Origin of the sequence: Cupriavidus mimosae (genome assembly GCF_023952485.1) — a bacterium.
GTDB lineage: Bacteria > Pseudomonadota > Gammaproteobacteria > Burkholderiales > Burkholderiaceae > Cupriavidus > Cupriavidus taiwanensis_C.
Genome location: NZ_JALHRY010000001.1, coordinates 1 through 54,920, shown reverse-complemented (window position 1 = coordinate 54,920; position 54,920 = coordinate 1). Strand labels below are relative to the sequence as shown.

The 54,920-nt window shown below is 68.4% G+C and carries 56 protein-coding genes (1 of these 56 running past the window's edge); 27 read left to right on the top strand and 29 right to left on the bottom strand.

Annotated features, from left to right (window positions below; translation table 11 throughout):
• The 5 genes from fliD to MKD50_RS00260 all read left to right on the top strand — a co-directional run.
• On the top strand, window positions 1–759 hold the 3' portion of the coding sequence (gene fliD, locus MKD50_RS00280; RefSeq protein WP_252666034.1) for a flagellar filament capping protein FliD. It extends 648 nt beyond the left edge of the window; the window shows 759 of its 1,407 coding nt (coding positions 649–1,407); the start codon falls outside the window, past its left edge; the stop codon is at window positions 757–759.
• 34 nt (window positions 760–793) lie between these two features.
• Entirely contained in the window at window positions 794–1,219 is a 426-nt protein-coding gene (fliS, locus tag MKD50_RS00275; protein WP_115702278.1) for a flagellar export chaperone FliS, read from the top strand.
• A gap of 1 nt (window position 1,220) precedes the next feature.
• Entirely contained in the window at window positions 1,221–1,586 is a 366-nt protein-coding gene (locus MKD50_RS00270; RefSeq protein ID WP_115702280.1) for a flagellar protein FliT, read from the top strand.
• A gap of 73 nt (window positions 1,587–1,659) precedes the next feature.
• Window positions 1,660–2,985 carry a flagellar hook-length control protein FliK gene (gene fliK / locus MKD50_RS00265; RefSeq protein WP_252666033.1) on the top strand — a complete coding sequence of 442 codons (1,326 nt, stop codon included), beginning with the start codon at window positions 1,660–1,662 and terminating at the stop codon, window positions 2,983–2,985.
• Entirely contained in the window at window positions 2,982–3,275 is a 294-nt protein-coding gene (locus MKD50_RS00260; protein ID WP_115702284.1) for an EscU/YscU/HrcU family type III secretion system export apparatus switch protein, read from the top strand. The genes fliK and MKD50_RS00260 overlap by 4 nt, the downstream gene beginning before the upstream one ends.
• A gap of 75 nt (window positions 3,276–3,350) precedes the next feature.
• Here MKD50_RS00260 and fliE read toward each other — a convergent pair whose 3' ends face one another.
• Complete coding sequence (fliE, locus tag MKD50_RS00255; protein WP_115702286.1) at window positions 3,351–3,674, bottom strand: flagellar hook-basal body complex protein FliE; 324 nt, start codon at window positions 3,672–3,674, stop codon at window positions 3,351–3,353.
• 423 nt (window positions 3,675–4,097) lie between these two features.
• Here fliE and fliF point away from each other — a divergent pair, with 423 nt between their 5' ends.
• The 9 genes from fliF (at window position 4,098) to MKD50_RS00210 (ending at window position 12,850) form a co-directional block, all read left to right on the top strand.
• A complete protein-coding gene (fliF, locus tag MKD50_RS00250; RefSeq protein WP_252666032.1) occupies window positions 4,098–5,819 on the top strand; it encodes a flagellar basal-body MS-ring/collar protein FliF in 1,722 nt (573 codons plus the stop codon).
• Window positions 5,806–6,816, top strand: a complete 1,011-nt coding sequence (gene fliG / locus MKD50_RS00245) for a flagellar motor switch protein FliG (RefSeq protein ID WP_062803757.1) — start codon at window positions 5,806–5,808, stop codon at window positions 6,814–6,816. The genes fliF and fliG overlap by 14 nt, the downstream gene beginning before the upstream one ends.
• A complete protein-coding gene (fliH, locus tag MKD50_RS00240; RefSeq protein ID WP_252666031.1) occupies window positions 6,803–7,612 on the top strand; it encodes a flagellar assembly protein FliH in 810 nt (269 codons plus the stop codon). Before fliG ends, fliH begins: the two co-directional genes overlap by 14 nt.
• The gene (gene fliI, locus MKD50_RS00235) at window positions 7,605–9,083 is read left to right on the top strand and encodes a flagellar protein export ATPase FliI (protein WP_252666030.1); all 1,479 of its coding nucleotides are present in this window, start codon (window positions 7,605–7,607) and stop codon (window positions 9,081–9,083) included. The genes fliH and fliI overlap by 8 nt, the downstream gene beginning before the upstream one ends.
• Window positions 9,049–9,507, top strand: a complete 459-nt coding sequence (gene fliJ, locus MKD50_RS00230) for a flagellar export protein FliJ (RefSeq protein WP_092314539.1) — start codon at window positions 9,049–9,051, stop codon at window positions 9,505–9,507. Before fliI ends, fliJ begins: the two co-directional genes overlap by 35 nt.
• Before the next feature lie 50 nt (window positions 9,508–9,557).
• Entirely contained in the window at window positions 9,558–11,000 is a 1,443-nt protein-coding gene (locus MKD50_RS00225) for a flagellar hook-length control protein FliK (RefSeq protein WP_252666029.1), read from the top strand.
• Between the two features lie 166 nt (window positions 11,001–11,166).
• Window positions 11,167–11,583: a type II toxin-antitoxin system HicB family antitoxin gene (locus MKD50_RS00220; protein ID WP_252666028.1), complete on the top strand. Its 417-nt coding sequence runs from the start codon at window positions 11,167–11,169 to the stop codon at window positions 11,581–11,583.
• Between the two features lie 31 nt (window positions 11,584–11,614).
• Window positions 11,615–12,277 (top strand): DNA oxidative demethylase AlkB, encoded by a 663-nt coding sequence (alkB, locus tag MKD50_RS00215; protein WP_252666027.1) that lies wholly within the window; start codon window positions 11,615–11,617, stop codon window positions 12,275–12,277.
• Between the two features lie 84 nt (window positions 12,278–12,361).
• The gene (locus MKD50_RS00210) at window positions 12,362–12,850 is read left to right on the top strand and encodes a GFA family protein (protein ID WP_111516584.1); all 489 of its coding nucleotides are present in this window, start codon (window positions 12,362–12,364) and stop codon (window positions 12,848–12,850) included.
• Between the two features lie 85 nt (window positions 12,851–12,935).
• On the opposite strand, the gene cysK is transcribed toward MKD50_RS00210, so the two are convergent.
• The gene (cysK, locus tag MKD50_RS00205; RefSeq protein ID WP_252666026.1) at window positions 12,936–13,853 is read right to left on the bottom strand and encodes a cysteine synthase A; all 918 of its coding nucleotides are present in this window, start codon (window positions 13,851–13,853) and stop codon (window positions 12,936–12,938) included.
• A gap of 187 nt (window positions 13,854–14,040) precedes the next feature.
• On the opposite strand from cysK, the gene MKD50_RS00200 reads away from it, so the two are divergent.
• Complete coding sequence (locus MKD50_RS00200; protein WP_115702303.1) at window positions 14,041–14,805, top strand: sulfite exporter TauE/SafE family protein; 765 nt, start codon at window positions 14,041–14,043, stop codon at window positions 14,803–14,805.
• A 44-nt stretch (window positions 14,806–14,849) separates the two neighbouring features.
• Here MKD50_RS00200 and MKD50_RS00195 read toward each other — a convergent pair whose 3' ends face one another.
• The 3 genes from MKD50_RS00195 to MKD50_RS00185 all read right to left on the bottom strand — a co-directional run bounded on the left by MKD50_RS00195 (window position 14,850) and on the right by MKD50_RS00185 (window position 17,891).
• Window positions 14,850–15,467 (bottom strand): DUF938 domain-containing protein, encoded by a 618-nt coding sequence (locus MKD50_RS00195; protein ID WP_115702304.1) that lies wholly within the window; start codon window positions 15,465–15,467, stop codon window positions 14,850–14,852.
• A 209-nt stretch (window positions 15,468–15,676) separates the two neighbouring features.
• Complete coding sequence (locus MKD50_RS00190) at window positions 15,677–15,877, bottom strand: hypothetical protein (protein WP_252666488.1); 201 nt, start codon at window positions 15,875–15,877, stop codon at window positions 15,677–15,679.
• Between the two features lie 19 nt (window positions 15,878–15,896).
• Window positions 15,897–17,891 (bottom strand): PhoX family protein, encoded by a 1,995-nt coding sequence (locus MKD50_RS00185; RefSeq protein WP_252666025.1) that lies wholly within the window; start codon window positions 17,889–17,891, stop codon window positions 15,897–15,899.
• A gap of 262 nt (window positions 17,892–18,153) precedes the next feature.
• Here MKD50_RS00185 and MKD50_RS00180 point away from each other — a divergent pair, with 262 nt between their 5' ends.
• Together MKD50_RS00180 and MKD50_RS00175 are read left to right on the top strand one after the other, a co-directional pair.
• Entirely contained in the window at window positions 18,154–18,771 is a 618-nt protein-coding gene (locus tag MKD50_RS00180; protein WP_115702660.1) for an IMPACT family protein, read from the top strand.
• Window positions 18,764–19,072, top strand: coding sequence for a 2Fe-2S iron-sulfur cluster-binding protein (locus tag MKD50_RS00175; RefSeq protein WP_252666024.1), 309 nt, complete (start codon window positions 18,764–18,766; stop codon window positions 19,070–19,072). Before MKD50_RS00180 ends, MKD50_RS00175 begins: the two co-directional genes overlap by 8 nt.
• 6 nt (window positions 19,073–19,078) lie before the next feature.
• On the opposite strand, the gene MKD50_RS00170 is transcribed toward MKD50_RS00175, so the two are convergent.
• The 3 genes from MKD50_RS00170 to MKD50_RS00160 form a co-directional block, all read right to left on the bottom strand.
• Entirely contained in the window at window positions 19,079–19,465 is a 387-nt protein-coding gene (locus MKD50_RS00170; protein WP_240071243.1) for a type II toxin-antitoxin system VapC family toxin, read from the bottom strand.
• Window positions 19,462–19,707: a type II toxin-antitoxin system Phd/YefM family antitoxin gene (locus MKD50_RS00165; RefSeq protein WP_012356952.1), complete on the bottom strand. Its 246-nt coding sequence runs from the start codon at window positions 19,705–19,707 to the stop codon at window positions 19,462–19,464. Before MKD50_RS00165 ends, MKD50_RS00170 begins: the two co-directional genes overlap by 4 nt.
• 67 nt (window positions 19,708–19,774) lie before the next feature.
• Window positions 19,775–20,872 carry an extracellular catalytic domain type 1 short-chain-length polyhydroxyalkanoate depolymerase gene (locus MKD50_RS00160; RefSeq protein WP_252666023.1) on the bottom strand — a complete coding sequence of 366 codons (1,098 nt, stop codon included), beginning with the start codon at window positions 20,870–20,872 and terminating at the stop codon, window positions 19,775–19,777.
• A gap of 132 nt (window positions 20,873–21,004) precedes the next feature.
• On the opposite strand from MKD50_RS00160, the gene MKD50_RS00155 reads away from it, so the two are divergent.
• A complete protein-coding gene (locus MKD50_RS00155; protein ID WP_111516576.1) occupies window positions 21,005–21,202 on the top strand; it encodes a DUF3606 domain-containing protein in 198 nt (65 codons plus the stop codon).
• Window positions 21,203–21,256: 54 nt separating this feature from the next.
• Here the strand turns inward: MKD50_RS00155 and MKD50_RS00150 are convergent, their stop codons facing one another.
• Window positions 21,257–23,776 carry an esterase-like activity of phytase family protein gene (locus MKD50_RS00150; protein ID WP_252666022.1) on the bottom strand — a complete coding sequence of 840 codons (2,520 nt, stop codon included), beginning with the start codon at window positions 23,774–23,776 and terminating at the stop codon, window positions 21,257–21,259.
• A gap of 287 nt (window positions 23,777–24,063) precedes the next feature.
• Between MKD50_RS00150 and MKD50_RS00145 the strand changes: the two genes are divergently transcribed.
• Window positions 24,064–24,813, top strand: a complete 750-nt coding sequence (locus MKD50_RS00145; RefSeq protein ID WP_252666021.1) for a carbonic anhydrase — start codon at window positions 24,064–24,066, stop codon at window positions 24,811–24,813.
• Between the two features lie 104 nt (window positions 24,814–24,917).
• Here the strand turns inward: MKD50_RS00145 and MKD50_RS00140 are convergent, their stop codons facing one another.
• Genes MKD50_RS00140 through MKD50_RS00130 form a run of 3 tightly spaced genes read right to left on the bottom strand, consistent with a single transcriptional unit; the run spans window position 24,918 to window position 27,211 of the window.
• Window positions 24,918–25,673, bottom strand: a complete 756-nt coding sequence (locus tag MKD50_RS00140) for a sulfite exporter TauE/SafE family protein (RefSeq protein WP_252666020.1) — start codon at window positions 25,671–25,673, stop codon at window positions 24,918–24,920.
• 10 nt (window positions 25,674–25,683) lie between these two features.
• Window positions 25,684–26,040, bottom strand: coding sequence for an antibiotic biosynthesis monooxygenase family protein (locus tag MKD50_RS00135; protein ID WP_111516572.1), 357 nt, complete (start codon window positions 26,038–26,040; stop codon window positions 25,684–25,686).
• Window positions 26,041–26,056: 16 nt separating this feature from the next.
• A complete protein-coding gene (locus MKD50_RS00130; RefSeq protein WP_252666019.1) occupies window positions 26,057–27,211 on the bottom strand; it encodes a cytochrome P450 family protein in 1,155 nt (384 codons plus the stop codon).
• A gap of 212 nt (window positions 27,212–27,423) precedes the next feature.
• On the opposite strand from MKD50_RS00130, the gene MKD50_RS00125 reads away from it, so the two are divergent.
• On the top strand, window positions 27,424–27,879 hold the full coding sequence (locus tag MKD50_RS00125; protein ID WP_252666018.1) for a hypothetical protein: 456 nt from the start codon (window positions 27,424–27,426) through the stop codon (window positions 27,877–27,879).
• Between the two features lie 15 nt (window positions 27,880–27,894).
• Here the strand turns inward: MKD50_RS00125 and MKD50_RS00120 are convergent, their stop codons facing one another.
• The 4 genes from MKD50_RS00120 to czcI all read right to left on the bottom strand — a co-directional run bounded on the left by MKD50_RS00120 (window position 27,895) and on the right by czcI (window position 34,168).
• Window positions 27,895–31,074: a CusA/CzcA family heavy metal efflux RND transporter gene (locus MKD50_RS00120; RefSeq protein WP_252666017.1), complete on the bottom strand. Its 3,180-nt coding sequence runs from the start codon at window positions 31,072–31,074 to the stop codon at window positions 27,895–27,897.
• 13 nt (window positions 31,075–31,087) lie between these two features.
• Window positions 31,088–32,395: an efflux RND transporter periplasmic adaptor subunit gene (locus tag MKD50_RS00115; RefSeq protein ID WP_252666016.1), complete on the bottom strand. Its 1,308-nt coding sequence runs from the start codon at window positions 32,393–32,395 to the stop codon at window positions 31,088–31,090.
• Window positions 32,396–32,411: 16 nt separating this feature from the next.
• Window positions 32,412–33,677, bottom strand: coding sequence for a TolC family protein (locus MKD50_RS00110; RefSeq protein ID WP_252666015.1), 1,266 nt, complete (start codon window positions 33,675–33,677; stop codon window positions 32,412–32,414).
• Window positions 33,678–33,793: 116 nt separating this feature from the next.
• Window positions 33,794–34,168 (bottom strand): cation efflux protein, CzcI family, encoded by a 375-nt coding sequence (gene czcI, locus MKD50_RS00105; RefSeq protein ID WP_252666014.1) that lies wholly within the window; start codon window positions 34,166–34,168, stop codon window positions 33,794–33,796.
• A gap of 274 nt (window positions 34,169–34,442) precedes the next feature.
• Here czcI and MKD50_RS00100 point away from each other — a divergent pair, with 274 nt between their 5' ends.
• Entirely contained in the window at window positions 34,443–34,787 is a 345-nt protein-coding gene (locus MKD50_RS00100; RefSeq protein ID WP_252666013.1) for a hypothetical protein, read from the top strand.
• A 64-nt stretch (window positions 34,788–34,851) separates the two neighbouring features.
• Here MKD50_RS00100 and MKD50_RS00095 read toward each other — a convergent pair whose 3' ends face one another.
• The 10 genes from MKD50_RS00095 to MKD50_RS00050 all read right to left on the bottom strand — a co-directional run bounded on the left by MKD50_RS00095 (window position 34,852) and on the right by MKD50_RS00050 (window position 45,326).
• Window positions 34,852–35,067, bottom strand: a complete 216-nt coding sequence (locus MKD50_RS00095) for a zf-HC2 domain-containing protein (protein WP_115702332.1) — start codon at window positions 35,065–35,067, stop codon at window positions 34,852–34,854.
• Window positions 35,068–35,102: 35 nt separating this feature from the next.
• Window positions 35,103–35,696, bottom strand: a complete 594-nt coding sequence (locus MKD50_RS00090) for a sigma-70 family RNA polymerase sigma factor (protein ID WP_252666012.1) — start codon at window positions 35,694–35,696, stop codon at window positions 35,103–35,105.
• Between the two features lie 76 nt (window positions 35,697–35,772).
• The gene (locus MKD50_RS00085) at window positions 35,773–37,395 is read right to left on the bottom strand and encodes an ATP-binding protein (RefSeq protein ID WP_115702336.1); all 1,623 of its coding nucleotides are present in this window, start codon (window positions 37,393–37,395) and stop codon (window positions 35,773–35,775) included.
• Between the two features lie 52 nt (window positions 37,396–37,447).
• Window positions 37,448–38,122 carry an alpha/beta hydrolase gene (locus tag MKD50_RS00080; RefSeq protein WP_252666011.1) on the bottom strand — a complete coding sequence of 225 codons (675 nt, stop codon included), beginning with the start codon at window positions 38,120–38,122 and terminating at the stop codon, window positions 37,448–37,450.
• 116 nt (window positions 38,123–38,238) lie between these two features.
• Window positions 38,239–39,042: an IclR family transcriptional regulator gene (locus tag MKD50_RS00075; RefSeq protein WP_115702664.1), complete on the bottom strand. Its 804-nt coding sequence runs from the start codon at window positions 39,040–39,042 to the stop codon at window positions 38,239–38,241.
• A gap of 131 nt (window positions 39,043–39,173) precedes the next feature.
• Entirely contained in the window at window positions 39,174–40,508 is a 1,335-nt protein-coding gene (locus tag MKD50_RS00070; RefSeq protein ID WP_252666010.1) for an MmgE/PrpD family protein, read from the bottom strand.
• 12 nt (window positions 40,509–40,520) lie between these two features.
• The gene (locus MKD50_RS00065) at window positions 40,521–41,381 is read right to left on the bottom strand and encodes an alpha/beta fold hydrolase (RefSeq protein ID WP_252666009.1); all 861 of its coding nucleotides are present in this window, start codon (window positions 41,379–41,381) and stop codon (window positions 40,521–40,523) included.
• The gene (locus MKD50_RS00060) at window positions 41,381–43,483 is read right to left on the bottom strand and encodes an acetate--CoA ligase family protein (protein ID WP_240071259.1); all 2,103 of its coding nucleotides are present in this window, start codon (window positions 43,481–43,483) and stop codon (window positions 41,381–41,383) included. The genes MKD50_RS00065 and MKD50_RS00060 overlap by 1 nt, the downstream gene beginning before the upstream one ends.
• Window positions 43,484–43,487: 4 nt before the next feature.
• On the bottom strand, window positions 43,488–44,282 hold the full coding sequence (locus MKD50_RS00055; RefSeq protein WP_252666008.1) for an enoyl-CoA hydratase/isomerase family protein: 795 nt from the start codon (window positions 44,280–44,282) through the stop codon (window positions 43,488–43,490).
• A 48-nt stretch (window positions 44,283–44,330) separates the two neighbouring features.
• On the bottom strand, window positions 44,331–45,326 hold the full coding sequence (locus MKD50_RS00050; RefSeq protein ID WP_252666007.1) for a tripartite tricarboxylate transporter substrate binding protein: 996 nt from the start codon (window positions 45,324–45,326) through the stop codon (window positions 44,331–44,333).
• 321 nt (window positions 45,327–45,647) lie between these two features.
• Here MKD50_RS00050 and MKD50_RS00045 point away from each other — a divergent pair, with 321 nt between their 5' ends.
• From MKD50_RS00045 to MKD50_RS00025, 5 genes are all read left to right on the top strand, one after another.
• Window positions 45,648–46,484 carry a phytanoyl-CoA dioxygenase family protein gene (locus MKD50_RS00045; RefSeq protein ID WP_252666006.1) on the top strand — a complete coding sequence of 279 codons (837 nt, stop codon included), beginning with the start codon at window positions 45,648–45,650 and terminating at the stop codon, window positions 46,482–46,484.
• Between the two features lie 24 nt (window positions 46,485–46,508).
• Complete coding sequence (locus MKD50_RS00040; protein WP_115702350.1) at window positions 46,509–46,916, top strand: RidA family protein; 408 nt, start codon at window positions 46,509–46,511, stop codon at window positions 46,914–46,916.
• A 92-nt stretch (window positions 46,917–47,008) separates the two neighbouring features.
• Entirely contained in the window at window positions 47,009–48,442 is a 1,434-nt protein-coding gene (locus MKD50_RS00035) for an MFS transporter (RefSeq protein WP_252666005.1), read from the top strand.
• Between the two features lie 38 nt (window positions 48,443–48,480).
• Window positions 48,481–49,842: an NAD(P)/FAD-dependent oxidoreductase gene (locus tag MKD50_RS00030; RefSeq protein ID WP_252666004.1), complete on the top strand. Its 1,362-nt coding sequence runs from the start codon at window positions 48,481–48,483 to the stop codon at window positions 49,840–49,842.
• 84 nt (window positions 49,843–49,926) lie between these two features.
• Entirely contained in the window at window positions 49,927–51,231 is a 1,305-nt protein-coding gene (locus tag MKD50_RS00025; RefSeq protein ID WP_252666003.1) for a flavin monoamine oxidase family protein, read from the top strand.
• Between the two features lie 7 nt (window positions 51,232–51,238).
• Here the strand turns inward: MKD50_RS00025 and MKD50_RS00020 are convergent, their stop codons facing one another.
• Complete coding sequence (locus MKD50_RS00020) at window positions 51,239–51,898, bottom strand: TetR/AcrR family transcriptional regulator (protein ID WP_115702355.1); 660 nt, start codon at window positions 51,896–51,898, stop codon at window positions 51,239–51,241.
• A 369-nt stretch (window positions 51,899–52,267) separates the two neighbouring features.
• Here MKD50_RS00020 and MKD50_RS00015 point away from each other — a divergent pair, with 369 nt between their 5' ends.
• On the top strand, window positions 52,268–53,482 hold the full coding sequence (locus MKD50_RS00015) for a porin (protein WP_252666002.1): 1,215 nt from the start codon (window positions 52,268–52,270) through the stop codon (window positions 53,480–53,482).
• A gap of 108 nt (window positions 53,483–53,590) precedes the next feature.
• Here MKD50_RS00015 and MKD50_RS00010 read toward each other — a convergent pair whose 3' ends face one another.
• Window positions 53,591–54,517, bottom strand: a complete 927-nt coding sequence (locus MKD50_RS00010) for an MBL fold metallo-hydrolase (protein WP_115702668.1) — start codon at window positions 54,515–54,517, stop codon at window positions 53,591–53,593.
• Window positions 54,518–54,718: 201 nt separating this feature from the next.
• Window positions 54,719–54,920 (bottom strand): NAD(P)(+) transhydrogenase (Re/Si-specific) subunit beta (locus MKD50_RS00005; RefSeq protein WP_252666001.1); only part of this gene is annotated, 202 nt, incomplete at its 5' end.

The window sequence follows — 54,920 nt, the reverse complement described above, 5'->3', positions numbered from 1 at the left end:
CCCGCCGCCAACAAGATGGAACAGAAGGTGCCCCCGGCCAACGCGACGCTGAAGATCAACGGCATCGACGTGGTCAGCCAGAGCAATGCGGTGGTGGACGCCGCCCAGGGCGTGACCATGAACCTGTCCAAGACCGGCACCACCTCGCTGGTGGTGACGCGCGACAACGACGCGATCAAGGCCTCGATCCAGGCCTTCGTCACCGCGTACAACAACATCCAGAGCACCGCCAAGTCGCTGACGGCGTTCGATGCCAAGGCTGGCACGTCGGCCGCGCTGACCGGCGACGGCACGCTGCGCTCGATCCAATCGAGCCTGCGCTCGATGCTGGGCGGCGCCATGGACAACGGCAACGGCGGCACGATCACACTGATCGACGTCGGCATCACGTTCCAGAAAGACGGCACCATGAAGCTGGACGATGCCAAGCTGACCAAGGCGCTGAACGACAACCTGGGCGGGGTCACGTCGCTGTTCTCCAGCACCACCGGCGACGGCGGCATCGGCAAGCGCGCCACTACCTATATCGAAGGCCTGAGCAAGACTGATGGTGCGCTCAAGGTGGCGCAGGACGGCATCACCAAGACGCTGGAGGACCTGGAGGACGACTATGACCGCGTCCAGGACCGCGTCACCGCCACCATCGACCGCTACAAGGCCCAGTTCACACAGCTGGATCTGGTGGTGTCGCAGATGAACCGCACCAGCAGCTACCTGACGCAGCAGTTCAACGCGCTCAACAACAGCATCAAGAAGTAACACGCCACTTCCCACCGCCACGAGGAACCCAGCCATGTTCGCCCGCGCATCCGCCAACGCCTACGCCCAGGTGGGCGTCCAGACCGGTGCCATGAGCGCCAGCCCGCACAAGCTGATCGCCATGCTGTACGACGGCGCGCGCGCCGCGATCGCGCGGGCCAGGTTCCACTTGGAAGGCGGCAACATCGCCGAGCGCGGCAATGCCATCTCCAAGGCCATCGACATCATCGACAACGGCCTGCGCGCGGTGCTCGACCACGACGCCGGCGGCGAGATCTCGGCCAATCTCGAAGCCCTGTACGAATACATGGTGCGCCGGCTGATGCTGGCCAACCTGCGCAGCGACGCGGCGCTGCTGAGCGAGGTCGACGCGCTGCTGGAAAGCCTGGCCTCGGCCTGGGCGCAGATCGATGACGCGGCCGCCGGGGCCGAGCGCCAACCCGCCTTACAGGACAACTGACATGGCCTTCCCCCCAGTGTTTTCGCCGATCGTGGCCTGCTACGAGGACATCCTCGCCCTGTCCGCGCGCATGCATGAGGCGGCGCAGGGTGCCGACTGGGACACGGTCACCACCTTGCAGCAAGCCTACCTGGCCCAGGTGGAGCGCCTGCGCCTGCTCGACCACGACGCCCCGGTCTCCGATGCCGAGCGCATGCGGCGCTACCAGCTGCTGGACCGTATCCTGACCTACGACGCCCGCATCCGCGACCTGGCGCTGCCGCAGCTCAAGCGGCTCGGCGACATGCTGACCAGCTCGCGCCGGCAGTTCGAGCTGAGCGCCGCCTATGGTGCGACGGCAGGGGCCACGTCGGGCGCCACCACCTGAGGCGGCCTGGGCGCCGCTCCCCTCTTCCACCGGCAGGCCGCACCGCCCGCCGTCCCTGATCCATGCGACCCGTATGACCGGCATCCACCTGCCGCCAGGCCTGGCACCCGGTCAGGCCCCCGACCCCCAGACCCTGCGCACCGCCATCGCCCTCGACCAGGTCGCGGCCTTGCAGCCGGTGGCCGAGGCGACCGAGTCCAACGTCCAGAACGCCACCGGCCAGGCCATCCGCCACAGCGCGCTGGCAAGCGGCCCCAATGCCATAGCCGGCCAGGGCGCCCTGCTGCCGGGCGCGTCGACGCAGGAATCGCTGAGTGCGGCGGCGCGGGCCATCCTGGCCGTGTTGGACGGTGCCGAGGCCCAGCCGGTGCGCAGCATCGCCTCGCTGCTGCCGGCGGCGCCCACGGCAGCGTCGGCGCAGGCCATCGCCGCGGCGCTGGCCAATGCGGTCGGCCAGAGCGGCCTGTTCTATGAATCGCACCTGGCGCAGTGGGTGGCCGGCGCGCGCGGGCTCGCCAGCCTGCGCCAGGAGCCGCAGGCACAGGTTCCGCTGCCGGGCCGGCCCGCGATCCCGCCCGGCGCAAGCCAGGGCGCCGCTGCCACGCCGCCGCCGCTGCAGCTGGCCTATGCCGGCAGCGGCGCAGCAGCGGAACCGGCGCGGCCGCTCATGCCGTCCATGCCGCCACTGCTGCCGGCCTCCCAGGTGCTGGCAGAAGCGCTGGCGTCGGCCGGCAATCCGCGCGTGGCCCACAGCCATGCGGCGGCCGAGCAGGCGTTGCGCCAAGGCACCGCGACCACGGCGGCCTACAGCCGCGGCGCCGCCGCCGAACCGGCCGCGCAGCGCCCCTCGGCGGCAACGCTGGCCACGCAGGCCTACCAATCGACGGCCGAGGCTGGCGCGCGCCTGGCCGCGCTGGACAGCCTGGCCGCCGCGCGCGCATTGGAGGGCGGCGTGCAGTCCGCTCCGGCCGATGCCGGCCGGCAGCCGGCGGTCGCCGGCCCGGCCATCCATCCCGCCACCGAAGGCGTGGTCCGGCAGCAACTGGAGTTGCTCGCCACGCAGCAGTTCCGCTTTGCCGGCGAAGCCTGGCCCGGCGTGCCGATGGAATGGGAACTGCTGCGCGCGGAGGCGGAAGATGCGGCCTCTCATGGCGAAGGCGCGCGGCCGTGGTCGAGCAGCCTGCGGCTGCAATTGCCTAACCTGGGCGTGGTCGAAGCAGTGCTGACCTTAGGCCCTGGCGGTCTCGACGCCCGGGTGGCCACCCCCGAAACCGACGTGGCGGCGCGCTTCATCGCGGCGCGGCCGCAGCTGCGCAGCCAGCTCGAGGCGCATGGCATCGCGGTGCAGCGCCTGAGCGTGCAGACGCAGGACAGCCTGGCGCAAGGCGGAACGCTATGAGCGACGCAGCACAAGAACGCGGGGCGGCGATCGCGCTGTCGTACCAGCACAGCGACCGCGCGCCGCGCGTGGTCGCCAAGGGCTATGGCGTGGTCGCCGAAGCCATCATCGCCCGCGCGCGCGAGGCCGGCGTCTACGTCCACGACTCGCCGACGCTGGTGAACCTGCTGATGCAGGTCGACCTGGACAGCCACGTGCCGCCCCAACTCTACGTGGCGGTGGCCGAACTGCTGGCGTGGATCTATCAACTGGAATCCGGCCTGGATCCCGACGCGCCGGGCCCGGCCTGAGCGCCGGCCCGACGGCAAAAGCCCCCGGCCGCTTGCGCGCCCCGGGGGCTTTCCGTTCCAGGCAAGGCATCCGCCTTACACCGGCATATTCATCATCTCCTGATAAGCCGCCACCAGCCGGTTGCGCACCTGCACCCCGGTCTGGAACGACACATTGGCCTTCTGCAGGTCGATCATCACGTCGTTTAGCGCCACGCCGGGCTTGCCCAGTTCGAACGCCTCGGCCTGGCCGTAGGCGCGCTCCTGCGCGGCGTTGATGCGGCCGAGCGAGCGCTGCAGCTCGCCGGCGAAACCGCCGCCGACCGGCGCCGCGGCCTGCCCGGCGGAGTTGCCGGAGGCAACCTGGGACATCCCGCGCAGTTGCTGCAGCATGCCCTCGATGGAAGAGATAGTGGTCATGGGTCGTGATCGGCCGGAAGTCCGGCCCGGTTGGTCGTAGGGCGCGCCGTTGGCGCCGGTTGGCCGGTTCCCGGCCTGCCACAGGCCCGCCAGGCGGAGCCGCAGCCAGTTTCAGCCCTCGCAGCGTACCCGCCGCCACCCCCGCCCGATGGACCGAAATCGGCCGGAAAACCCGGTCTATTCACCGCATTGTCTCGCTCAAGTCTGGCCGATCATTGCCACCGTGCCGGAAGAGCGCGGGCGGCGGTGCTGTGCGCGTGTCGGCAATCACCAGACAACCATCCATTCGGGAGTACGCGTGTTTTCTCTGCAGCGCAATGTGAGCCGCACGGCTAGCCGTGCCGCGAGCCGGGCCGACGACCAGGGCGAGCCGCAGCGCCGGCGCCGGCGCGCGCCTGGCCGCGCCGCATCCGGAGCACGCGCATGACCGCGGCAGTGGCACTGCCCGGGCGTCCGGCCGAAATGCTGGAGCGCCTGAAGGCCAACCCGAAGCTGCCGCTGATGCTGGGCGGCGCGGCCCTGGCCGCCGCGATTGCGGTGGGCGTGCTGTGGTCGCGCGGCCCCGACTACAAGGTGCTGTACAGCAACCTGTCCGAGCGCGACGGCGGCGCGGTGCTGCAGTCGCTGCAGCAGATGAACGTGCCGTACAAGTTCGCAGAAGGCGGCGGCGCGGTGATGGTGCCGGCCGAGAAGGTGCACGAGACGCGCCTGCGGCTGGCTTCGCAAGGCCTCCCCAAGAGCGGCACCGCGGGCATGGAGCTGATGGACAACCAGAAGTTCGGCATCAGCCAGTTTGCCGAACAGGTCAATTACCAGCGCGGGCTGGAGGGCGAGCTGGCGCGCTCGATCGAAGCGATCGCCGCGGTGCAGTCCGCGCGCGTGCACCTGGCCATCCCCAAGCCGACGCTGTTCGTGCGCGAGCGCCAGAAGCCGACCGCGTCGATCGTGCTGCAGCTGTACCCGGGCCGCGCCATCGACGAAGGCCAGGTCGCGGCGATCAGCCACCTGGTGTCGTCGAGCGTGCCGGAGCTGACGCCCAAGTCGATCTCGATCGTCGACCAGCACGGCAACCTGCTGTCGAACACCGGCAACGAGCGCATGCTCGACGCCACCCAGCTCAAGTACGTGCAGGCGCTGGAGCAGAACTACCTGAAGCGCATCGAGGCGATCCTGGCGCCGATCGTCGGCAAGGACAACGTGCGCGCGCAAGTCACCGCCGACGTGGACTTCTCCATCGTCGAGCACACCGACGAGAGCTACAAGCCCAACCAGGACCCGACCCGCACCGCGATCCGCAGCCAGCAGACCAGCGAATCGACCCAGCAGGGCGCAACGCCGCCGGGCGGCGTGCCGGGCGCGCTGTCGAACCAGCCGCCCGCTGCCGCCGCGGCACCGGTGACCACGCCGCAGACGCCGCGCGCGGGGCAGGCGCCGGGCCAGGCCGGTGCACCGGCCGCGGGCCAGCCCGGACAGCCGGGTCAGGCTGGCCAGGCCGCGCAGGGCGCCACCGCCGCCGCGTCCAGCGGCCCGAGCAGCAACCGCCGCGATTCCACCGTCAACTATGAGCTGGACCGCTCGGTGCGCCATGTGCAACAGGCCCCGGGCGGCGTGCGCCGGTTGTCGGTGGCGGTGGTGGTCAACTACCGCCAGCAGGCCGATGCCAAGGGCAAGCTCGTGGCCGAGCCGCTGCCGCCGGCGCTGCTGGCGCAGATCCAGAACCTGACCAAGGAAGCGATGGGGTTCTCGGCCGATCGCGGCGACTCCATCAACGTGGTCAACAGCCCCTTCACCGCCGAGCGCGAGAAGGCCGAGCCCGAACTGCCGCTGTGGAAGCAGCCCGACATGATCGCACTGGGCAAGAGCCTGGCCGGCTACCTGCTGCTGGCGCTGCTGGCGCTGTTCGTGTGGTTCAAGGTAGCGCGCCCGATCCTGCGCCGCTACACCGCGCCGCCGTTGCCGGCGCCTGAGCCCAAGGACGAGACCGAGGCGGTGCTGCTGCCGCCGGAAGAGCCGGCCAATCCGGAAATCCTGCGGCTTGCCGCGAAGTATGAAAGCGACCTGGCGCTGGTGCGCGACGCCGCCCAGCGCGACCCCCGCCTGGTCGCCAGCGTGATCAAGAACTGGATTAGCAATGACAACCGCTAAGGGCATCTCTGAATCCGGCCTGCAGAAAAGCGCGGTGCTGATGATGGCGATCGGCGAGGATGCCGCGGCCGAGGTGTTCAAGCACCTGTCGCAGCGCGAAGTGCAGGAGCTGGGCTCGGCCATGGCCACGCTCAGCTCGGTCACCCGCGAGGAAATGGCCGAGGTGCTGGGCGAGTTCCGCGCCGAGACCGAGCAGTACCTGGCGCTGAACGTCGACTCCAGCGCGTTTATCCGCAGCGTGCTGAACAAGGCGCTGGGCGAGGAACGTGCGCAGTCGGTGATCGAGGACATCCTGGAGTCGCGCGATCCGGGCGGCGGCATCGACTCGCTCAACTGGATGGATGCCACCGCCATCGCCGAGCTGATCCGCGACGAGCACCCGCAGATCATCGCCACCATCCTGATCCACCTGGACCGCCAGAAGTCGTCGGAGGTGCTGGGGCTGTTCACCGACCGCCTGCGCAACGACGTGATCCTGCGCATCGCCACCTTCGGCGGCGTGCAGCCGGGCGCGCTGCAGGAACTGACCGACGTGCTGACCAAGCTGCTGGCGGGCCAGAGCCTGAAGCGCAGCCGCATGGGCGGCGTGCGCACCGCGGCCGAGATCATCAACCTGATGAGCACCGCGCACGAAGAAGCCGTGATCGACGGCGTGCGCCTGCACGACGGCGACCTGGCGCAGAAGATCATCGACGAGATGTTCCTGTTCGAGAACCTGCTCGAGGTCGACGACCGCGGCATCCAGCGCGTGCTCAAGGAAATCGCCACCGAATCGCTGATCGTCGCGCTCAAGGGCGCGCCGCAGGAGCTGCGCGACAAGTTTATCCGCAACATGTCCACCCGCGCCGGCGAGATGCTGCGCGAGGACCTGGACGCGCTGGGCCCGGTGCGCGTGTCGCAGGTAGAAGCCGAGCAGAAGGCCATCCTGCAGGTGGTAAGGCGCCTGGCGGATGCGGGCGAAGTGCAGATCGGCGGAGGCGACGATGCCTATGTCTAAGGCAGACCCCGAGCGCGGGGCCGGGCGCCGCGGGTTGGGCGCCGATCCGTTCTTGTCCCAGGGCGGCCACGGCGCCGCGGGTTCCGGCGGCTTCGCGCCATTCGAGCCGCCGCGCCGGACGCGTGGCGGCGCCGGCTGGCAGCGCTGGCAGATGGGCTCGCTCGATCCCCGGCATGCCGAGCCGCTCGAGACGCTGGCCGCCGTGCCGGCCGAACCCGCGCCGCCGCCGATCGACTTCGCCGCCCTCGACGCGATGCGCGAAGGCGCGCGCAAGGAAGGCTATGCCCAGGGCTACACCCAGGGCCAGACCCAGGGCTACGGCGACGGCCATCGCGAAGGCTATGCGCGCGGCCTGGAAGCGGCCCGCAACGAGGCCGCGCAGCTGCAGGTGCTGGCCGGCAATTTCCGCAGCGCGCTGAGCAATGTCGACGACGCGGTCGCGCACGCGCTGGTGTCGCTGGCGCTGGACGTGGCGCGCCAGCTGGTGCGCACGACGCTGGCGCAGGACGCCGCGGCGCTGCTGCCGGCGGTGCGCGAGCTGCTGACCAGCGAACCGGCGCTGTCCGGATCGCCCAGCCTGCTGCTGCACCCCGACGACGTCGCGCTGGTGGAGACCCATCTGCAAGGCGAACTTGCCGCCGCTGGCTGGACCGTGCGCGCCGATGCGTCGGTGGCGCGCGGCGGCTGCATCGCCAGCGCCGCCAGCGGCGAGCGCGACGCCACGCTGCCCACGCGCTGGACCCGCGTGGTGCGGGCGCTGGGCCGCGACGATCCGTGGGAGCCGCCGCATGCCTGACACCGCGCAGGACAGCCAGCACGCCGCGCACGACCATGCGCAACACTGGATCGGTGCGCTCAACGGCGCCGCCGCCGGCATCGCCGGGCTCGACAGCAAGCGCAGCTGCGGCCGTCTGACGCGCGCCGCGGGCCTGGTGCTGGAAGCGGTCGGCCTGCGCCTGCCGGTGGGCAGCGATTGCCTGATCGAGCTGCCCGCCGGACAGTTCACCACCGACAGCAACGCCCCGCGCACCGCGGAGGCCGAAGTGGTCGGCTTCGGCGCCGACCGCCTCTACCTGATGCCGCAGTCCGACGTGGTCGGGCTGCTGCCGGGCGCGCGTGTCTACCCGCTGGAGCCGTCGCCGCAACCCGCCGGCACCAGCGCGCCGCGCGAGCCGGGCTCCAAGCGCCTGCCGGTCGGCGCGGGCCTGCTGGGCCGCGTGCTGGATGCGGCGGGCCGCCCGCTGGACGGGCTCGGCCCGCTCGCCGCGGCGATGGAAGTGCCGCTCGCCGGCGAGCAGATCAACCCGCTGATGCGGGCTCCGATCGAAACCGTGCTCGACACCGGCGTGCGTGCCATCAACGGCATGCTGACCGTCGGCCGCGGCCAGCGCATGGGCCTGTTCGCCGGCTCCGGCGTGGGCAAGAGCGTGCTGCTGGGCATGATGGCGCGCTACACCAGCGCCGACGTGATCGTGGTCGGCCTGATCGGCGAACGCGGCCGCGAGGTGAAGGAGTTCATCGAGAACATCCTGGGGCCGGAGGGCCGGCGCCGCTCGGTGGTGGTGGCCGCGCCGGCCGACTGCTCGCCGCTGCTGCGCATGCAGGGCGCCGCCTACGCGACGCGGCTGGCGGAGTATTTCCGCGACCAGGGCCAGCACGTGCTGCTGATCATGGATTCGCTGACGCGCTACGCCATGGCCCAGCGCGAGATTGCGCTGGCCATCGGCGAGCCGCCCGCCACCAAGGGCTATCCGCCGTCCGTCTTCGCCAAGCTGCCGACGCTGGTCGAGCGCACCGGCAACGGCCCCGAGGGCGGTGGCTCGATCACCGCGTTCTACACCGTGCTGACCGAAGGCGACGACCAGCAGGACCCCATCGCCGATTCCGCGCGCGCCATCCTCGACGGCCATATCGTGCTGTCGCGCAGCCTGGCCGAAGCCGGCCACTATCCGGCCATCGACGTCGAGGCCTCGATCAGCCGCGCCATGACCGCGCTGATCCCGCACGAGCAATTCGGCTCGGTGCGCCGCTTCAAGCAGCTGATGTCGCGCTACCAGCGCAACCGCGACCTGATCAGCGTGGGCGCCTACGTGCCCGGCAACGATCCGGAGCTGGACCTGGCGATCCAGCTGCATCCGCGCATGGAAGCCTTCCTGCAGCAGGACATCCACGAGCGCGCCGGCTACGCCGACGCCATTGCCGCGCTGCACAGCCTCTTCGACAGGAGTGAACATGCTCAAGCATTCACCGCTCAACACGCTGGCTGACCTGGCCCAGACCGACACCGATGCCGCCGCGCGCGAGCTCGGCCGGCTGCAGGGCCTGCGCACGCAGGCGGAGCTGCAGCTCAACCAGCTCACGCAGTACCGCCAGGAATACCGCGAGCGCATGCAGGTGGTGGCGGCGCAGGGCATTACCTCCAGCCGCTGGCAAGACTTTTCGCGCTTCCTCGATTCGCTGGACCAGGCCATCCGCCAGCAGGGCGCGGCCCTGGCCAAGGCCGAGGCCGACCTGCTGGCAGGCCGCAACCGCTGGCAGCACCAGAAGCGCCGCCTGAACTCTTTCGACACGTTGATCGCACGCGCGGAAGCGAAGCAGGAGCAGGTGGCCGCGCGCCGCGAGCAGCGCGCCAACGACGAATACGCCGCCCGCCTGGCACGCACCGCCGCCAGCCGCCTGAGCGAAGCCTGAACGATGCCTGGGCGGCAACCGCCCGCCAGGCCACACCGTAGCGAATCCCCATGATCGATATCAGCCAGATTGTCAGCAGCGCCGCCAACGCGGTGGAAGGCGCCCGGCGCGCCAGCGCCGACACCGCCGCCAACGGCTTCCGCGACGCGCTCTCGCAGGCCCGCGACAGCCACAAGGCCGCCGCACCGGCGCCCGCCGCCAGGGAGACGGTCGCGCGCGACAAGTCCCCGGCGCGGCCGGCTGCCGCACAGGCGGACGCCGGCAAGCCGCAGCATGCCGCCGCCAACGGCAAGAAGGCCGCTGCCGGCGAAAAGGATCAGGACAAGGAAGATGCCGCCGAAGCAACGCCGACGGATGCAGCCGCCGCCGCAGCCGCCGCATTGGCGCTGATGCTTCCTGCCGCCGCGCCAGCGAATCCCGCCGCCACGCCAGCCGGCGCGGCGGGCGCTGCCGTCGCCGGCATGAGCGACACCGGCGGTGCCGCGGCCTTGCAGGCGGCGCTCAGCAACACCGTGTCGAACGCCACCGCGCAAACCCAGGTCGAAACCGGCACCACGGCAGGCCCTGCTGACGGCACCGCATTACCCGACCCGTTGCAGACGGTCACCGCCGAATCCCGGCCGGCGCAGCCGTCGGTCGCCGACACGCTGGCCACCATCGCCTCGCAACGCGCGGCGATGCAATCCGGTGGCAGCGCCGGCACTGATGCAAAGGCCGGCGCAACACCGGCCGTCGCGGGTGACGCATTGGCGGTCCGTCAAGCGGACTTGCCGGGGCAGGACACTGGCGCTTCCGCAGGCGGAGCGGGGCATCGCCCTGACAGCAGTCTCGGCCAGCATCGCGCCGATCCGCTCGCGGCTGGCACAAATGCGCCGGATTCCCGGCCCGCAGCCAACCCATTTGCCACCGCGCAGGCTACGGCACGCGCCGGAGAGACCGCGGCGGCCAGCCCCGATGGCACCCCGGCTATTGCCGCCACGCTGGCCGGCCAAGCCACGCCGGCCGCTGCCGCGGCTGCCGCCAGCCGGCCCGTGGTCACTCCCCCGCTGTACGACAGCCAGTGGCCGCAGGCCCTGGGCCAGCAGATGATCCGCCTGGGCACGCAAGGCCAGCACAGCGCCGAACTGCAACTGAACCCGCCTGACCTGGGACCGCTCAAGGTGGTGCTCAACGTGGTCAACGACCAGGCCCAGGCGCAATTCGTCTCGCCCCACCAGGCCGTGCGCGCCGCGGTCGAAGCCGCACTGCCGCACCTGCGCACCGCGCTGTCGGAAAACGGCATCCAGCTGGGCCACACCTCGGTGGGCGCCGATGGCTTTGCCAGCCAGGCCGGCAACGGCAATGGCCAGCAACAGCAGGCGCCGGGGCAGGGGCGTGGACAGGCTGGCTTTGGTGGCGCTGCGATGGCGTCGGCTGAGCCGGGCCAGGGGTCCAGTGCTACGGCACGGCCTGCGCGAGTGCTTGGGCGGGGGGAGATTGATACGTTTGCGTGAGAACGCGCTGGCTGTTTGCTCCCCCTCTCCCGCAAGCGGGATAGGGAGTACACAGACGCGGCGCACGGCCGACGGAACGCCTTGAAACGTTGATTAGGGGCGGCTGGCATTGGTAAACATTATTGATTACCATACAAGCCTCTGTTGACGTGGGAGGAATTCCAATATGCTGCGTTTTCCCGCCAACATCGTCCCCGACGGCGATGGCTTTGCGGTCTCGTTTCCCGATATTCCGGAAGCCCTGACCAGCGGCGCCACGATCGAGCAGGCCCAGGAGATGGCCGCCGATGCGCTTGCCACGGCCATGGAGTTCTATTTCGAAGATGGCCGCCCAGTGCCGCTGCCGTCGAAGGCCGCACGCGGCCAGCATCTGGTCGAGCTGCCGGCAAGCATGTCGGCAAAGGTGCTGCTGCTCAACGAGATGAGCGCGCAGGGGGTTACGCAGGCGGAGCTGGCACGCCGCCTGCATACCCGCAAGCAGGAAGTCCAGCGCATCGTCAACCTCGATCATGCGACCAAGATCGACACGATCGAGGCCGCCTTCCGGGCGCTGGGCAAGCGGCTGGAACTGAAGGTCGCCTGAACCCGCAGGGCTATCGCAGCACCCTCCCACCATGACGTTCGACCTGTTCGACGACCTGCCCGAAGACAGCCCCACCACCCCCGTCATCGAACCCCTCGCCGACGGCGCCGTCGTGCTGCGCGGCGCGGCGCGGGCCAATGCCGAAGTGCTGCTAGCCGATGTGCAAACCATCCTGGCCCTGGCCCCCTGGCGGCACATGGTCACCCCCGGCGGGCTGAAGATGTCGGTGGCGATGACCAACTGCGGTGCGTGCGGCTGGGTCTCCGACGCGCGCGGCTATCGCTATGATCCGGTCGATCCGCTGAGCGGACAGGCATGGCCCGACATGCCCGCGAACTTCCGCGAACTGGCCGCCGGCGCGGCGGCGCAGGCGGGCTTTGCCGGTTTTGCGCCGGATGCCTGCCTGATCAACCGCTATATGCCGGGCACCCGGCTGTCGCTGCACCAGGACCGCGACGAGCGCGATTTCTCCGCGCCCATCGTCTCGGTGTCGCTGGGGCTGCCGGCGGTGTTCCTGTTCGGCGGCATGCGCCGTGCCGACAAGCCGCAGCGGATTCGGCTGGCGCATGGCGACGTGGTGGTGTGGGGCGGGCCGTCGCGGCTGGCGTTCCACGGCGTGGCGCCGCTGGCCGATGGCGATCATCCGCTGCTGGGGCCGCTGCGCATCAACCTGACGTTCCGCAAGGCGCGATAGGCGCCGGACCGGCCTTGGCACTTTGGCGGGGGTTTTCTACAGTCAATGGACTGTCCCGAACGCCACCGTGCAAAGGTCCTTCCCATGCATCTCGACGGCTCCTGCCATTGCGGCGCGGTCCACTTCTCGCTCGAGTCCGATTCGCCCTGCCCTTACATGCATTGCCATTGCTCGATCTGCCGCAAGACGGCGGGCGGGGGCGGCTATGCCATCAACATCGGCGGCGATGCCGCCACGCTGCGCGTGCGCGGGCGCAAGCACCTGGGCGTCTACCATGCCGTGCTGCGCGAACCCGGCAAGCGCGCGCGGCGCTCGCCGGCGCAGCGGCATTTCTGCGTCAAGTGCGGCAGCGCGCTGTGGCTGTGGGACCCGCGCTGGCCCGAGCTGCTCTATCCCCATGCCTCGGCCATCGATACGCCGCTGCCGCGCCCGCCAGAGGTGGTGGAGGCCTCGCTGGATTCCGTGGCGCCGTGGGTCGACGTGCCGCGCGGCAAGGGCCATGTCCGCTGCGACACCTGGCCAGAGGAATCGCTGGCCGACTGGCACAAGCGGCACGGCCTGCTGTCGCGCTGAATGACAGGCACGCGCGGCGTCTGCCTCCAGATCAACGAAGCGCCCTGAGCGCCCGGGCCGGGGCGCTCAGGAACGCTGTCACCCCTCAGGCCGGCAGGAAACCTTCGACCGTCAGGTAGCGCTCGCCGGTGTCGTAGTTGAAGCCCAGCACGCGCGCGTTGGCCGGCAGTTCAGGCAGCTTCTGCGCGATCGCTGCCAGGGTGGCGCCCGACGAGATCCCGACCAGGATGCCTTCCTCGCGCGCGCAGCGGCGCGCCATCTCGCGCGCGGGCTCGGCGTCGACCTGGATCACGCCGTCGAGCAACGCGGTGTCCAGGTTCTTCGGGATAAAGCCCGCGCCGATGCCCTGGATCGGGTGCGGCGCCGGGGCGCCGCCGGAGATCACCGGCGAGGCCACCGGCTCGACTCCGAACACCTTCAGCCGCGGCCATTTGTCCTTCAGCACCCGCGCGCAGCCGGTCAGGTGGCCGCCGGTGCCGACGCCGGTGATCAGCACGTCTAGCCCCTCGGGGAAATCGTTCAGGATTTCCTGCGCGGTGGTGCGCGCATGCACATCGGCGTTGGCCGGGTTCTCGAACTGCTGCGGCATCCACGCGCCCGGGGTGGCGGCGACCAGCTCCTCGGCGCGCGCGATCGCGCCCTTCATGCCCTTCTCGCGCGGGGTCAGGTCAAAGGTGGCGCCATAAGCCAGCATCAGGCGGCGGCGCTCCACCGACATGCTGTCCGGCATCACCAGCACCAGCTTGTAGCCCTTGACCGCGGCCACCATCGCCAGGCCGATGCCGGTGTTGCCCGAGGTCGGCTCGATGATGGTGCCACCGGGCTTGAGCACGCCGCGGCGTTCGGCGTCTTCCACCATCGCCAGCGCGATGCGGTCCTTGATCGAAGCCCCGGGGTTGCTGCGTTCGGACTTGATCCAGACCTCATGGCCGTTGCCGAACAGCCGGTTGATGCGGATATGCGGGGTATTGCCGATCGTCTGCAGGATGTTCTGGACCTTCATCGTGTTCTCCGTGGCGGTTGCGATGCAGCGAGCCTGGCAAGCGCGTGCAGCGCAGGATCGAATGACCTGCCGATTCTAGTGCAAAGCGCCGGCGGGGGCGCTCACGTATGATTGAGGCCGCCGCGCCTTGCCCCCCGCTTTCTCTGGAATCCGGCCCGAAATCCCCCGCATTGCCTGCCTTGCATCGATGCCCGACCACCTGCTGCTGTCCTCCCTGCTGATCTTCGGACTTGGTGGTTTGCTCGGCGCGGTGGGCGGGCTGTTCGGCATCGGCGGCGGGCTGATCGCGATTCCGGCACTGGGGCTGCTGTTCGGCATGGATCAGCAGCTGGCGCAGGGCACCGCGCTGGTGATGATCGCGCCCAATGTGCTGATCGGCTTCTGGCAATACCGCAAGCGTGCCGACATTGCGCTGCGCACGGCGGTAGTGCTGGGCTTGTCCGCGGTGCTGGCAACCTGGCTGTCGGCGCGCGCGGCCACCGCGATGGATGCGCAGCTGCTGCGGCGGATCTTCGCGCTGTTCATGATCGGCATGGCGCTGTACTTCCTGTGGCGGCTGCTGCCGGGGCGCGCGGTGACGGCGCCGCAGGCGCGTGTGTCGGCGCGCTGGATCCCACTCGTAGGCGTGGTCGGTGGCCTGTTCTCCGGCTTCTTCAGCGTGGGCGGCGGCGTGGTCGCCGCGCCGGCGCTGGTCGGCCTGTTCGGGCTGCGCCAGGCCGCCGCGCAAGGCCTGGCGCTGGCGCTGGTGACGCCCGGCGCAGTGGTGGCGCTGGCCACCTATGCCCATGCCGGCCAGGTCGACTGGGCCAGCGGCATGCCGCTGTCGCTGGGCGGCATGCTGACCATCTCGTGGGGCGTGGCGCTGGCGCACCGGATGCCCGAGCGCCGACTGCGCGCATTGTTTGCCGTGTGCCTGATCGCCACCGCGGTGGTAATGCTGGTGCGCGGCTGAATCCGGTGAATTCTGCGAATGCCGCGCACCCCGCGCGCGGCGCGCTACTTGCGCAGCACCAGGCAGAAGTTGTTGGCCGGCATCGGCACCGGCTCCTCGCAGCGCAAGCCCTGCGCCGCGCCCAGCGCGATCACGGCCTCCATGTCGCGCACGCCCCAGTCGGGGTCGGTGGCGCGCAGCTGCGCGTCGAAGGCGGCGTTGCTGGGCGCGGTGTGCGCGCCGCCGCGACGGTAAGGGCCATACAGGAACAGCACGCCCCCCGGCCCCAGCAGCTTGCCGGCGCCCGCGAACAGCGCCTCGGCCGCGGCCCAAGGGGCGATATGGATCATGTTGATGCAGACCACCGCCTCGGCGGCGTCGATGCCCCACGGCTGGTGGCACACATCCAGCTCCAGCGGCGGGCGCACATTGGCCAGGCCCGCGTGCGCGGTCCAGGCCGCGATCGACGCGCGCGCGGCGGCGTCCGGATCGCTGGGCTGCCAGGTGATCCCCGGCAGCGCCGCGGCAAAATGCACGGCGTGCTGCCCGGTGCCGCTGGCAATTTCCAGCACAGTGCCGCTGGCAGGCAGTACCTGGCGCAGCACGGCGAGGATGGGCTCGCGATTGCGCTCGGTGGCGGGCGCCATGCGGCGCGCGTCGGGGTCGTGGGTCGGGCCGGTCATGATGGCATGCGCAGGCGGTAGCTGGGGAATGCGCCTAGCGTAGCAGAATTGGCGCGCAGGCCCGCCGCGCGCCACTGCGCTACGCTGCCACCCGCCGCTCAGCCCGGCGCGCACGGGAACGCCTGCGCCACCGACGGCCGCAGCGCCGCCGGGGCGATCTGCGCCCAGTTCGCCGCCGGCCACGCCGTCACCGGATAGCCGGCCAGCTGCTACGCGGCGGTCTGGTAGGCGCCGAAGTAGTTGATCAGCTCGGTATCGCCGAGCACGCCGCACACCGGCACCGCGCCGTGGTAGCGCACCTTGTGGTTGGCCGGCTCGCCTGAACCGATGCCGCGTGTTAGCGGAACACGGGCGGATGAGCCACGACCGCGCCCCAATGCAAACGGCGGACCGAAGCCCGCCGTTGTCATGGCCGCACGTCCCCGCGCGTCAGGCCTTGGCCAGCCGGACGCCGGCCGGGTCGCCGGTCAGGTAGCCGACCGCCGCGCCGAAACGGTCCTTGTAGTTGGCGCGCACCAGCGGATCGAGTTGCGCCTTGACCTTGTCGTGCAGCGGGGACTCCCAGTCGCCGACATGCTGGAAGTTGCTCATCACGTAGGTCCAGCCGTTGATCTCGTCCACCGCATGCAGGCCGGTGGACTCGGCGCCGGCCGGGCACGACAGCACGCGACTGAGCATCCTGGTGTCGACGTTGTACGCCCACAGGAAGTTGTTGACGTGGGTATTGCTGTCCTCGCCGACGAACAGCGTGCGCAGCTTTTCCGAGAACTTCAGGTTGTCCGGCGTGGCGACCTTGTCGGGGTTGGCGAAGTTGCCCAGCGCATCCTGCTGCTTCATCTTGCCGCCGCCCAGGTCTTCGCTGATCAGCGCAGGCACCGCGGCCATGTCGACCGGCACCCATTCGCTCGCCATCGCCGTGCCGCTCTTGTCGGCCTGGCCGCCCTTCAGGTTGAGCTCATAGACCGCGCCGGAGTACGGGCCTTCCACCTGGATGTCGCCGGCATTGGCGGCGTTGCCCGCGAGCATGCTCGACTCGATGCGCGACATCGCCGAATAGGCCTTCTTGTCCTTGACGTTGACGGTGGTGCCTTCCATCTTGGTAAAGCCCAGGCTGCCGCCGACCAGCGCGGCATAGCGGTGCGTTTCCAGGAACGCCGCGGCCTTTTCCATGCCGGGCACCAGCTTCACCCAGTTGGGCTTGCCGTTGTAAATGATGCGGGTGTAGCTGGCATCGGCCGGGTCGGCGGTCTTGACGTCCATGATGTCGGCCAGCCGGATGCCGCCGTCGACCAGCGCGCGGATCTCGGCGCTGGTGGCATGGCCCAGCCGGATCCACGACAGCGTGGCGCTGCCCGGGCCGGTGCCCGAGGTCTGGTGCCACTTGGCCACGTACAGCGTGCCGGCGGACAGGTCGCGCGCCTGGTCGGCGATAAACAGGAACAGGCCGCCGTTGGTGGCATCGTCGCCCATCAGCACGGTGCGCTCGTCCGGCATGACCTGCACCAGCTCGTGCGAGATGCGGCCCAGGCAGTAGTGCTTCTTGATGGTGCCGGTGCCGTCCGGGTGCACCGTGACTTCGGGCAGGTGCCCGTAATTGTAGGCGTTGGCGCGGGCCGGATCGCCGTACAGGTTGCGGCTGTAGCCCTGCAGCTGCGTGACCGCGTTGGCATCCATCAGGTCGGTCTCGTACTCCTCGCTCGACAGGTGCGTGTTCCACGGCGACAGGCTGGCGCCGCAGGTAATCCACAGCCCATTGACGCCCGAGGTGTCGACATTGTGGTACCTGACCGGGGTCAGCTTGCCGGTGGCCGGGTCCTGGTCCAGCGTCAGCACCGCGATCGGCGACGGCAGCAGACCGTACATGCTGGCATTGCCCTGGTTGCGCGTGGTGTATTCGAACTGCACCACCGCGAATACGGTGTTGCCCTTGACGCCCGGCACGGTCGGGTTGGCCAGCGTCAGCAGCGAGCTGCCGTCCGGTGCATCGGAGAAGAACTGGCGTTCCTTGCCGGCGACCGAGGTATCGATGATCGGCTGGTTGTTGATGTCGTAGTAGCCGCCCGCCACGACGGTGCCGCCCTTGCCGTCGGGCAACGTGTCGCCGGTGACGAAGAAGGGCTGGTAGGCCAGCTTGTAGGTCTGGCTGCTGCCGTCGCTGAAGGACACCTTGAGGCTGGAACCGACCGTGGTGGTCGCCATGGCCTCGGGCGTGGCCAACGTTGGCGCGCTCATCGGCACGAACTCGGCAGTGGTGAAGGTGGCGGCCGGGCCCGGTGCGGGGGCCGGCGCCGGCACGACAGCGGCGTCATCGCCGCCGCCGCAGCCTGTCAGCAGGCTGGTGGAGGCGAAGCCGAGCGGCAGCATGGGCGCGCCGGCCAACAGCTTCAGGGCCTTGCGACGGCCAGCATGGGGTTGTTCAAGCATGTTTTCGATCCGGGGAAAGGAAAGGGATGGTTCACTGCATGTTTGCGCCAGTCCCGGGGGCGGGACCAGGCACCTGTTGCACAGGCGGCGGCGGGCGTCATCGCGCACGTCCGGGGCGGATCGTAGGCGCCGTTTGTGACACCAAGTTGACGATGCAACACAAAGCGCCGCGGGCTTCGGGCCGGCCGGGTCCGCTGCGGTACACTGCCGCCTTGCTTCCGCGGCCCGGCCGGCGCGGATTTCCATACCAGTTCCGTTGCCCGTGCCCACCTACACGCTAGCCAACCCCGTCCACGCCGAGATCGAGATCCGCAAGAGCCGCTTCCTGGCGCTGGCGCTGCCGGTTGCCGACCGCGACGCCGCCATGGCCGTGCTGCAGGCGCTGCGCGCGGAGCATCCCACCGCCACCCACGTGTGCTGGGCGCTGCTGGCCGGCGGGGCCTCGGGCATGTCCGACGATGGCGAGCCCTCCGGCACCGCCGGCCGGCCGATCCTGGAAGTGCTGCGCCACCACGACCTTGACGGCGTGCTGGCGGCGGTCGTGCGCTACTACGGGGGCGTCAAGCTGGGGGCTGGGGGGTTGGTGCGCGCTTACACCGATGCCATCGCTGCGGCCCTGAAATCCGCCGAACGGGTCGAGCGCATCGCCTATGGCACGCTGGCGGTCGCGGTCGACTATGCCGACGAGCCGCGCGTGCGCCGCTGGCTGGACTACGAGGCGCCCGCGGGCTGCACGCTGGCCGAGACCGGCTACGGCGCAGTCGCCACGCTGGTGTTGCGCATGCCCGCAACGCAGCTCGACGCCGCGCGCAACGCGTTGCGAGACGCCACCCACGGCCGTGCGCAATTTCCGAAGGCGGAGGACGACAGCCATGGCTGACATGGAGCCTTCGGACGAAAGCGCCGAATTCACCGCACAGGTGCTGCCGGGCCCTGCCCGCTTCCCCGCGCCAGCGGCGCTGAGCCTGCTGGAGGCGGCCTTGCTGGAAGGCGTGGCGCTACCCAATTCGTGCCGCAATGGCACCTGCCGCGCCTGCGCCAGCCGGCTGCACGCGGGGACTATCCGTTACCGGGTCGAGTGGCCGGGGCTGAGTCCGGAGGAGAAGGACGAGGGGCTGATATTGCCCTGCGTGGCTTGTCCGGAGAGTGATGTGGTGTTTGAGCCGGTCAGTCTCGGCTAGCTGCGATCAGACCAGCCGAATGGGCCCAGGGTATTGGCCAACAAGCGGGTCCGAGGTCAGCAGCGTCAGGCCTTCCACGGTTGCCTGGGCGACGAGAAGCCGGTCAAACGGGTCCTTGTGAATCGGCGGAAGGCAATCAATCGCCACCGCATGATCACTGCGGATCGGCAGCTCACTGTAGCCGTTATCAAGCAAGCCTCTGCGAAAGACCCGGGCGTTGAGCTGGAAGTCCGCACGGCCAAGCCCTTGCTTGATGCCGATCTCCCACAGGCTGGCGGCGCTGAAAACCAGGACCGTGTCGTCGGCATTCAATAGCGCATGCGCGTCTGGCGAGATGCGCTCAGGCGTCAGAGCCATCCACAGCAGCAGGTGCGTATCCAGCAGGAGTTTCATGACTCGCCGCCAAACATGGCTTCAATCTCGCGCTGGCCCATGCGATCGAAATCATCGGGCACCTGCCCCTGTCCGGCCATGAATCCCAACCGCTTGACCTGCGCTTTCTCCGGCACATGCAGCGCCACCACTTTCACAAGGGGCTTGCCCGCCTTGGCGATCACAAAAGGCTCGCCGTTGGCCGCCTGATCGACCAGCCGCGAGAGATGGGTCTTGGCCTCGTGGATGTTGATGGTTTGCATGACGCGCCTCACTAAACTAAGTCTACTTAGTTTAGTCCATTCATCTCCTGCGGCAATCGCCGTTCCTCTAAGCCCCAACCGCCAGAAAAAACCGCAACGCCAGCTTCAACCCGTCCGGCCCGGCCGGGTCCGAGAACGCGTGCCCGCCGGCGCCGCCGCTCCACGCGTGGCCCAGGCCTTCCACGCGCACCAGCCGCAGGTAGGGCGAGCTGCCCTCGTACCAGTCGAACACATCGACGGCGCGGCGCATGCCGCGCTGGATCCGCCGGGCCGGCACGCCGGCCAGCGGCGGCGTGCCTTCGGGCTGCAGGTGCATCCACATGCCGGCGGCGGCGGTGGCGTTGCTGAAGTCGACCACGTGGTCGGCATCGCCATGCAGCAGCAGCAGCGGCGGCGGGCGGCGTCCCGCCAGGCCGAAGCGCAGCGCCTGCATGGTCTTGGCGTCGGGCCCGCGCTGCCCGCGCATGGCGCGCGTGGCCTGCGTGGCATTGGCGGCGCTCCACGGCACCGCGCCCGAGTGCGAGCCCACCGCGGCAAAGCGTGACGGATAGCGCAGCCCCAGCATCAGCGCCATCGCCCCGCCGGCGGACAGGCCCAGCACGCTGACGCGGTCCGCCGCCACCGGATGGCGGCGGCAGGCCTGGTCGATCAGCGTCATCAGCAGCCCGGCTTCCACGGCGCCCTGCGCGGCGGGCCGGAACCAGTTCCAGCAACGCTGCCCATTGGCCTGCGAACTCTGCTCGGGCAGCAGCACCACCCAGCCGGATTCGCGCGCTACCGCGGCGGCGCGCGTGACCGCGGCAAAGCTGGCGGCGTCCTGGCCGCAGCCGTGCAGCAGCACCAGCATCGGCGCACGGCGCGACGCGGTGGCGCCGGCCGGGACGAAAATGCGGTAGCGACGCGGCGCCAGCGGCGCGCCCCATGCGCCCTCTTCCCAGCGCCCGCTGCCACGGCTCTGCGGCGCCGCCACCGGCGACACCACGCCGGACAAGGCACGCTGCGTGGCCGCGGTGACTGCAGCGGATTGCTTCACCGCGTTGCGCACGATGGCCTCGGTCATCGGCTTGGTGAGGTTCTTGTTGACGGCGCGCTGCATCTGGCGCGCATGGCGGGACGCGGTCTTGTTCAGCGTGGACCAGAGTTTCGCGCCGGGTGAGCGGGGCATGCGGCTTCCTGTGCAAGGGATCACCGCCACATGATATGCGCTGCGGCCGGCGCAACTTGCATGCAACGCGCGGCTGATGTCTGCCTACAATGCAAGGACCGTGTCGCCCCCAGACACGAACCGGAGGCAAGCATGAGCGATGTGAGCGAGTTCAGGCCCCTGGATCCGGGCCGCATCAACCTGATGGATCCGCTCGAAGTGCAGTACTGGTGCAGGGAGCTCGGCTGCAGCACCAGCGACCTGGAAAACGCCGTCGACCAGGCCGGCGATCATATCTCGGCGGTGCGCGCGCAGCTGGAACAGCAGCACGCGGGCGCCCGCTCCGGCTGACATCCCCACCCTGGCGGGGATGCCAGCACGCAGCGTCTTGCGCAGCCTGGCGTCCTAGCCGCCCAGGTTGAGCGCCTTGGGCAGCCGGATCTGGATGAACTCGCTGTCATCCGGCATCTTGCTGCCGACATGCCGCCCCACGCTGAACGGGAAGTTGTTGTCGTCGATCACCAGCAGCGTGGTCGCGTCCAGCACCAGCACGTCTTCGATGGTATTGAACGGCATGCCGAACGGATCGCCCAGTGCCACGTCGCCCGGGGCACCGCCGGCGCTGATGCCGGACGGGTCGCGCAGCGCCATCAGGTTGGCCAGTTCGGACTTGGCGACATAGTCGCCCGGCTTGCCCAGCGTCACCTGGAACAGCTTCTTGAAGCCGTTCAGGTTCCCCTGCGAGCCGTCGCGCTCGATGACAATGCCCTCGCTGGCGTTGAACAGGATGAAGTCGCCGATATTGGTGCCCTTGTCGTCGAGCCGGTACTTGTATTGCACCCCGGTGTACCGGCGCGTGGCGATATCGAACTCCGAGATCAGCAGCGTCTTGCCATCGTGGCCGGCCAGCGGCAGTTCCAGCAGCGGATAGAGCTTGTTGCCGTCGGGGCTGATCGCCATGCCCTCGAAGCCGCCCGAGCGCTTGGCGCGCAGCGGGTTCGACGTCATGGTGGCGCGGTACGGCCAGTACAGGCCCGCCATCCACGGCGTGTTGGCGCCGGCCTCGTCCTGCATGTTGGTGCCGTCGTCGCTGTTGGCCGCGTCGCCATAGATCGGGAAGTCGCCGAACAGGTACACCGTGCGGATCGCCGGGAACTTTTCCTGCACGCGCAGTAGCGTGCGGAAATCGAAGCTCTGGATATCGGCGCGCTGGGCCATGCCGGCGGCGCTGATCACGCCCGCCAGCGTGTCGGCCATCTGCTCGGCGCCGACGGTGCGGTCCTTGTAGACGTTGCCCTTGCCGTCCTTGTCGCTGCGCGGGTTGAGCTTGGTCTCCAGATTGAAGCGCACCGCCTGCGCGTTCTTCACCCGCTGCGCCGCCTGCGGATGACCCTGGCCGGCGCCGGTGCTGTAGTACGCGACATAGGCGCTGACCAGGTCGAATACGTCCTGCGCGCGCGGCACCACGTAGGGGCTGGCATAGCCCTTGCCCGCCGCCACCGCCGCCGACACCGGCGACAGCGCGGCATCGTTGCGCTGGCTCGGGCCGCGGAACAGCTTGTCGCAGATATAGGTGGACTGGATTTGCGCCGCGGTCAGGTTCTTGATCAGCACTTCGTCGGCGGTGCCGTAGGCCGCGCCGTCGGCGCGGCGGCACTTGACCGATTCGATATAGGGATCGTGCTTGAGCACCGCGACGCCGTCGGCGGTGATGCCGACATCGGTCTCCAGCGTGGTCATCAGGTTGTCCAGCGCGGCTTCCATCGCCGGCAGGGTGTTCTCCGGGCGCAGGTCGCGCGCGCCGCGGTGGCCCTGCGCGTCGAACCTGGCGGCATCGATCAGGCCGTCGGCGGTGAGGTAGTCGCCGGCCTTGCCGTCGCCGTTGGCATCGTAGGCGGCGACGGCCGCGTAGAGCAGGTCGGGTCGGTCCGAGATGATGCCGTTGACGCCGGCCTTCAGCAGCTCGGTCATCCTGGCGCTGTCGTTGACGGTCCAGGTCACCACGCTGTAGCCGGCGGCCTTGACCGAGGCCACGTCGAGCGTGTCGGACACTGCCGGCACCAGCCCCGGCTGCGGGTTGCCGCCGCGCGCGTAGTGCGCGTCGGGGCTCGACTTGACGCCGTTGACGTCGTACTTGAGCTGCACGTAATACGGCGCGAACACCGGCGCGCGCGTGCCGCCATGCGCGAAGGCATGCGCGCGCACCGCGTTCATGATGCGCACCGGCGTGGCCTCTTCGTTGAACGGGTTCTGCGGCGAGCGGATCTCCTTGCCGGCGTTCTCGAAATCCGGCAGCGGGATCGGCGCTTCCAGCAGCACACCGTTGGCATCGGTATGCAGCAGGAACGGGCCGAACTCATCGCCGAACCACAGCGTGCCGTCGCTGGCGCGCTGCATGCTCTCGATATCAAAGTCAGCGCCGGTCAGCACGCGCTCGCTGGTGAACTGGTTCGCGATCGCGAACTTCACATGCTTGTTGGGATCCTTCAGCTCGATGAAGCTGCGCACCGCCACGCTGCCCGCGCCGCCCGCGGCGGTCTTGAACGTGGGCGCCACCGTGTAGACCCGCAGGTTGAAGTCAGCCGAATTCTCCAGCGAACCATAGCCGTTGTCGGCCATCACCATGAAGCTGCCATCCGGGTTGCGCAGCACCGCGGAGAAACCCTGCACGGGCTGCGACGCGAACGGCGCGGTCTGCCCGTTGAGGTCGCCGGTGACGTAGCGCCCCGACTGCGGCCCGCTGGCAAAGGTGGCGGCGGGCAGCACGGCGCGGCCGACCAGCGTGGGGGCGGTGACCGCGGGCGTGCCGTTGCCGTTGCTGCTGTCGTTATCGTCGCCGCCGCATGCCGCCAGCAGCGATGCCGCCACCGCGGCGCTGGCCAGTGCCGCGCGGGTCCGGCGCGAAGGGAAGACGCTCAGGCGCATTGCAGGTTCCTGGAGTTTGGCAATGCGCCATGGTGGTGTGCCGATATGTCGGCTTGATGTCGCTTGCGTGACAGCATGAGCGACACGCATGAATCGCGCAGCGGCATGCAACCCTTACTCGCGTTAAGCGCAGTGCAGACCGGAATTCAGCAATGCCTTATTCGCCCGGCGGCAGTTTTGCTGCATGATTTCCGGCCCGGGCCCGGAACCGGCACTCAAGACTGGGACAGATCGATAACACCACGTCGGAAAACAAGGGGTTTACCAACACGAGGACGCATCGACACATGAACACCAAGCTGCCGCTTTACACCCTCTGCGCCGCCTTGCTCGCACCGGCCGCATGGGCCGGCAATGAATCGCACTGGAGCTACACCGGCCCCACCGGTACCAGCCACTGGGCCGAGCTGGACCAGGCCTACCAGACCTGCGCGCTGGGCAAGCACCAGTCGCCGATCGACATCCGCACCGGCAAGGCGCGCCCCGCCGACCTGAAGCCGATCGGTTTCGGCTACGCCGCGGCGCCCGGCACCGTGGTCAACAACGGCCATACCGTGCAGGTCAACCTGCCGGCGGCGGGGCAGATCGAACTGGACGGCGTGCCGTACAAGCTGTTGCAGTTCCACTTCCACACGCCCAGCGAAGAGAAGATCAACGGCAAGACCTATCCGCTGGTGGCGCACCTGGTGCACCAGAATGCAGAAGGCAAGCTGGCGGTGGTGGCCGTGCTGTTCAAGTCCGGACGCGAGAATGCAGCGCTCAAGCCGGTGTTCGCCAGCCTGCCGGCCAAGGCCGGCGAATCGCGTGACCTGGCTGCGCCGCTGGACGTTGCGGCGCTGCTGCCGGCGCAGCAGGCCTATTGGTCCTTCACCGGTTCGCTGACGACGCCGCCATGCAGCGAGGACGTACGCTGGCAAGTGCTGAAGACCCCGGTGGAAGTGTCACCGGCGCAATTGGCGGCGTTCCGGAAGCTCTATCCGATGAACGCGCGGCCGGTGCAGCCGCTGAATGGCAGGACGGTGCAGGCAAGCCGCTGAGGAATCTTGTAAGGCTGACGGATTTCCAACACCGCTTGCGTACTCCCTCTCCCGCTTGCGGGAGAGGGGAGCAAACCGCCGTAAGCAACAAGGCTCGACGCCCCTCACCTCAATCCCCGCATCGCCAGCTCCCCACCCAACACCAGCAACCCGCAAAAAAACAATTTGCGAAAACGCTCCGCGCTGATCCGGTGGCGCAGCCACTGCCCCAGGAACATGCCGCCCAGCGCAGGCACCAGCGCCAGCGCCGACGCCCCAAGCACCGGCATATGCAGCAGCGCTCCACCCAGCGCCAGGCTGACCGCCAGCGCAATGGTCGACACCGTGAACGATAGGCCCAGCGCCTGCACCAGGCTCTCCTTGTCCAGCCCCAGCCCCTGCAGGTAGGGCACGGCCGGAATCACGAACACACCCGTGACCGCGGTGATGCCGCCCGTGACCAGCCCGACCAGCGGCCCGAGCCAGCGTTCCGCGCCGGCCGGCACTGTCAGCTTTACCGCCGCCAGCCCCACCACCGCGTACAGCACCAGCGCCACGCCCAGCGCGGAGGTAGCATGCGTCATCATGCCGGCCGGCACCAGTGCCGCGCACAGCCAGGTGCCGGCGCAGATCGCCGCCAGCATCGGCCACAGGCGCCTCACCAGCTGGCCGAAGCGCGGGCCGCTGAACAGCTGCACTACGTTGGTCACCATCGACGGCGCCACCAGCAACGCCGCAGCCTGCGCGGGCGACATCACTAGCCCCAGCATGCCCACCGCCACCGTGGGCAGGCCCAGCCCGACCACGCCCTTGACGAAACCCGCCAGCAGGAAGGTCAGCCCGATAAACGCGGCCTGCGTGCCAATCGATTCCATCGTCATCGTCGCGCCCTCAGCCCGCATCGCGGTCGTGCACCGCGCGGCTGTCCGCTGGCGCCTGCTCGCGCGCATCGAGCCCGTAGTCGCGCAGCACCTGCGCCACGCGCAGCCGGTAGCCGGCAAACACGCCGCCGCGCCCGGCGGCCTGCGCCTGGCGATGCGCCAGCGTATTGCGCCACGCGATCACCGCGGCCTCGTCGCGGAAGAACGACAGCGACAGCAGCTTGCCGGGGTTGGTCAGGCTCTGGAAGCGCTCGACCGAGATAAAGCCATCGATGGCCTCGAGCTGCGGGCGCAGGTGCGCGGCGATGTCGAGATAGGTGTCCTGCCGGCCCGGCGCGGGCTCGACTTCGAAGATGACGGCGATCATGGTTGTCTCCGTGAGATCAAAGGAAATGCGGAATGCGCGCGTTCAGCGACGGACGATAGCGGAATGCGCGAGCCAGCGCAGCCGGCTCGGCGCCGCGCGCGCACAGCGCCGACACGGTCGCCGCAGCCAGCGCTTGCGCCAACCGGTCACCGGGGCAAGCATGGCGGCCGTGGCCGAAGGTCCATGCGCGCGCATCGTCGGCAAGGCCGCTGGTCGAAGCCGCGGCCAGCAGCACCAGCACCGTGTCGCCGGCCTTGACGGCGTGGCCGCAAAGCTCGGTATCGGCAGCAAGAAACCGGCGCGTGTTCTGCACCGGCGGGTCGTCCTGCGCGACGCGCGCCACCACGCCCTGCAACGGCATCCCGCCGGCCGACGGATTGCGCCCCAGCCACAGCAGAGTATTTCCCGTGAGCCCGGCAGTCGCTTCGCAGGCCTGGACCAGCAGGCCGATGATATTGGCGGCAACCGCCTGCGCCTCGATGCCGGCGGCCTGTGCCGCGCGTTGCAGCGCCGGCAGCGGGCCATCAGCCGCTACGCTGCTGGCGAGCGACGAGGCCACCCATGTGCCCAGCCACCGCGCTGCCTCGGCGCCGGCGTGCACGATGTCCGCGTCCGCCAGCGGCGACTGGGCGGCGGCGAAGGCGGCAACCTGCTGCGCGACCTCGGCCGCCGTATCGCCGTCGCGCGTCACCGGCAGGCCAAGCACGGATGCCAGCGCGACGACCGGCAGGGCGAAGAACCAACGGTTGACCGACGCGGCTGGCATGGCAACGTGCGATGCCTCGCCTGCATCCAGCACCCGCGCCATCGCGGCGGCGTGTTGCGCCGCGACGCCCGGATCCACCGCCGCCAGCATCGGCATCAACAGCGCCTTCAGCGGCGCATGCGCGGCGCCATCATTCATCCGGACCAGCCGGCCGAACAGGTCACCGGCGGCGGTGCCGGCCAGCGCGGGCGGCACCGGCTGCGCGGGCGGGCGCACGCGGCAGTCGGGATGGGCCAGCACGGCTGCCACTTCGCGCCGCCCGGCGGCCACCCACAGCCCCAGGCGTGGCTCGCGGAAGAACGGTCGGGTGGCGGCCAGTTCACGGTAGTAGGGATACGGGTCGGGATGCGTGACGGCGCTGAGCGGGTCGATCCCGGCGGAGGTGGCGGTGATGGTTTCTGGCATGGCGGCGCGAATCGCATGTGTTGGCTGGCTGCGCCGCAAGCTCGGGCGCACATCGGCATCATGCCGCCGCGGCCGCGCCGGAAGCTTCACGGTGTCGTGAAAAGTCGAATGCAGGCGCCCGCGCTGCGGGCCGGCGATTGGTTGTATGCTCTGAGCACGGCGTGCCGGGCGCCTTGTGCGGCCACGCCTTACCAAGTACGGCGGGTGACGACATGAAGCGTGTTCACGCACTGGTGGTGGCCGGCCTCATGTTGACGGCGTGCATCTCCACCGGCGTCGACGTGAGGCCCGAGCAAATGTCGAACTTCCTGCCCGGCTTCTCCACGCTTGGCGACGTCACCACGCAGCTCGGCCCGCCTTCGTCGCAAGCGACGCTGCGCGACGGCTCTACCATACTGGTCTACTCATTCGCCACCTCCCAGCCCCACCCCGAGAGTTTCATCCCCTTCATCGGGCCGCTGTTTGCCGGCGGCGCGATCCGCGCTTCGACGGTGCTGTTCGAGTTCGACCAGAACGGTGTCCTGATGAGCCAGCGCCGCACCACCTCGAGCGGGGTCTCGGGAATGAGCGTGCTGACGCCCGGCGCGCTGCCTGGCACGCCGCCCGCCAGGCCGCCCGCCACGCCGCCCACCACGCCGCCCACCACGCCGCCCACCACGCCGCGATAGGCCGCCCGGCGTGCGTCACGTCTCCATCGTCTCCATCGTCGCCACCTGCCCATCGGCGCGCACCGCCGCCGGCGCATCGTTGCGATGCGCCAGCCGGTACAGCACCGGCAGCACCAGCAACGTCAGCGCCGTCGACGACAAGATGCCGCCAATCACCACCGTCGCCAGCGGCCGCTGCACCTCGGCACCGGTGCCGGTGGCCAGCGCCATCGGCACGAAGCCGAGCGAGGCCACCAGCGCGGTCATCAGCACCGGGCGCAGGCGCGTCAGCGCGCCTGCGCGGATGGCATGGTCCAGTCCATGCCCGGCCTCGCGCAGCGAGCGGATGAACGACAGCATCACCAGCCCGTTGAGCACCGCGACGCCGCATAGCGCGATAAAGCCCACCGCCGCCGAGATCGACAACGGGATGCCGCGCAGCCACAGCGCCAGGATGCCGCCGGTCAGCGCGAAAGGAATGCCGGTAAAGACCAGCAGCCCGTCCTTGACGTTGCCGAACATGGCGAACAGCAGCACGAACACCAGCCCCAGCGCCAGCGGCACCACCACGCGCAGCCGCGCGGTGGCGGACTGCAGCTGCTCGAAGGTGCCGCCCCAGCTGGTCCAGTAGCCGGCGGGGATCGCCACGCGCGCGCGGATGGCGGCCTCGGCCTCGGGCACGAAGCTGCCGATATCGCGCCCGCGAACATTGGCGCTGACCACGATGCGGCGTTTTCCGTTCTCGCGCGAGACCTGGTTGGGGCCCGGCGCCATCTCCACGCTGGCGACTTCGCTCAGCGGGATGTAGCTGGTGCGCGCACCGGCATCCTTCGGAAGCGCCACCGGCAGTCGCCGCAGCGCGTCGATGTCCGCGCGCACGGCCTCGGGCAGGCGCACCACGATATCGAAGCGCCGGTCGCCGCTGAAGAAAGTGCCGGACACCTTGCCGCCGATGCCGATCGACACCGCGTCCTGGATATCGCTCAGGTTCAGCCCGTAGCGCGCGGCCTGGTTGCGGTCGATCTGCACCGTCAGCATCGGCAGCCCGGTGGTCTGCTCGACCTTGACCTCGGCCGCGCCGGCAATGTCCTGCAGCACCGCGGCGATGCGGTTGGCGGTCTGCTCCAGCACGGCGTTGTCGTCGCCGAACACCTTGACCGCCACGTCCGAGCGCACGCCCGAGATCAGCTCGTTGAAGCGCAGCTGGATCGGCTGCGAGAACTCATAGTTGTTGCCCGGCAGCTTGCCCACTTCGGCGCGGATCGCCGCGATCAGCGCGTCGCGCGTGCGGCGTGGCTCGGGCCATTGCGATTCGGGCCTGAGCATGATGTAGCCGTCCGAGATATTCGGCGGCATCGGGTCCGAGGCAATCTCCGCGGTGCCGGTGCGGGCAAAGATGCGCTCGATCTCCGGGAACTTGGCCTTCAGCGCGGTTTCCACCTGCTGCTGCATCGCCACCGATTGCGTCAGGCTGGTGCCGGGTATGCGCAGCGCCTGCACCGCGAGGTCGCCTTCGTTGAGGCTGGGCACGAACTCGCTGCCCAAGCGCGTGGCAATCGCCAGGCACAACACCACGGCCACGCCGGCGCCGGCCAGCACCACCGGTGTCGAGGCCAGCACGCGCTCCAGCAGCACCGCGTAGCGGCGGCGCGCCCACGCCATCAGCTGGTTTTCGCGCTCGGCCACGCGGTTGCCGATAAACAGCGCCACCGCCGCGGGCACGAAGGTTACCGACAGCACCATCGCCCCCAGCAGCGCCAGCACCACGGTAAAGGCCATCGGATGGAACATCTTGCCCTCGACCCCGGTGAGCGCGAAGATCGGCAGGTACACCACCATGATGATCAGCTGGCCGTACAGCAGCGGCCGGCGCGCCTCGCGCGCGGCGGCAAAGACTTCCTGCAGGCGTTCGTCGCGCGTCAGCGCGCGTCCCTGGGCGGCCTGCGCATGCGCCAGCCGGCGCACGCAGTTCTCGACGATCACCACCGCGCCGTCGACGATGATGCCGAAGTCCAGCGCGCCCAGGCTCATCAGGTTGGCGCTGATGCGGTAGTGGACCATGCCGGTGAAGGTGAACAGCATCGACAGCGGGATCACCAGCGCGGTGATCAGCGCCGCGCGCAGGTTGCCCAAAAACAGGAACAGGATCGCGATCACCAGCACCGCGCCTTCCAGCAGGTTCTTTTTGACCGTGGCGATGGCCTTGTCGACCAGCGTGGTGCGGTCGTACACGGTAACGGCCTTCACCCCCGCCGGCAGCGTGCGGTTGATCTCGGCCATCTTGCGGTCGACCGCCTGCGACACCGCGCGGCTGTTCTCGCCGATCAGCATGAACACCGTGCCCAGCACCACCTCGCGGCCGTTCTCGGTGGCCGCGCCGGTGCGCAGCTCGCCGCCGGTCTGCACCGTGGCCACGTCGCGCACGCGGATCGGCTGGCCCTGCGCGCTGCCGACGATCACGTCGCCGATTTCGTCGAGCGAGCGCACCTGGCCCGGCACGCGCACCAGGTACTGCGCGCCGCGGCGCTCGATATAACCCGCGCCGACGTTGTCGTTGTTCTTCTCCAGCGCACCGACCACATCGGCCAGCGCCAGCCCGTACGAGGCCATGCGTGCCAGGTCGGGCGCCACCACGTAGGCGCGCGCATGGCCGCCGATGGCGTTGACCTCGGTCACGCCCGGCACGTTGCGCAGCTGCGGCCGGATTACCCAGTCCTGGATCTCGCGCAGGTCGGACAGCGTGTAGGCGGTGCCATCGGGCTTGCGCGCCTCGGGGTCGGCTTCGACGGTCCACAGGTAGATCTCGCCCAGCCCGGTCGAGATCGGTCCCATCGCCGGCGTGATGCCGGGCGGCAGCCGGTCGCGCGCTTCCTGGATGCGCTGGTTGACCAGCTGGCGCGCAAAGTGGATGTCGGTGCCGTCGCGGAAGATCACCGTCACCTGCGACAGCCCGTAGCGCGACAGCGAGCGGGTCTGCTCCAGCCCGGGCAGGCCCGCCATCACGGTCTCGACGGGGTACGTGATGCGCTGCTCGGTCTCCAGCGGCGAATAGCCCGGGGCGGCGGTATTGATCTGCACCTGCACGTTGGTGATGTCGGGCACCGCGTCGATCGGCAGCCGGGTGTAGCTGTACAGGCCAAGCGCGGCCATGCCCAGCACCGCCAGCAGCACCAGCCAGCGTTGCGCAATGGCAAAGCGGATCAGGCGTTCGAACATGCGCGCCTCCCGCTCAGTGCTCGTGCCCGGCGCTGGCTTTGCCCAGCTCGGACTTGAGGATGAAGCTGTTGCCCGCGGCGTAGCGCGCGCCGGCCTGCAGGCCCTGGGTCACCTCGACCAGCTTGCCGTCGGTGCGCCCGGTCTGGACCGGCTGCACCGCAAACCCCTCCGGCACCGCGACGAACACCACGCTTTGGCCATCGACCTGCTGCACCGCGTCGGCCGCCACCGTCACCGGCGCCTGCACCGGCGCACCAAGCACGCTGACCGTGACGAACAGCCCGGGGCGCCACGCCGTGCCCGGGTTGGCCAGCGTCACGCGCGCCTTGGCGGTGCGGGTCTGCTCGCCCAGCAAGGCGCCGACGTAGGACACTTTGCCTTCGGCCTGCGTGGCGGACGCGCTGGAACGCACCGTGACCGCCGCGCCCACGCGCACGCGGTCCAGGTCGCGCGCGGACACCACGAACTCGGCCCATACCGAGCTCAGGTCCGAGACCGTGAAGACGCTGGCGTCTTCCTTGACCGCTTCGCCCAGCGACAGGTGCTTCTCGACCACGATGCCGTCGAAGGGCGCGCGCAGCGCAAACTGGTTGAGCGCGCCCCCGCTGCCGCCGCGCTCGGCGGCGCCGATCGCGGTGAGCTTCTGGCGCGCGTTCTGCACCGCGATCTGCGCCTCTTCCAGCGCGGTGCGCGCCTGCTGGTAATCCTGCTCTGCGGAGATCTTCTCCTGCCACAGCGTCTGCTCGCGCGCGTAGGTGGCCCGCGCCAGCGCCTCGCGCTTCTGCGCGGCCAGCAGTTCGCTGCGCTGCTCCGCCACCGTGGTGCTGGCGATCAGCGCCAGCACCTCGCCCTTGCGCACCGCCTGGCCCAGATTGGCCGGCACCGCCTGCGCCACGCCCGCGACGCGCGGCACCACGTGCGCGGTGCGGTCGTCGTTGAAGCGGATCTCGCCCGGGAAATCGACGCTGCTACGCAGCGCCGCGGCAGCGGCGGTGGCCAAGCCAATGCCGGCCTGTTCGATCTGCGCGGGCGTCAGCGCGATCACGTGCGGCTTGCCCTCGGCTTGCGGCTGCGCCGCGGGCGCGCTCGTGCCGGCATGTGCAGCGGCCTTGTTCCCTGCGTTGTCCTCCGCCTCGTCCTCCGCCTTCTTGCCCTCCTTGTCGTGCTCGTGCCCATGCTCGTCGCCATGTTCGGCATGCCCGTGCGCGGCCTCGCCGCTGGTGTTGGCGTCCTTGCCGGTGAACAGGATCGCCGCGCCGCCCAAAAGCCCCGCGACCAGGATGGCCACCACCGCGGCCCGTTGTTGCTTGCTCATTGCCATGTCTGCAGCTTCCGTATCAGTGTCCGAGGATGCGGTCGATGCTGGCGGCCGCGTCATAGGTGCGGGCCAGCACGTCCAGGTAGCGGATGCGCGCCTGGAACAGCGTGCGCTGGGCATCCAGCACGTCGAGGAAATTGAACTTGCCGGCCTCGAACCCGCGCGAGGCGGCGGCGTAGGCCTGCTCGGCCGCCGGCAGCACCGAGGCCTGCAGCGTCTGCGCCGCGGCGCGCGACACCGACAGCTGCGTCGAGGCCTGCTGCAGTTCGCCCTGCAGGCGCACGCGCGTGGCGGCGTAAGTATCCTGCGCGCCGTCGGCACGGCGCAGCGCCGCGTACAGGTTGCCCTGGTTGCGATCGAACAGCGGCAGCGGAATCGCCACGCCCAGCACCGCCATGTTGCGGTTGGCCTCGTTGTCGCGCTTGGCGCCCAGGCTCACGGTCACGTCGGGATACTGGCGGCTGCGCTGCACCGCCACTTCGGCACGGCTGCGCTCCGCCGCCAGGCGGCTTGCCGCCAGCAGCGGCGAGTCTTCCAGCGCCGCCTGCAACGCGGCCGGCGCGGGCCGCGACGGCAAGGCATCGAGATCGCCCTGCGCCTGCGCGAAACGCGGCACGCTGTCGCCCCACAGCGCCGCCAGCGACTGCCGCGCGGACTGCAGCGCGCCGGTGGCCTCGGCCAGCTCCAGCTCGGCGTTGGCCTGCTCCACCCTGGCGCGCGTGGCTTCCAGCGGCGCCACCTTGCCCGCGGCCACGCGCCGGCCAGCGGCGTCGGCGGCCTGGCTGGCAATACCGACCGAGCCCTCGGCCAGGCGGACGCGCTCCTGCGCCACCAGCACGCCGAAGAAGCGCGCGATCACCGCGGCGCGCAGCTCGGCGCGGGTGCTGCCCAGTTCGGCCTTCGCCAGCTCGCGCCCGCGCTCGGCCAGGCCGATGCGCGCGGCGCGCTTGCCGCCGAGTTCGATCGGCAGGTTGACCTGCCCGGTGGTCGAGCGCGAGGCCTTGCGCGTGTCTTCCATCGACACCGCCAGTTCCGGATTGGGGATGACGCGCGACTGGATCAGGTCGCCTTCGGTGGCGTCAAGCTCCTTGCCCGCGGCGGACAGCGTGAAGCTGCCGGCTTCAGCCAGCGCCAGCGCGGCATCGAGGCTCAGGATATGGGCCAGTGCGCCGGCCGGCGCGGCAGCCGATGGCAGCGCCACGGCGGCGGGCGGCGTCTGCGCGACGCCGGGGAAAGGGCTGGATAGCAAGGCCGCCAGCCCGAGCGGCAGCAAAAGTCTTCGCATCGAATTGCACCAGAAGAAAACCGGGGAAATTCGGCGAGACGCCTGGCGTCATGCGGTCATGACGCCAGGAGGCGATCGGAATGGATCGGGACAGCGGGGAAGCGTCGTCTCGCCGGCTATGCGAGACGCAGCCACTGCGGGCGGTCGGGCGCCCGCGCGCTGTGGGAGGAGAAGCGGGGCTGGGGCAGCGGCGGCGCCAGCTCCACCCGGCGCAGCGCGGGTACGTCCTGCGCATCGGCCGGCGCGAAGGGCAGCGAGGCGATATGGCAGACGCCGCAGTCGGGATCGGCCAGGTTCAGCCTGGCCTTGTCCTGCGCAGGATCGGCTTGCTGGTCCTGCTTGCCGCTGCCGGCCTGGTGCCGGTGCTCGTGGTGCCCGAAATGCGCCTTGGCGGCCGCGGCGACCTCGTGCCCGCAATACGCGGCGGCTCCCGCCCAGGCGAACTGGAGCGGCAGGACGAGCGCAAGGAGAACGAAGATCAGGCGTTGCATGAATGGTGAGGGCGGCGCTGCTGACACCAGTGGTGGCCGGCAGCGAGGGGCAAGTTTAACCGAGGCACTGCGGTCATTCCGGCAACGGGGTCATTACATTTGCGTCATGGCGGCGGCGCGCGGGGCCTTTCACAACAATTCAATATTTTTGAATAACTCATCCGGCAAAGCGCCCGCTTACGCTGCTCCCGGACTCCTATAGTTCCGTACATGAACGGCACGCACACAAAGCAACGCCTTCTGACAAATTCAACAAGCTAATGGAGAAACCATCATGACCAAGACCACCCGCCTCGCTTCCGCCCTGCTCCTGACCCTGGCCGCGCTGGGCGCCGCCCAAGCCGCCACCGCCGCCGACGTGCTGCCCGGCGACAAGTACGGCTACAGCTTCCGCAGCACCGTGCCGGGTGACAAGTATGGTTATGAATTCCGCAGCCATGACGCCTTCACCGACGGCGCCCGCGCCGGCAAGGCCGACCCCTTCACCGATGGCGCCCGCACCGTCGCCGGCCTGGACCGCAGCGGCGTGTCGGCATCGCCTGCCCGCGGCTTCGACACCTTTACCGAAGGCAGCCGCGCCGGCAAGTTCGACCCCTACGGCGAAGGCGCCCGCGCCTGAGCGGGCCACGCCGCACGCCGGCGACACTTCTTGCAGGGAGGCCAGCGCCAGCGCTGGCCTTTTGTCATTCGTCGCGCCCCAGCCGGTGCATGGCGTCGCGCAGCGTGCGCATCTGCGCGCTGAAGCGGGTGCAGGCATCGCAGATGGCCAGGTGCGAGCGCAGGCGCAGCCGCTCCGCCCAGGACAGCGGCAGGTCCAGGCTCTTCATGGTCAGGTGGTGGACCTCTTCGCAGTCGGGCAGCAGCCGGCGCGGCGGGCGGGTGGGTGGGGTTTCCGGCATCCTTGTCCGTGACGGTTCGCTGGGCGCAGGCAGGCTCAGCCGGCCTTGCCGGGCCGGCCACGCTGGCCGAACCAGTGCAGTTCCAGGCATTCGCGCAGGCGCATGCGGGCCCGGTAGAGCATCGCCCAGGCATTGGTCGCGCTGATCTGCAAATGCTGACAGATTTCTTCGGTGTCCAGCTCCAGCCATTCCCGCATCATGAAGATGCGGCCGGTACGCGCCGGCAGGCGGTCCACGCACAACTGCAGGATCTCGAAGAACTCGCGGCGCTCGAACGCGCGCTCCGGGTCGCCCCAGTCGGAGGGCGGATCCTGGTAGTGGCCGTTGCGCGTGAACAGGGCGTCGAACGCATCATCGTCGGACTGCGGCTGGCCATCGCCGTCGGTAGCCAGCGCCAGCCTGACCTCGCGCCTGCCGCTGCGCAGCGCGTCGATGATCTTGTGCTTGAGGATGCCGACCAGGTAAGTGCGCAGCGCCGACTGGCCGGCAAAGCGCTCCGGATGCTCGAGCGCGGCCAGCAGCGTTTCCGAGACAGCATCCTCGGCCACCGCCTCGTCGCGCAGCTGCAGGTGCGCGAAGCGCAACAGGTAGGGGCGTAGCGTCTGCAGTTCGGCGGGGTCGAGGCTCATCGGGGATCGGGGGCGGTTGCCTGGACGTATGCGCCATCATACCCGCGCCCTCCCCCTTGCCGGTATGCCGCAGTGGTCAGCCGATCCCCCGGAACTGCCCGCACAGGCGAAACACGTCCATCGACAGCGGAATCTCCTTGGCCTTGCCGTAGCGCGTCGCCAGCTTCAGCAATTCCTTGATGTCGCGCCCGCTCGCCGCGGGATAGGCGTCGGTCAGCGCATCGATCAGCGCATCGTCCAGTTCCGCGCCGAACTGCGCCGCCTGCAGCCGCCACAGCCGCACGGCATCCTCGCGGCACGGCGTGGTGTAATGGATGGTGGCGATGCAGCGCGACAGGATGGCATCGTCGACGTCGCCGATACGGTTGGTGGTCATGAACAGCAGGCCGCTGAAGTACTCCAGCGTGCGCAGGAACTCGGCGACGATGGCATTGTGTTCGAGGTCGTTGTCGCGGCGGCGGATGTACACGTCGGCCTCGTCCAGCAGCAGGATCGCGTTCCAGCGCATGGCGCGGCGCAGGATGGTCATCAGCGTGGCCCCCACCGACGCCGCGGTGGTGCCCAGCTGCCCGGAGTGCACGCGGTACAGCGGCTTGCCCACCACCTCGGCATAGACCTCGGCGGTCAGCGTCTTGCCCAGGCCGGGCGCACCCTGGCACAGGATGGTGGTGCCGCCCGACTTGCCCGGCACGAAGTCCGGCGCCAGCATGTCCATGTGCGAGGTCAGGATGTCGATCAGGTCGCGGTGGTGCGCGGGCAGCACCAGCTTGTCGCGCAGGGCGGGCTGGTAGCGGTAGTCGGCCAGGTGCTGCACGTGGACCCAGATATTGCGGTGCCACTCCAGATGGAACAGGTGCACGTAGCCATGCAGCGGCACCCGCTCGAAGCCTTCCATGATGCCCGCCTCGCGCCAGAACGACGGGTCGCAGGTCATCTCGAATCGGCGCTCCAGCCGCTCCTCGTCGTTCACGCAGCGCGCGCCCGCGGCATCGGCGATCGGGATCAGCTCCGCCGCGCCCTTGCCATCGACCGCGAACGCCGCGCGCGTCGCCACGAACTGCGCGCCGAAGCCGCGCTGGCAGCGCACGAAGCGCTGCGCGTGCTGGTCATATTCCTGGCGGAATTCCGCACACTCCTTGTAGAAGCCGAATTCGGCCAGCAACTCCGGGATGGTGCGGTTGGCAATATCGTCGCGCGTGATCACCATCGACGTAGTCATGCCCGAGCGCCGCAGGTGGTGGTCGGTCAGCGCGGAGTTGGCCGACTGCATCGTATTGGCGAGCAGGTCCACCACCACGTACGCCATGCCTTGCTCGGGCAAGACATAACGCATGCGGCGTACCAGCCAGGGCAGCAGCACGCCGTCGCGGTTGCGCTGGTACAGCCAGCCGTCGATGGCATCGCGCGACAGGTACGCGGCCAGCCCCGCCACCAGCTGATCCAGCCCCGGAATCACGCGCGCCTGCGGCGCGTTGTAGATGTTGTCCAGCGCCAGCATCTGGAACATCAACGCGCGCTCGTTCTGGGTCTTGCTGAGCGTATAGAGCGAACTGAGCGCATGCGCGTCGAACAGCTTGCTCGACACCAGCATATTGCCGTGGCACACGCCATGCTGCTGCAACTGCCGGGCCAGCGGCGAACCGGTTTCGATCATCGCCAGCAGGGGATGGATCAGCGCCTCCGGAATCTCGAAATCCATGTACCGCACTCCAGTTCAATGGCGTGGCCGCGCCCGGCCAGCGGCCAGGGTTTCACTGCAGGAAGAAATCGATCGCGCGCTCGACCACCGGCGCATGGATGACATGGGGCCCGTCGAACTCGACGTATTCCACGTCATAGCCCGCGGCGCGCAGCCTGGCCGCATGCGCGCGCCCGCTGGCAACCGGCAATTGCTCATCGGCCAGCCCGTGTGCGACGAACACCTTGGGAATGCCGGTCTGCATGAACACCGACATGAAGCCGCCGGAGAACGCGATCACATGGCTGGCGATATCGCCGTTGGTAATGCCCAGCGACAGCGCATAGCTGGCGCCGTCAGAGAATCCGGCAAAGGCCAGCCGCTGCGCATCGATCCGGTAGCGCGACGTCACCGCGGCCAGCGCCTGGTGCAGCCGCTGCAGGTCCGGGCCGTTGCCGCCGATGACGATGTCCCAGGTGGGATAGAGCGAATGCGGCGCCAGCACCAGGAACCGATGCCGCTGCGCATGGGCTTCGAGATGCGGCAGGACTTTTTCGGGGAAGCCGCCGGCGCCGTGGAACATGACCATCAGGGGCACCGGCTCATGGGGTGCAAGCCCTTCCGGGACGAACAGCACGGCATCGCGTTCCTCGGTTACGCCAAGCCGGTGCCGGCCGGCGGGCAGCGGCCCGGCATGCGGCGTCGCCACGGCAAAGGACATGCGGCCGAACAGGGACGGGTCGAGCATGGCGTCTCCGGCGGGCGGCTCGTGGCCGCACCGATATGGTGATATTTTGTATATTACATACAAACACCACTCGACGCTAGCCGATACCGGCAGAGGGCCCACAAGGGTCGAAGCCCCTATGCTTCCCGCGCCACCCGCTCCTGTATCGCAGCGGCAAGCTTCATCAGCGGGCCCGCCAGTATGGCCTCGACCGCGGCGGGCTCCTGCGGCGTGGCGATGCTTACGTTGAGCACATGGACCGCATAGCCTTCGAAACGCATCGGTGCCGCGATGGCCACGACCTGCGGCTGCCATGACGCGACGCAGTAGCCCTTGTCATGCACCGAGGCCACCGCGGCCTCGATTTGACGGCGCAGCTCACCCCAGCCCCGGCCGCGATTCTTGTCGGCCAGAACGCCAATCATCGCGCTGAAGGCTTCGGGGGACAGCGTGGCAAGGTGCGCGCGACCGAGGGAGGTCAGCGCCATCGGGATGCGCTGCCCGCTCACCACCGTGCGCAGCGACTGGCGCCGGTTGTAGCGGAACGATTCCAGGTAGACCATCTCGTCGGCCTCGGCCACCGCCAGGCCGACATTGATCCGGTGCTGCATCGCGACCTCGACCATCATCGGCGTCGCCACCTTGAGGACCTGCGAGCTGTCGCGCATCGCATGCGCCATGCAGAGGACGGGAACACCCAGGCGGTAGGCGCGGGATGCCGGGATGTACTCGAGCATGCCGGTTTCGACCAGCGATTGCGTCAGGCGGCTGACCGTCGAGCGCGACAGGCCGGTACGCTCGGCGATCTCGCCGTTGCCGAGCACGGAGGAGCCGGCACGGAAGGCACGCAGCACGGCAATGCCACGTTCGAGCGAGCGGTTGGGCGTGGCCTTGCCCTTGCCTGGCCGGATCCGTCCGGTGTTGACGATGCTGTGTGCCATGACGCGGAATCGCTGCTTGCCCTCATACGGTTGGAAGGCGGCGTCCATCGTCCAGCGCGCCTGTGCGGGCTGGCGGCCTGCCGCATCGCACGCACCGTACCACAACAGCGCAGTCTGCCCGGGCCCGTGCACTAGCCGAACAGCGTAACCCCCGGCGCGCTCTCGAGGCACCAGATCTGCTGCGCCAGCCGGCGCGCGCGCTCGGCGCCGATCACCGGCGACGCCAGCTCCATCAGCTTGCCGTCGAGGTCGGCATCGGTCAGCGGATCCTCCGGATCGCCCTTGCGGTTGGGCTGCAGGTAGTCTGCCGTGGCGCCGTCCGTGGTTTCGATCTCGACCCTTGCCGCGCGCTTGCCCGGAAACCAGCCATCGATGACGGGATCGACCTCGACCGTCATGCAGTCCATCAGCCGGCGCGTCTCGCGGTCCCACAGCCGTTCCGGCGTGTAGGCCGACAGGCGCACGCTGCCATGCACCAGCGCGGCGGCGACGATGAACTTAAGGCTGAACCTCGCTTCGTTTTCGTTCCGGGGCTCCAGATAGCAGGCTATATCCAGCGCGGGACGATAGGTTGCGACACGGATGCGGCGGATCTGGGCGGTCTCGATGCCCAGCCGCGCTTTCAGCGTCAGCGCGCCGTCGATGGCCGCGAAGGTATGGCCGCAGCCGATGTGGTTCTTGAAGGTCAGCCGGCAAATATGGAAGTCTTGCCCGAGCGTCGAAGCCAGCCCGTTCCAGTCAGGGCCATCCGACATCGCCTGCCCCATGCCGGTCTCACCGTCGAGCACATCGAGCGAACCGGTGATGCCGGCAACGGCGGCGCGGGCGGCAAGCAAGCCGCCCTCCGCGGCACGGCCCGCGTGCAGCGGCTTGGACATCGAGTCCATGCGGAACGCCTGCTGCAGTCCGGCGGCAAAGGTCGCCGCGGTGGACAGCGCATGGGCCAGCTGCGCCTCGCTTGCGCCATAAAGGAAGGCCGCGGCCGCCGCCGCGCCGAAGGTGCCGACGGTGGCGGTGCTGTGCCAGAAGCGATAGTGGGCCCGGCCCAGCACCACGCCGATGCGTGTCGACACTTCATAGCCGACCACGATGGCCTTGAGCAGCGTCTCGCCGCCGGCGCCCACGTCCTGTGCGGCCGCCATCGCGGCGGCGATGGTCGCGGCGCCGGGGTGGTACATCGCGTCCCGGAAGCTGTCGTCGATCTCCGCCGCGTGGGCGGCAGCGCCATTGAGCAGCGCCGCGGCGCGCGCGGTGGCGCTTTGTCCCAGCGGCAGCATGGCGTTGCCGCGGTCCAGTTCTTCCGCCAGCACGCGCTGCAGCCGCTGGACCGCGTCGGTGCCGATGCCGGGGAACAGCGCCGCGTGCCAGTCGACCAGCGCGCGCTTGGCGTGATGCAGCACCTCGTCGGGCAGCGGCCCTGCCTTGATGGTGCTGAAGAAGGGCCCGAAGGCCTCGGTTGCGTGCAAGATGGGTTCTCCTCAGCCGGCCCGCGCCGGCGTGACTGCGGATTGCTGCAGCCAGTGCTGCAGCAGTGCGTTGACTTGCGCGTGGGCCTCGTACTGGACCCAATGCCCGGCGCCGGGCACCACGCTGACACGGACTTGCGCTGCAGCGGCCGATGCGCCGCGTGAGCCCCGGGCAATCGCGGCAAGCGATTCGGGCGACATGGTGACATCGGCTTCACCCCAGAGCATCCATACCGGGCCGGGGAAGCGCGCAAGCGCCTGCAGCAATCCGCCCGCGCGCGAGATCGACTTGCTGTGGAAGCGCGTCGCGCGACAGGCACGCGTATGGATGGCCACCGCTTCGCTGTCGATGGCGGCGGGGTCGTTGATCATGAAGGCTGCCAGGTTGTGGCGCATGGCCTCGGCAAGCGCCTGCGGGTCCTGGCAGCGGCGCCAGTCGATCAACGGCCGCGCCTCCCGGCGCGGACCGCCGTGGCCGGCCGGCCCCAGCAATGCCAGCCGGCGGACTTCGAAAGCGCCACGGCCATCGTGGGTGGCCAGATGCGCGGCCACCAGCGCGCCGAAAGAGAATCCCACCACGTCGATGCGGCCAGGCGACAGCTGCGCCAGCGACCGGGCCAGCATCTCGACCAGTCCCGGCAGGTCGGCCCGCGGCGCCGCACCCGATTCGCCAAAGCCTGGCATGTCCGGCACCAGCAGCCGGCGGGTGCGGGACCACGGCCCGATATTGCGCGCCCAGTGCTGCCAGTTGCCATGGCCGCCATGCAGCAGCACGGTCGCCGGGCCTTCGCCAAAGCTGCGCCAGACGACGTCGCAGCCATCGACCGAAGTCACCAGCACATGCTTGCGCTCGCTGCACATGGCCGCACCCATCAAGGCTGGTCGTGGCCAGCCAGCACCGCCACGCCGTCGGCGGCCACTACGCCCAGCCCTGCGGACAGCACGAAGACGGGATTGATTTCGGCCTCGACCAGTCGGTCGCCCAGCGTGGCAACCATGCGCGAGAACGCGACGATGGCATCGGCCAGCGCCTCCACATCGGCCCGCGGCCGGCCGCGGAAGCCCTGCAGCAGCGCTGCGGTCTTCAGGCGCCCGATCATGGCCAGCGCAGCCTCGCGAGTCAATCCGCGCGCGCCCGGCAGCAGCCGCAACGTGGTATCGCCGAACAGCTCCGCGGTCACGCCGCCCATGCCGAGCAGGATGGCCGTGCCGAGCGCATCGCGGTGCATGCCGAGGATGACTTCGACTCCGCCCGTGACCATTTCCTGCACCAGGAAGCGCCGGGGCGCGATTCCCGTGGCCGCGTGCACATCGCCTGCCATCCTCGCCAGCCGGCTCGCCACCTCCGACGGTGCGACATTGACAGCCACGCCGCCGACATCGCTCTTGTGCGTGATCTCGGCCGACAGGATCTTCAGCACGACATTGCCGCCGAAAGCCTGTGCTGACGCCGTGGCCTCGTCGCCATCGGCGACCACCACTTCCCTTGCAACCGGCACGCCAAAGCCGCCGAACAGGCGCTTGGCCGCAGCCTCGTCGAGCGAGCCGGTGCCATAGGCCGCGAGATCGGGCAATGGCAGCGTGGGCGTGCCCGCGTCGTCGATCACGCCGAGACTACCCGCGCGCAACATCGCATCGATCGCCACCGTACACGCCTCCGGCGCCGAGAACGCCGGCACGCCACGACGGTTGAGCAGCGATGCCACTTCCGGGGCATGCGGGCTCACGTACGCGATCACCGGCTTGTCGCTGCCGGGCAGGCAGTCGCGGATGGCATTGGCCATCAGGTCTGGCATGGCCAGGCTGGACGAGCCCACGATCACCGCCACCGCGTCATAGCTCGGGCTATCGAGCAGGATGCGGATCGCGGCGCGCAACAGATCGGGCTGCAAGCCGGCCAGGGTCACATCGATGGGATTGCGGTCGAGGGCCGCGTGCTCGCCCTGCTGCAGCGCGCGCAGCTTCGCCGCGGTGGCTTGGTCCGGTGGCGGCGTCTCGAAGCCGGCCACGCCCAGGCTGTCGGAGACCAGCGTGCCGGCGCCGCCGGTCGAGGTCAGGATCGCGACACGGTTTCCCTTCAGCTTGCGGCCGGTCGCCAGCGCGGCGGGCATGTCGAGCAGGTCGGCGAAGGTCTGCGCGCGCAGCACGCCAACCTGTTCGAACAGCGCGTCATACATGCGGTCCGCGCCGGCCAGCGCGCCCGTATGTGACACCGCGGCGCGCGCGCCGCTTTCGGAGCGGCCGATCTTGAACGCCACCACCGGCTTGCCCGCACGCGCCGCCTTCAACGCCGCGCGGCGGAAAGCTTCCGGGTTGCGCACGCTCTCGACATACAGCGCGATCACGCGGGTGGCCTCGTCATCGGCCAGGTAATCGATAAAGTCGGCCAGGTCCAGGTCGACTTCATTGCTGGTCGACACCAGCTTGGACAGGCCGATGCCGCGCGCCGCCGCACGCGACAGCAAGGCGCCGAGGATGCCGCCACTTTGCGACACCACGCCGATGCTGCCGGCAGGGAACTGGTCCATCTCCAGCGCGCCGCTGGCCGACAGCGGGATGTTGTCGGTCAGATTGACCAGGCCGATGGTATTGGGCCCCAGCAGCCGCATGCCGCCGGCCGCCTCGATCAGTTCGGCCTGGCGCCGTGCGCCCTCGGCGCCAGTCTCGGTATAGCCGCTCGCCAGCACGATGGCCGCGCCCGCGCCGCGCGTCGCCAGGTCGCGCACCGCCAGGTGGGCTCGCTCGGCGCCGAGCAGCACGATGCCCACGTCGGGCACTTCCGGCAGCGAGGCGATGTCCGGATAGCAGCGCAGCCCGTCGATCGACTGGACCCGGGGATTGACCGGATAGATTGCGCCGCTGAAGCCATGCTTGCGCAGGTAGGCCACCGGGCGGCCTGCAGTCTTGGCGGGGTCGGCGGAAGCGCCGATCACGGCAACGCTGCGCGGTGTGACAAGTCGTTGGATCGCGTTCATGGTGTCAGGCCCGGGCTGCGCTCTGGTTCAGGAAAGCCAGCACGGATTCGCGGTGCGCCGTGCTGGTATAGCAGATGCCCTGCGCCTGGCTGCCCTGCGCGAAGACCTGGTCGGCAGGCAGTTCGAAGGACTGGTTCATGATGCTCTTGCCCAGCGCGATCGCGGTGGCCGAGCCCCGGCTCAGTTCCGCCGCCCAGGCCAGCGCATCGCCGATCAGCGCATCGGGCGGGCTCACGCGGTCGGCGATGCCGAGCGCCCTGGCTTCCTGCGCCTCCACCTTGCGGCCGGTGAAGACCAGTTCCTTGGCGGTCGAGAGCCCCACGCGGCGAGGCAGGAAATACATGCCGCCACCGTCCGGGATCAGGCCCCGGTGGATATAGGACCACGAGAACGACGCCGCCTCGGACGCCAGCACGAAATCGCAGCACAACGCGGTATCCGCGCCCAGCCCGGCCGCGGCACCGTTGACCGCCGCGATGGTCGGCTTGGGCATGGTGTGGAGCAGCCTGACGGTGTGATGGACGCGCTGCTGGCGGCTCCAGCCATTGAAACCCACCTCGCCCTGCGGCGCTTCCATGCGGCGCTGCATGCCGGCAACGTCGCCGCCGGCGCAAAAGCCCTTGCCGTTGCCGGTAAGCACCAGCGCGCGGACGGCCCGGTCCGCGGCCACGCGCTCGAGCGCGTCGATGAACTCCGAGCGCATGTCGTCGCTGATGGCATTGCGCTTGTCGGGGCGGTTGAAGGCGATCAGCGCGATGCCGGCTTCGACCTTCAGTTCAATCAGGGAATAGTCGTTCATGGTCCTGTCGGTTCGGTATGTGCAATCGGTTCCGGACTAGTGCCGCGTTCAGTCGGCGGTGATGTTGGCTGCCTGGATCACCTTGCTCCAGCGCACGCTCTCGGCCTTGACGTAGCGGCCGAACTCGTCCGGCGTGCCGCCACCGATGGCAAGCCCCTCGTGCTCGGCGCGCTTGCGGAACGCCTCGGTGTGCACGGCCTTGCTGGCCGCTGCGTTCAGCCGCGTGATCACCGCAGCCGGCGTGCCGGCCGGCACGAACAGGCCGTACCAGCTATCCGCCGCGTAGTTGGGCACGCCGCTTTCCGCAATCGTCGGCACCTGGCTCAATGCCGGCGCCTGCGAGCGCTGCGCGGTCGTGACCGCCACCGCGCGCAGCTTGCCGCTCTGCAGGTGCGGTGCCACCGCGGCCGCGGTGGCAAACATCACATCGACCTGCCCGCCGAGCAGATCCGTGATCGCCGGGCCGGCGCCACGGTAAGGAATGTGGTTTATCTCAACCTTGGCCATCTTCTTGAACAGCTCGCCGGCCAGATGCGCCGAAGTGCCGGGGCCTTGCGAGGCATAGTTCAGCTTGCCCGGATTGCCCTTGGCAGCCTTGATGAGGTCCTGCACGCTCTTGATGGGGCTATCCGGCTTCACCACCAGCACGTTGGGCGAGCAGCCCACCAGCATCACCGGGGCAAAGGCCTTCTCCGTATCGAACGGCAGCTTCTTGTGCAGGCTGGGGTTGACTGCGTGCGCCATGGTCGCCATCACCAGCGTGTAGCCGTCGGGCGGACTCTTGGCCACCGCATCGGTGCCGATGATGGTGCCGCCGCCCGGCTTGTTGTCGACGACGACGGGCTGGCCCAGCACCTCCCCCATGGTGACGCCCATCGCGCGCGCCACCAGGTCCGTACCGCCGCCGGCGGCGAACGGCACCACCAGGCGGATGGGCTTGTCGGGGAAGGCTGCGAATGCGGGCAAGGGGGCTGCCGCGGCCATGAGGGATGGGATCGCGGCGGTGGCAAGCCAGCGGAAGAGCCCGGTACGAAACGGATGCATGCTGTGTCTCCTGGAACAAGTCGGAACGCCGCGGGCATCGGACTGCATGCACCGGGCGCGTTTCTTTGTTACAGGCAGCTTAGGTCGTGGCGGGCCGTTTCGCCTCCCCCTAATTCCACTGCATGGAATTCCGAGACTGCCGCGACCAAGCGGGGAATAACGCCGCCGAGGCTCTTCCAAGGCCAGGAAGCGCTTGCAGCCTTCAAGCATCACCCTGCCCACACATTAACACAACGACTGTTGTCTTAAATCGGATTGCGAGTTATTGTTCATGCATCGCGCCGGCCAGCGTCCATCACCGAGGAATGAAGGAGACTTATCATGCTCACCACCCAATCCCAACGAGAGGCGTTTCGCGAGGACGGCGCCGTACTTGTAAAGCACTGCCTCGACCCGGAGCAACTCGCCCGGTGCTACGAGGCGTTCAAGTGGAACGTCGCCAACCCGGGCCCATATCACTTCCGCTCGCTGGACGGCACCAGCCTGCAGACCCATATCGATAACGCCAATCCGGTCGTCAAGGACAAGCTTGACGATCTGGTCGCGACGCTGCCGTTCGGAAAGATGTTCCAGGAGTTATGGGGCTCGCAGCATGTCTGGTATTTCGCCGAGGAGGTGTTCGCGAAGGAAGGCGGCAACAGCGGCCGCGGACCGTGGCATCAGGACACCGCGAACCTGCCGTGGGCCGGCAAGCATTGGGGCAATGCCTGGATTACCTTCCAGCCCATTCCAAAGAAGAATTCGCTGGAGATCATTCGCGGCTCCCATCGCGGCATCCAGTACGACGGCGCCAGTTTCGCGAATGCCGCTGACCCGACCGATCCGCTGTACGGCGACGGCACCTTCCCCCGCCTGCCGCATATCGACAGGGAGCTCGCCGAAGACCCCAATGCCTGGGACGTGATCTCCTGGGAGGTGACACCCGGCGATGTCGTGTTCCTGCATCCGCGTTCGCTGCACGGGGGAGCCGCCGTCGACGCCGGCTGCCCGACCCGCCACACGCTGGTGCTGCGCTTCTTTGGTGACGACGCCACCTTCCGCGCTCTGCCGATGTCGAACCCGCGCTATGCCCGCAACGGGCCCCTCTTCAGTGAAGAAATGGCCAAGCTCAATGAGGGCGAGCCGTTCCGCTCTCCCGTCTTTCGTCAACTCGCCTGATATCGCCTTGCACGGAGCAGAGCCATGAAACGACAAATGATCAATCCCGGCCTCGCGCAGGCAAGGCACTACGACCAGCTTCATTTCTCGTCGGCGACCCGTGTCGGCGACATGATCTGGGTGTCCGGCCAGGTGGGCTTCGACCTGGCCACGGCCACGGTGGGCCAGGGAATGGAAGCGCAGTCCCGGCTGGCGTTTGAAAACCTGAAGGCGGTGCTCGAAGCCGCGGGAGCCAGCCTGGCCGACGTCGTGGAAATCATGACTTTCCACACCGACCTGCGCGGCGAGATCCAGGCGTTCGTGAAGGTCAAGGATGCGTACTTCCCCGACCGCTATCCCTCGTGGACAGGCGTGGGCGTAAGCCAGCTGGCACGCCCCGAGTTCCTGGTCGAGATACGCGCGATTGCAGTCGCCGGTTGCGGCGCCGGCTGACAGCCAGAAGCCGCGGCCCGTTTGCACACCAGGGTCGCGGCACAACATCCCCTAGAAAAAAGAACAGCGACAAAGCTGATGGAGACACAAACATGAACCGTCCTAATGCGGTCGTCAGACCGGACAAGCCAGCCAGCATTCTTGCGCGGCTTGACCGCCTGCCGGTAATGGCTTCCCACTATGTCTGGGCCGCGCTGCTTGCGGCCAACCTGATGCTGGAGTACTACGACAACGCCATCTTTGCCTACGCCAGCCCCACGATCAAGGCCCACACCAGCCTGAGCACCGAGCAGATCGGCTTTATCAGCAGCGCGTTCTTCATTGGGATGCTCGTCGGGGCGCTGGTGGGAGGAAGACTGTCTGACCAATGGGGACGACGCTCAGTCCTGGTATGGACCACCGTCTTGTACTCGCTGGGAGCGTTGGCGACGGCGTTCGCGCCGACCTACGAGACCATACTGGCCTCCCGCGTCGTCACGGGTATCGGCGTGCAGGCCGCCACATCGGTGCTGCTCGTCTATATCGCCGAGATGTTTCCCGGCAAGGCACGTGGCCGCTTCGTCTCCATCGTGACGTTCGGGTTCGTGGTCTCCGGCATCGGCGCTGCCGCGCTGGCGATGTTCTATCTTCCTCACAGCAGTAGCGAAGCCTGGCGCAACCTGTTCCTGGGGGGCAGCATTGGCCTGCTGATTGCTCCCCTGGCACGCTTCATCCTGCCGGAATCGGTGCGCTGGTGTGTCTCGCGCCGACAGTTCGACCGCGCCGATCGCATCGTAGGCGAGCTGGAGGCGCGCGCGCTGCGCCGCGGTCCGCTCGACGAACCCGCAATTGCCGCCATGCAACCGATTGCCGCAGCGCCCACGCTACGCGACCTCATCAACGACAAGGCCTTGATGCGAACCATAGCCGTGCTCACGCTAGGCTTCTTTGGCGCCAGCCTGGCCTACTACCTGTTCGGTCAATGGGGCGCCTACTCGCTCGTATACAGCCTCAAGTACTCCGAGGAACATGCGTACTACATCCAGTTCCTGTGGAACGTGACCTATGGCGCCACGCCCTTCGTCGCCATGCTGTTTCTCGACCGGTATGAACGCAAGTCCACCATCCTGGTCGTGTCCGTGCTCAGCGCATTGCCCTTGGCCGTGCTCGGCATCTCGGCCACCAGCTGGGTGGTGGTCGCCGCGGGGGGGCTTGCCGCCATCATCACCGGGCTCGTCGTCAACGCCTACTACACCTACATCCCGGAGGCGATTCCGACGAAGCTGCGCGCACTAGGCAGCGGGATCGTGATGTCTGGCGGACGCTTTGGCGGAGCGGCCGCCGGCGTGCTCGGCGCCGCCCTGTTCTCCTCAGGCGGCATGACCGGCGTGATGCTAGCGGCGGCAGCCTGTTACATCGTCTTCTCCATCCCCGTTGCGCTGTTCGGCCCCCGCACGACCAACCGCTCGCTGGAGGACGTTGCCGGTGACGATTCAGGCGCCGCCAACGGCGCGCGCCAGTGCCCGGACACGTCCATGGCTGCCTGACACGGCATTTGCGTCAAGCGCGGGTTGTTCCCGCCCGCATGGCTCACCAGACAAAGGAAAGCGGCAACGTGACCGAAGACTTCAAGACATATCGAACGCTGGGCGGCTGGATCGAAAGGCCGGCTGACCTGCAGCCATCGCTCGAGGGCCACACCAACGCCGATGTGGTCATCGTCGGCGCCGGCTTCGCCGGGCTATGCGCGGCGCTGGAGCTCGCCCGGCAGCGCGTGAAGGTGGTCGTGCTCGAACGCGAATTCTGCGGCTATGGGGCGAGCAGCCGCAACGCGGGCTATCTCGCCGGAGGGCAGGGACTCAAGTACGACCGCTTCCTCAAGCGGGCGGGCCATGACAAAGCAAGGCAGATCGTCCGCTTCTACGAGGACGGGGTCAGCTTTGCCGAAGGCAAGTTCGCTGAGCACGAGATAGACTGCGACTACAACCAGTCCGGATTGATCCGCGCCGGCATCGATCCCTCCCAGGACGCCAGGTTGCGCGACGACATGCGGATCAGCGCCGAACTCGGATGCCCGTCGGAATACCTGGACCAGGCCGAGATGCGCGCACGCGGCATCCCGCCAGCGTTCCTGTTCGGGAGTTACGTGCCGAACGGCGGCACCCTCGATCCCGGCAAGTACGTCCTGGGACTGCGGCGCGCGGCCCTGCGGGCAGGCGTGACGATCTACGAAAACACGCCGTTGCTGTCATTCACCGAAGGATCGACCGTCAAGGTGCAGACACCCCGCGGCAGCGTCAGCGCGCCGGTCATGATCCTGGCCACCAATGCCTATACGCCCCGGCTTGGCCCGCTTGCGGACAAGGTGGTGCCGTTGCGGCTCTCGGCCATGGAGACCGAACCGCTTTCCCCGGTACAGCTGGCGGCGCTGGGATGGTACCGGCGCGAAGGCATCACTACGATGCACTGGGTCATGGAGAGCCATCGCCTGACCGCGCGCAACACGCTGGTCTTGACGACCAAGCGCCTGCGCTACCCGTTCGGCTCGCGGACGCCCGAAGTGCCCGAGCACGACCAGTATCGTGCGCTGCGGATGGCCCTGCATGACCGCTTCCCGCCCTTGAGGAGCATCGCCATCCGGCGCTGCTGGAGCGGCTACATCAGCTATGCCGACGATGGTCTGCCGGTGATCGGCCGCACAGGAGCAGACCGGAACATTTACTACGCGGCGGGATGCTCCGGCCACGGCGTCGGCACACAGGGCATGGTCGGACACATGCTGGCGCAAGACATCCAGGGCATCGGCAACCCGCTGCTTGCCATGCTGATGCAACATGCGCCGCCCGCGACGCTGCCGGAACCCCTGCGCTGGCTCGCCCTCAACGGCGCCCTGAAGGTCGCAAGCGGTCTCGATGAACGTTCGAACCGCAAGGCGCGCCGCGCATGAGGCAGCGTGAGAGGCGGCATCGCAATTGCCGGGAGCCATTCTTTCCCGCCCACGCATCACCTGAAACTCAATACGGAAATTCCCATGACAGATCTGTACGACGTAGCCGTGATCGGCGCTGGCTTCGCAGGCGTGACCGCTGCGCGGGACCTCAGCATGGCAGGCCATTCGGTGCTGCTGCTCGAAGCGCGTGACCGGATTGGCGGGCGCACCTGGTGGGGCAAGGCGCTTGGCCTGGACCTCGATCTGGGCGGCACCTACGTGCACTGGACGCAGGCCCATGTGTGGCGCGAACTCAAGCGCTATGGCATCGGCCTGGCGACACCAATGCCGGTGACCAAGGCCTATTGGTACGCCGACGGCGTGGTACACGCCGGAACGTGGGAACAGCTCAACCAACTGGCCACGCCGCTGGTCGCACGCTTCTTTGCCGATGCGCGGATGCACTTTCCCCAGGTGGATGACCTGGCAGCCGCCGACGTCGGCACGATCGACAGGCAAACCATCGGCGACCGGCTTGACGCGCTTGAACTTTCGGCGTACGACCGCGACGTGCTGGTCAACGCGATGTCCATCCTGGTCTGCTCCGAACGCGAGCAAGGGCTTGCGCAACTGCTGTTCTGGTGCGCGATCTGCTTCGGTAACTGGAGCGCGTTCAAGGAAATCGCCGGGCACTGGCCGATCGAAGGCGGCACCGGTCGTCTGATTGGCGCCATGAGCGCCGAATCGAAAGCCGAACTGCGCCTCTCGACGCCAGTGGCCGCTGTCGATGACAACGGGCAGGAGGTCATTGTGACCACGCGCGATGGACAGCGTATCCGGTCCCGGCGCGCCGTGGTGGCATTACCGCTGAACATGCTGAGCGAGTTTTCCGTCACGCCTGCGCTGCCGCGCCCTGTGCGCGTCATGATCGAGCAAGAAAACCCGATCATGCCCAGCAAGATCTGGGTACGGGTCAAGGGCGAGATCGAGCCCTTCGTGATCTATGCACCGGCGGGCAAGCATCCCATCAACACCGCCCATGCCGAGCGGCGCGACCATGGCGATACGCTGGTGGTGTGCTTCTGTGCCGACACCTCGATGCTGGACGGCAATGACCGCGAGGCAGTACAGGAAGCCCTGCGGGACTTCATTCCTGACATCGAAGTGTTGGACACGGTCTGCCAGGACTGGGCGAACGACCCGTTCTCCAAAGGCGGATGGATGCATCACCGCCCCGGCAATCTCACGCAGGCCGCGCCCTTGATGCGGCAGCCCCACGGCCGCATCCATTTCGCGGGCGCGGACATAGCGCCCATCGGGGTCGGCGGCATCGACGGTGCCATCGAGACCGGCGCCAAAGCCGCCATTGACGTCGCTCGCGCCCTGCGTGGCGCCCCCAAGTTGTGAACCCGTGCTACGCGCGCGCCGCCCGTCCGCCAGCCTTCCGCTCGCCCGGCACGGGCGCAACCAGCACCGCCAAGGCATCGATGAGCGCCCGCATCCGCTTGGGCGTGAAGCGCTTGGGTTCGATCGGGTACATCATCATCCATCCATCCCCCATGGCAACGAGCTGGTCGGTGAGGATGTCCGCCGGAATATCGTTGCGGACCGTCCCCCGTTCCTGCGCGTCCTTGACAATGGCGGCGAGCAGGCGACGATAGCGCGCGTAGCGCCTGGTGATGACTTCCGCAAACGCAGGCTCGTGTCGTCCCTGCGCCAATAATTCCGATGTCGCCGGCCAGAACCGCGTGCTGCGGTCGGTCAGCCTGATCCAGCTTTCGAACGGGGCGAGGATGTCACCGCTTTCCCGGGCCGATTCCAGCATCGCGTCGAAACGGTCGAATGCGCTTTCCATCAGCGCCACGACCAGCTCTTCCTTGTTGGCGAAGTAATAGGTCACCGCGCCGGTGGTGTAGCCCGCATGCTTCGCCACCTTGCGCAGCGATGCATTGGCATAGCCCTCCTGTGCGATCACGGCTGATGCAGCGCGCAACAACTCCTTGCGCTTCGCTTCGCGGTCGCCGACCGGACGACCCCGGATTGAGACCTGCTCGATATCGTCGTCGCTTTCCATTGTCTTGTTCTGTCTCTTGAGCATTTCGATCACTGGCTGCCAGCGTGGTTAGCCGCCAGATGCGTGATTTTACAGAATCATCGTTATGTTTTGATTTCACGTGACCCTCTCCGGCTAGCTCCGCTCGGGCAAGTCCTATGCGCAGTCTGTTCCACCCAGGTAGTGTGCCGGCGTTCGCACGCCCCACATGGCCACAGCTGTGCCAGCTCATGGCGCCGCCTAAGCAGGGAATACCCTGCCTTTTTATTTAACATCACGGCCGTTATGCTAATTCACGATTTGCGCGAATCGCCGACAGGTTTCGGGACGAGTGCGCGGCCGATGCGCTGCATGCGGCCGCCAGGCAACTGACAAACAAGGAGATCGTCGATGGATGAATTCAGGCGCTATGCCTCTGACAAGGATGGGGCTGTGGTCACGGCGGTGCCGTGCAAGCTGGCACGCGACTGGGGCAAGACGCCTGTTGTCGCACTGGCAGCTTTTGGTGTCTTCGCAGGCGCGGCGCACGCCCAGTCGTCGGTCACGTTGTACGGTACGCTCGATACCAATCTGGAATTCGACACCAACTTCAGGAGCGCCGGCAGCGGCTCGGCCCATCGATACGCGCTGAACGGGGAAGGTCTCTCGGGTTCGCGTTGGGGCCTGCGCGGCGTGGAAGACCTCGGCAACGGACTGAGCAGCGTCTTCGTGCTGGAAAGCGGCATCGGCGCAGACGATGGCACCCTGCAGCAAGGCGGTCGCCTGTTTGGCCGGCAGGCGTTTGTCGGCCTGCAGAGCGCCACCTACGGCAAGATCACCTTCGGTCGCCAATACACCTCGATGCTGGAGGCACTGGCCAACTTCTCGCCAGCGGCGATGTCGAGCCTGTATGAGCCCGTGATCGCCCAGATCGGACCGGTGTACCGCGAGGACAACACCGTCAAATATTCGGGCACCTTTGGTCCTGTCAGCGTCGGGGCCCACTGGAGCTTTGGCACCGGCGGGAGCAGCGGCACCGTGGACCTGAGCCGCCTGGGTGGCCCGGGCGAGGTTCCCGGCCAGTTTCGCCGCGATACCGGATTTGGTGCCCGGGCGTCCTATGCGGCGGGGCCATTCAGTGCCACCGTCACCTACGACCAGGTGAACCCGAGCATCGTCGGCAGTGGCGGCTTCGCCGGTACCGGCACATTCAAGAAGGCCGCTGCAGCAGCCAGCTACGCCGTCGGTCCAGCGATCTTCATGACTGGATACCGCTGGGGCATGTCGACTGCGCCGGGGCGGACACTGACGCGCGACAACTTGTACTGGGCGGGCGTCTACTACGAGATGACGTCTGCGCTGAGCCTGACGCTGGACTACTACTACCAGACGTTCCGGTCCTCGACCTTGCCGGCGCTACGGCCTGCGGGCAATCCGAGGCAGTTGATGTTCATCGCCGACTACCGCCTTTCCAAGCGTACGGACCTTTACCTGACCACCGCTTATGCAAAGAATGCCGGCCTGTGCCTGGACACCGCGTCCATTGCGTTCAACAACGGCTATGAGCCCGCTGCTGGCAAGGACAGCATGATCGGCGTCGCGCTGGGCATCCGCCACAACTTCTGAGCGCCGGAAATCGTCAAACCGATGCAATCCCGATGCGGGCGGCTTCAGCGATCCGCACCGGGAGATGATGCAAGGGCGGTCGCTACCGAAGTGGTCCTCCCGGGTATCTCATCCCACCCGGTAGACGCCGTCTTCGTTCACCTCGACCCGCCCGTCCGCCAGCAGTTCTGCCAGATGCCGGGAAATCGTACGGGTCTCGGCATTGACTACCCATGAGCCTTGAAAGCCCGGCGGATACAGCAGCCGCAAGTCGGCCAGTTGTGCCAGTGTCTTTGGCGATTCCCGCAGCAAGGCCAGCAGGCGCTGTTCGCGTTGGTCCAGCTTGGCCGCATAGGCAGCGAGATCGCGCAGGAAGTGCTCACGATCGGTATAGACGCCCCGATGATGGGACGTAACCCACACCTTGGCCGGAACCTCGGGCAACCGTGCCAGGCTGCGACGGAAGTCCCCCAGGCTTGACCCTGCATCGCCATAGTAGGGCCCGAATCCGGTCAGGTCGATATCGCCCGTGAAAGCCACCCCCTCCGGTTCCACCAGGAGAACGGTATGGCCCGCGGTGTGCCCTGGCAGGTGGAAAGCCCGAATGCCGGTCTGCCCCAGATCCCAGCACGCACCGTCCACGTAGCCTTGCGCGTCGGGCCGCGGCGCATAGAAGAATTCACGCTGAAACCTGAGCAGGGTCTCCGATGCATACGCCGCATTACCGAAAGCGGCGACCATGCCATCCCAGCTCCTTGCCGCCGGCAAATCGCCTTCGTGCACATGGACCGATGCATCCGGCAGGCGATGCAATCCAGCCATATGGTCCTCATGCACATGGCCCATCACCACCAGCTCGGTGGCGTCAAACTCGGGGCCGATGTAGTTCGCGACAAGCGGCGTGTCGAAAGCCGCGCGGATCTCGGAGCCCCGTATCAATACCTGGTTGCCGTCGGGATACTTGCCGCTCTTCTCGCCAAAGAAGACAGACACGCGCCCGAAATCCACGCGCTGGATATGTCGCTTCGTGCCGGAATTGCTGAACGCTGTGCTCATGTCGATCATCCTGGCTGAGCAGTCTTGGCGATCTCCCGCAGCCGGGGCGTTCCGGTAGCGATCAGGCCAGGCTGCGCAGCTTTGCTGTCTGTCTATTTATAATAACACCGGTCATCAAAATAAAAGATGCCCGCAAACGCGGCACAGACAGAACGTGGGATGTCGTTATAGACGCAGACACCTTCACGCCAGGCATCAGGGTTATGCTTCGACCGCCTTGAACATGTCCTCGACCACCTTCTTGGCGTCGCCGAACACCATCATGGTCTTGTCCATATAGAACAGCTCGTTGTCCAGACCGGCGTAGCCGGCGGCCATCGAGCGCTTGTTGACGATGATGGTCTTGGCCTTGTACGCCTCCAGGATCGGCATGCCGGCGATCGGCGACTTGGGGTCGGTCTTC

Excerpts from the sequence above, each read along its gene's own strand:
- fliS (WP_115702278.1), top strand. The coding sequence starts at position 794 with ATGTTCGCCCGCGCATCCGCCAACGCCTACGCCCAGGTGGGCGTCCAG.
- MKD50_RS00270 (WP_115702280.1), top strand. The coding sequence starts at position 1,221 with ATGGCCTTCCCCCCAGTGTTTTCGCCGATCGTGGCCTGCTACGAGGAC.
- fliK (WP_252666033.1), top strand. The coding sequence starts at position 1,660 with ATGACCGGCATCCACCTGCCGCCAGGCCTGGCACCCGGTCAGGCCCCC.
- MKD50_RS00260 (WP_115702284.1), top strand. The coding sequence starts at position 2,982 with ATGAGCGACGCAGCACAAGAACGCGGGGCGGCGATCGCGCTGTCGTAC.
- fliE (WP_115702286.1), bottom strand. The coding sequence starts at position 3,674 with ATGACCACTATCTCTTCCATCGAGGGCATGCTGCAGCAACTGCGCGGG.
- fliF (WP_252666032.1), top strand. The coding sequence starts at position 4,098 with ATGACCGCGGCAGTGGCACTGCCCGGGCGTCCGGCCGAAATGCTGGAG.
- fliG (WP_062803757.1), top strand. The coding sequence starts at position 5,806 with ATGACAACCGCTAAGGGCATCTCTGAATCCGGCCTGCAGAAAAGCGCG.
- fliH (WP_252666031.1), top strand. The coding sequence starts at position 6,803 with ATGCCTATGTCTAAGGCAGACCCCGAGCGCGGGGCCGGGCGCCGCGGG.
- fliI (WP_252666030.1), top strand. The coding sequence starts at position 7,605 with ATGCCTGACACCGCGCAGGACAGCCAGCACGCCGCGCACGACCATGCG.
- fliJ (WP_092314539.1), top strand. The coding sequence starts at position 9,049 with ATGCTCAAGCATTCACCGCTCAACACGCTGGCTGACCTGGCCCAGACC.
- MKD50_RS00225 (WP_252666029.1), top strand. The coding sequence starts at position 9,558 with ATGATCGATATCAGCCAGATTGTCAGCAGCGCCGCCAACGCGGTGGAA.
- MKD50_RS00220 (WP_252666028.1), top strand. The coding sequence starts at position 11,167 with ATGCTGCGTTTTCCCGCCAACATCGTCCCCGACGGCGATGGCTTTGCG.
- alkB (WP_252666027.1), top strand. The coding sequence starts at position 11,615 with ATGACGTTCGACCTGTTCGACGACCTGCCCGAAGACAGCCCCACCACC.
- MKD50_RS00210 (WP_111516584.1), top strand. The coding sequence starts at position 12,362 with ATGCATCTCGACGGCTCCTGCCATTGCGGCGCGGTCCACTTCTCGCTC.
- cysK (WP_252666026.1), bottom strand. The coding sequence starts at position 13,853 with ATGAAGGTCCAGAACATCCTGCAGACGATCGGCAATACCCCGCATATC.
- MKD50_RS00200 (WP_115702303.1), top strand. The coding sequence starts at position 14,041 with ATGCCCGACCACCTGCTGCTGTCCTCCCTGCTGATCTTCGGACTTGGT.
- MKD50_RS00195 (WP_115702304.1), bottom strand. The coding sequence starts at position 15,467 with ATGACCGGCCCGACCCACGACCCCGACGCGCGCCGCATGGCGCCCGCC.
- MKD50_RS00190 (WP_252666488.1), bottom strand. The coding sequence starts at position 15,877 with ATGACAACGGCGGGCTTCGGTCCGCCGTTTGCATTGGGGCGCGGTCGT.
- MKD50_RS00185 (WP_252666025.1), bottom strand. The coding sequence starts at position 17,891 with ATGCTTGAACAACCCCATGCTGGCCGTCGCAAGGCCCTGAAGCTGTTG.
- MKD50_RS00175 (WP_252666024.1), top strand. The coding sequence starts at position 18,764 with ATGGCTGACATGGAGCCTTCGGACGAAAGCGCCGAATTCACCGCACAG.
- MKD50_RS00170 (WP_240071243.1), bottom strand. The coding sequence starts at position 19,465 with ATGAAACTCCTGCTGGATACGCACCTGCTGCTGTGGATGGCTCTGACG.
- MKD50_RS00165 (WP_012356952.1), bottom strand. The coding sequence starts at position 19,707 with ATGCAAACCATCAACATCCACGAGGCCAAGACCCATCTCTCGCGGCTG.
- MKD50_RS00160 (WP_252666023.1), bottom strand. The coding sequence starts at position 20,872 with ATGCCCCGCTCACCCGGCGCGAAACTCTGGTCCACGCTGAACAAGACC.
- MKD50_RS00155 (WP_111516576.1), top strand. The coding sequence starts at position 21,005 with ATGAGCGATGTGAGCGAGTTCAGGCCCCTGGATCCGGGCCGCATCAAC.
- MKD50_RS00150 (WP_252666022.1), bottom strand. The coding sequence starts at position 23,776 with ATGCGCCTGAGCGTCTTCCCTTCGCGCCGGACCCGCGCGGCACTGGCC.
- MKD50_RS00145 (WP_252666021.1), top strand. The coding sequence starts at position 24,064 with ATGAACACCAAGCTGCCGCTTTACACCCTCTGCGCCGCCTTGCTCGCA.
- MKD50_RS00140 (WP_252666020.1), bottom strand. The coding sequence starts at position 25,673 with ATGACGATGGAATCGATTGGCACGCAGGCCGCGTTTATCGGGCTGACC.
- MKD50_RS00135 (WP_111516572.1), bottom strand. The coding sequence starts at position 26,040 with ATGATCGCCGTCATCTTCGAAGTCGAGCCCGCGCCGGGCCGGCAGGAC.
- MKD50_RS00130 (WP_252666019.1), bottom strand. The coding sequence starts at position 27,211 with ATGCCAGAAACCATCACCGCCACCTCCGCCGGGATCGACCCGCTCAGC.
- MKD50_RS00125 (WP_252666018.1), top strand. The coding sequence starts at position 27,424 with ATGAAGCGTGTTCACGCACTGGTGGTGGCCGGCCTCATGTTGACGGCG.
- MKD50_RS00120 (WP_252666017.1), bottom strand. The coding sequence starts at position 31,074 with ATGTTCGAACGCCTGATCCGCTTTGCCATTGCGCAACGCTGGCTGGTG.
- MKD50_RS00115 (WP_252666016.1), bottom strand. The coding sequence starts at position 32,395 with ATGGCAATGAGCAAGCAACAACGGGCCGCGGTGGTGGCCATCCTGGTC.
- MKD50_RS00110 (WP_252666015.1), bottom strand. The coding sequence starts at position 33,677 with ATGCGAAGACTTTTGCTGCCGCTCGGGCTGGCGGCCTTGCTATCCAGC.
- czcI (WP_252666014.1), bottom strand. The coding sequence starts at position 34,168 with ATGCAACGCCTGATCTTCGTTCTCCTTGCGCTCGTCCTGCCGCTCCAG.
- MKD50_RS00100 (WP_252666013.1), top strand. The coding sequence starts at position 34,443 with ATGACCAAGACCACCCGCCTCGCTTCCGCCCTGCTCCTGACCCTGGCC.
- MKD50_RS00095 (WP_115702332.1), bottom strand. The coding sequence starts at position 35,067 with ATGCCGGAAACCCCACCCACCCGCCCGCCGCGCCGGCTGCTGCCCGAC.
- MKD50_RS00090 (WP_252666012.1), bottom strand. The coding sequence starts at position 35,696 with ATGAGCCTCGACCCCGCCGAACTGCAGACGCTACGCCCCTACCTGTTG.
- MKD50_RS00085 (WP_115702336.1), bottom strand. The coding sequence starts at position 37,395 with ATGGATTTCGAGATTCCGGAGGCGCTGATCCATCCCCTGCTGGCGATG.
- MKD50_RS00080 (WP_252666011.1), bottom strand. The coding sequence starts at position 38,122 with ATGCTCGACCCGTCCCTGTTCGGCCGCATGTCCTTTGCCGTGGCGACG.
- MKD50_RS00075 (WP_115702664.1), bottom strand. The coding sequence starts at position 39,042 with ATGGCACACAGCATCGTCAACACCGGACGGATCCGGCCAGGCAAGGGC.
- MKD50_RS00065 (WP_252666009.1), bottom strand. The coding sequence starts at position 41,381 with ATGGGTGCGGCCATGTGCAGCGAGCGCAAGCATGTGCTGGTGACTTCG.
- MKD50_RS00060 (WP_240071259.1), bottom strand. The coding sequence starts at position 43,483 with ATGAACGCGATCCAACGACTTGTCACACCGCGCAGCGTTGCCGTGATC.
- MKD50_RS00055 (WP_252666008.1), bottom strand. The coding sequence starts at position 44,282 with ATGAACGACTATTCCCTGATTGAACTGAAGGTCGAAGCCGGCATCGCG.
- MKD50_RS00050 (WP_252666007.1), bottom strand. The coding sequence starts at position 45,326 with ATGCATCCGTTTCGTACCGGGCTCTTCCGCTGGCTTGCCACCGCCGCG.
- MKD50_RS00045 (WP_252666006.1), top strand. The coding sequence starts at position 45,648 with ATGCTCACCACCCAATCCCAACGAGAGGCGTTTCGCGAGGACGGCGCC.
- MKD50_RS00040 (WP_115702350.1), top strand. The coding sequence starts at position 46,509 with ATGAAACGACAAATGATCAATCCCGGCCTCGCGCAGGCAAGGCACTAC.
- MKD50_RS00035 (WP_252666005.1), top strand. The coding sequence starts at position 47,009 with ATGAACCGTCCTAATGCGGTCGTCAGACCGGACAAGCCAGCCAGCATT.
- MKD50_RS00030 (WP_252666004.1), top strand. The coding sequence starts at position 48,481 with ATGGCTCACCAGACAAAGGAAAGCGGCAACGTGACCGAAGACTTCAAG.
- MKD50_RS00025 (WP_252666003.1), top strand. The coding sequence starts at position 49,927 with ATGACAGATCTGTACGACGTAGCCGTGATCGGCGCTGGCTTCGCAGGC.
- MKD50_RS00020 (WP_115702355.1), bottom strand. The coding sequence starts at position 51,898 with ATGGAAAGCGACGACGATATCGAGCAGGTCTCAATCCGGGGTCGTCCG.
- MKD50_RS00015 (WP_252666002.1), top strand. The coding sequence starts at position 52,268 with ATGGATGAATTCAGGCGCTATGCCTCTGACAAGGATGGGGCTGTGGTC.
- MKD50_RS00010 (WP_115702668.1), bottom strand. The coding sequence starts at position 54,517 with ATGAGCACAGCGTTCAGCAATTCCGGCACGAAGCGACATATCCAGCGC.